40 protein-coding genes and 2 tRNA genes (1 of these 42 cut by a window edge) are annotated in these 47,263 nt (G+C 44.6%); 34 read left to right on the plus strand and 8 right to left on the minus strand.

Going from position 1 to position 47,263, the window contains the following annotated elements:
- Positions 1-704, plus strand: the 3' portion of a protein-coding gene (locus FTW16_RS08160) for a magnesium transporter (RefSeq protein ID WP_146490653.1). 142 nt of this gene lie to the left of the window's left edge; the window shows 704 of its 846 coding nt (coding positions 143-846); the start codon falls outside the window, past its left edge; its stop codon occupies positions 702-704.
- A gap of 104 nt (positions 705-808) precedes the next feature.
- Here the strand turns inward: FTW16_RS08160 and dacB are convergent, their stop codons facing one another.
- Together dacB and FTW16_RS08170 are read right to left on the minus strand one after the other, a co-directional pair.
- Entirely contained in the window at positions 809-2,242 is a 1,434-nt protein-coding gene (gene dacB / locus FTW16_RS08165; protein WP_146490654.1) for a serine-type D-Ala-D-Ala carboxypeptidase, read from the minus strand.
- A gap of 111 nt (positions 2,243-2,353) precedes the next feature.
- On the minus strand, positions 2,354-3,376 hold the full coding sequence (locus tag FTW16_RS08170; RefSeq protein WP_146490655.1) for a porin: 1,023 nt from the start codon (positions 3,374-3,376) through the stop codon (positions 2,354-2,356).
- Positions 3,377-3,891: 515 nt separating this feature from the next.
- Between FTW16_RS08170 and greA the strand changes: the two genes are divergently transcribed.
- Entirely contained in the window at positions 3,892-4,365 is a 474-nt protein-coding gene (gene greA / locus FTW16_RS08175) for a transcription elongation factor GreA (RefSeq protein ID WP_061018733.1), read from the plus strand.
- Positions 4,366-4,491: 126 nt separating this feature from the next.
- On the opposite strand, the gene yhbY is transcribed toward greA, so the two are convergent.
- Positions 4,492-4,788 (minus strand): ribosome assembly RNA-binding protein YhbY, encoded by a 297-nt coding sequence (gene yhbY / locus FTW16_RS08180; protein ID WP_004738252.1) that lies wholly within the window; start codon positions 4,786-4,788, stop codon positions 4,492-4,494.
- A gap of 114 nt (positions 4,789-4,902) precedes the next feature.
- On the opposite strand from yhbY, the gene rlmE reads away from it, so the two are divergent.
- From rlmE to FTW16_RS08270, 17 genes are all read left to right on the plus strand, one after another.
- Positions 4,903-5,532, plus strand: a complete 630-nt coding sequence (gene rlmE / locus FTW16_RS08185; RefSeq protein ID WP_017059396.1) for a 23S rRNA (uridine(2552)-2'-O)-methyltransferase RlmE — start codon at positions 4,903-4,905, stop codon at positions 5,530-5,532.
- Positions 5,533-5,639: 107 nt separating this feature from the next.
- Positions 5,640-7,610 carry an ATP-dependent zinc metalloprotease FtsH gene (gene ftsH / locus FTW16_RS08190; RefSeq protein WP_146490656.1) on the plus strand — a complete coding sequence of 657 codons (1,971 nt, stop codon included), beginning with the start codon at positions 5,640-5,642 and terminating at the stop codon, positions 7,608-7,610.
- 88 nt (positions 7,611-7,698) lie between these two features.
- Complete coding sequence (gene folP, locus FTW16_RS08195; RefSeq protein WP_146490657.1) at positions 7,699-8,529, plus strand: dihydropteroate synthase; 831 nt, start codon at positions 7,699-7,701, stop codon at positions 8,527-8,529.
- A gap of 21 nt (positions 8,530-8,550) precedes the next feature.
- A complete protein-coding gene (glmM, locus tag FTW16_RS08200) occupies positions 8,551-9,891 on the plus strand; it encodes a phosphoglucosamine mutase (RefSeq protein WP_060982626.1) in 1,341 nt (446 codons plus the stop codon).
- Positions 9,892-10,185: 294 nt separating this feature from the next.
- Entirely contained in the window at positions 10,186-10,518 is a 333-nt protein-coding gene (gene secG / locus FTW16_RS08210) for a preprotein translocase subunit SecG (protein WP_017059392.1), read from the plus strand.
- Between the two features lie 16 nt (positions 10,519-10,534).
- A tRNA-Leu gene (locus tag FTW16_RS08215) sits at positions 10,535-10,619 on the plus strand.
- 53 nt (positions 10,620-10,672) lie between these two features.
- Positions 10,673-10,749, plus strand: a tRNA-Met gene (locus FTW16_RS08220).
- Positions 10,750-10,983: 234 nt separating this feature from the next.
- Positions 10,984-11,439, plus strand: coding sequence for a ribosome maturation factor RimP (rimP, locus tag FTW16_RS08225; RefSeq protein ID WP_004738265.1), 456 nt, complete (start codon positions 10,984-10,986; stop codon positions 11,437-11,439).
- Between the two features lie 35 nt (positions 11,440-11,474).
- The gene (nusA, locus tag FTW16_RS08230; protein ID WP_017059230.1) at positions 11,475-12,962 is read left to right on the plus strand and encodes a transcription termination factor NusA; all 1,488 of its coding nucleotides are present in this window, start codon (positions 11,475-11,477) and stop codon (positions 12,960-12,962) included.
- A gap of 22 nt (positions 12,963-12,984) precedes the next feature.
- Positions 12,985-15,675, plus strand: coding sequence for a translation initiation factor IF-2 (gene infB, locus FTW16_RS08235; protein WP_146490658.1), 2,691 nt, complete (start codon positions 12,985-12,987; stop codon positions 15,673-15,675).
- Positions 15,676-15,809: 134 nt separating this feature from the next.
- On the plus strand, positions 15,810-16,223 hold the full coding sequence (gene rbfA, locus FTW16_RS08240) for a 30S ribosome-binding factor RbfA (RefSeq protein ID WP_017065964.1): 414 nt from the start codon (positions 15,810-15,812) through the stop codon (positions 16,221-16,223).
- Positions 16,223-17,176 (plus strand): tRNA pseudouridine(55) synthase TruB, encoded by a 954-nt coding sequence (truB, locus tag FTW16_RS08245; RefSeq protein WP_017059233.1) that lies wholly within the window; start codon positions 16,223-16,225, stop codon positions 17,174-17,176. Before rbfA ends, truB begins: the two co-directional genes overlap by 1 nt.
- Positions 17,177-17,394: 218 nt before the next feature.
- Complete coding sequence (rpsO, locus tag FTW16_RS08250; protein WP_010436144.1) at positions 17,395-17,664, plus strand: 30S ribosomal protein S15; 270 nt, start codon at positions 17,395-17,397, stop codon at positions 17,662-17,664.
- Between the two features lie 378 nt (positions 17,665-18,042).
- Complete coding sequence (gene pnp / locus FTW16_RS08255; protein WP_146490659.1) at positions 18,043-20,163, plus strand: polyribonucleotide nucleotidyltransferase; 2,121 nt, start codon at positions 18,043-18,045, stop codon at positions 20,161-20,163.
- Between the two features lie 124 nt (positions 20,164-20,287).
- Positions 20,288-21,211, plus strand: coding sequence for a lipoprotein NlpI (nlpI, locus tag FTW16_RS08260; protein ID WP_061018730.1), 924 nt, complete (start codon positions 20,288-20,290; stop codon positions 21,209-21,211).
- 158 nt (positions 21,212-21,369) lie between these two features.
- Positions 21,370-21,777 (plus strand): MarR family winged helix-turn-helix transcriptional regulator, encoded by a 408-nt coding sequence (locus FTW16_RS08265; RefSeq protein ID WP_146490660.1) that lies wholly within the window; start codon positions 21,370-21,372, stop codon positions 21,775-21,777.
- An 89-nt stretch (positions 21,778-21,866) separates the two neighbouring features.
- Positions 21,867-23,204 carry an MATE family efflux transporter gene (locus tag FTW16_RS08270; protein WP_146490661.1) on the plus strand — a complete coding sequence of 446 codons (1,338 nt, stop codon included), beginning with the start codon at positions 21,867-21,869 and terminating at the stop codon, positions 23,202-23,204.
- Positions 23,205-23,289: 85 nt separating this feature from the next.
- Here FTW16_RS08270 and FTW16_RS08275 read toward each other — a convergent pair whose 3' ends face one another.
- The 3 genes from FTW16_RS08275 to FTW16_RS08285 form a co-directional block, all read right to left on the minus strand.
- Entirely contained in the window at positions 23,290-24,168 is an 879-nt protein-coding gene (locus tag FTW16_RS08275; protein WP_017059237.1) for a U32 family peptidase, read from the minus strand.
- A gap of 18 nt (positions 24,169-24,186) precedes the next feature.
- Positions 24,187-25,200 carry a peptidase U32 family protein gene (locus FTW16_RS08280; protein WP_017068227.1) on the minus strand — a complete coding sequence of 338 codons (1,014 nt, stop codon included), beginning with the start codon at positions 25,198-25,200 and terminating at the stop codon, positions 24,187-24,189.
- A gap of 177 nt (positions 25,201-25,377) precedes the next feature.
- The gene (locus tag FTW16_RS08285) at positions 25,378-27,417 is read right to left on the minus strand and encodes a bifunctional diguanylate cyclase/phosphodiesterase (RefSeq protein WP_146490662.1); all 2,040 of its coding nucleotides are present in this window, start codon (positions 27,415-27,417) and stop codon (positions 25,378-25,380) included.
- 216 nt (positions 27,418-27,633) lie between these two features.
- Between FTW16_RS08285 and FTW16_RS08290 the strand changes: the two genes are divergently transcribed.
- From FTW16_RS08290 to deoD, 12 genes are all read left to right on the plus strand, one after another.
- A complete protein-coding gene (locus FTW16_RS08290; protein ID WP_146490663.1) occupies positions 27,634-28,203 on the plus strand; it encodes an SCP2 domain-containing protein in 570 nt (189 codons plus the stop codon).
- Positions 28,187-28,690 carry a GNAT family N-acetyltransferase gene (locus tag FTW16_RS08295; RefSeq protein ID WP_146490664.1) on the plus strand — a complete coding sequence of 168 codons (504 nt, stop codon included), beginning with the start codon at positions 28,187-28,189 and terminating at the stop codon, positions 28,688-28,690. Before FTW16_RS08290 ends, FTW16_RS08295 begins: the two co-directional genes overlap by 17 nt.
- Positions 28,691-28,850: 160 nt before the next feature.
- Positions 28,851-29,249, plus strand: coding sequence for a DNA polymerase III subunit psi (locus tag FTW16_RS08300; protein WP_146490665.1), 399 nt, complete (start codon positions 28,851-28,853; stop codon positions 29,247-29,249).
- Positions 29,242-29,697, plus strand: coding sequence for a ribosomal protein S18-alanine N-acetyltransferase (gene rimI, locus FTW16_RS08305; protein ID WP_146490666.1), 456 nt, complete (start codon positions 29,242-29,244; stop codon positions 29,695-29,697). Before FTW16_RS08300 ends, rimI begins: the two co-directional genes overlap by 8 nt.
- Positions 29,698-29,870: 173 nt before the next feature.
- The gene (gene prfC, locus FTW16_RS08310) at positions 29,871-31,451 is read left to right on the plus strand and encodes a peptide chain release factor 3 (protein ID WP_061018717.1); all 1,581 of its coding nucleotides are present in this window, start codon (positions 29,871-29,873) and stop codon (positions 31,449-31,451) included.
- Between the two features lie 105 nt (positions 31,452-31,556).
- Positions 31,557-31,712: a DUF5363 family protein gene (locus tag FTW16_RS24470; RefSeq protein WP_186728039.1), complete on the plus strand. Its 156-nt coding sequence runs from the start codon at positions 31,557-31,559 to the stop codon at positions 31,710-31,712.
- Positions 31,693-32,523: a TatD family hydrolase gene (locus FTW16_RS08315; protein ID WP_146490674.1), complete on the plus strand. Its 831-nt coding sequence runs from the start codon at positions 31,693-31,695 to the stop codon at positions 32,521-32,523. Before FTW16_RS24470 ends, FTW16_RS08315 begins: the two co-directional genes overlap by 20 nt.
- Before the next feature lie 204 nt (positions 32,524-32,727).
- Positions 32,728-33,990 (plus strand): NupC/NupG family nucleoside CNT transporter, encoded by a 1,263-nt coding sequence (locus FTW16_RS08320; RefSeq protein ID WP_060982613.1) that lies wholly within the window; start codon positions 32,728-32,730, stop codon positions 33,988-33,990.
- 521 nt (positions 33,991-34,511) lie between these two features.
- A complete protein-coding gene (gene deoC, locus FTW16_RS08325; protein WP_048605645.1) occupies positions 34,512-35,288 on the plus strand; it encodes a deoxyribose-phosphate aldolase in 777 nt (258 codons plus the stop codon).
- A gap of 254 nt (positions 35,289-35,542) precedes the next feature.
- Entirely contained in the window at positions 35,543-36,871 is a 1,329-nt protein-coding gene (gene deoA, locus FTW16_RS08330) for a thymidine phosphorylase (protein ID WP_050619997.1), read from the plus strand.
- 76 nt (positions 36,872-36,947) lie between these two features.
- On the plus strand, positions 36,948-38,168 hold the full coding sequence (locus FTW16_RS08335; protein ID WP_146490667.1) for a phosphopentomutase: 1,221 nt from the start codon (positions 36,948-36,950) through the stop codon (positions 38,166-38,168).
- A 65-nt stretch (positions 38,169-38,233) separates the two neighbouring features.
- Complete coding sequence (deoD, locus tag FTW16_RS08340) at positions 38,234-38,953, plus strand: purine-nucleoside phosphorylase (RefSeq protein ID WP_017066980.1); 720 nt, start codon at positions 38,234-38,236, stop codon at positions 38,951-38,953.
- A 190-nt stretch (positions 38,954-39,143) separates the two neighbouring features.
- Here deoD and FTW16_RS08345 read toward each other — a convergent pair whose 3' ends face one another.
- On the minus strand, positions 39,144-39,755 hold the full coding sequence (locus FTW16_RS08345) for a YtjB family periplasmic protein (protein WP_081090108.1): 612 nt from the start codon (positions 39,753-39,755) through the stop codon (positions 39,144-39,146).
- A 109-nt stretch (positions 39,756-39,864) separates the two neighbouring features.
- Between FTW16_RS08345 and serB the strand changes: the two genes are divergently transcribed.
- A complete protein-coding gene (serB, locus tag FTW16_RS08350; protein WP_146490668.1) occupies positions 39,865-40,845 on the plus strand; it encodes a phosphoserine phosphatase in 981 nt (326 codons plus the stop codon).
- Positions 40,846-40,958: 113 nt separating this feature from the next.
- On the opposite strand, the gene FTW16_RS08355 is transcribed toward serB, so the two are convergent.
- Positions 40,959-43,304, minus strand: coding sequence for a PilZ domain-containing protein (locus tag FTW16_RS08355; protein ID WP_146490669.1), 2,346 nt, complete (start codon positions 43,302-43,304; stop codon positions 40,959-40,961).
- 161 nt (positions 43,305-43,465) lie between these two features.
- Here FTW16_RS08355 and radA point away from each other — a divergent pair, with 161 nt between their 5' ends.
- Both radA and fusA read left to right on the plus strand, forming a co-directional pair.
- A complete protein-coding gene (radA, locus tag FTW16_RS08360) occupies positions 43,466-44,845 on the plus strand; it encodes a DNA repair protein RadA (protein ID WP_017063288.1) in 1,380 nt (459 codons plus the stop codon).
- 234 nt (positions 44,846-45,079) lie between these two features.
- Positions 45,080-47,167, plus strand: coding sequence for an elongation factor G (gene fusA, locus FTW16_RS08365; protein ID WP_019819832.1), 2,088 nt, complete (start codon positions 45,080-45,082; stop codon positions 47,165-47,167).
- The last annotated feature ends 96 nt before the right edge of the window (positions 47,168-47,263 follow it).

A 47,263-nucleotide genomic window follows, 5' to 3' on the forward strand; every position in this document is an offset into this window, starting at 1 on the left:
TGTTAGTACTGGGGCAATGCTCTCTTAGTACGATTCAGACTTTACTTAGTGAGTTAGAAGAGCAGGGCTTTGAGAAGCGCTCTCGACATCTAGCTCACCAACTAGGGCTGATCTATTCAGAGGTTGAACCTCAGCAGGGCTATCTTTCTACTGGAGTAATGAGCCACGTTAGGCAGCGCATCGGTTGGATTATTGCATTAGCACTGCTAGGTATTGTCTCTGGGCTTATTATTGCTCAGTATGAAGATATCCTTAGCCAACTGGTGCTTCTGGCGATTTATATGCCAGTAATCGCTGCTGCGGGTGGTAACACAGGAACGCAAGCTGCAACTTTGGTGATTAGAGCCTTGGCTACTGGCGAGTTGAAGAAGCGCCAATGGGCCAACGTTCTATGGAAAGAGTTTAGAGTCGCCATCTGCTTAGCACTTGCGATTGCTATGGTGATGATTGGTCGTATTCTGCTATTTAGCGAAAACCAATCGACAGGTGGTTATGATATCAACATGATTGCCCTTGCGATTGCGGTAGCGCTGTTTATTCAAGTGACCATATCTACCGTACTCGGAGGCGGGTTACCGATAGTTGCTAGGCTATTTAAGCTTGATCCTGCGGTGTTAGTGAGTCCAGTACTCGCTTCGATAGTGGATATCTCAGGGATGTGGATCTACTTCACTGTCGTGAACTCATTCCTAGGAATCGCTTAAAAGCTTCTAAAAATAGCTAAAATACATGTTAGAAATGAAAATGGCGCTGAAGATCTTCAGCGCCATTTTTTATCGGGTAATTAACCGTTTACACAAGTTAACCACTATTGATATTCACTTTGTGTTTGACTGAATTCGACCACATCTTTGTAGAAAGCACGTTCAAACTGGGTGATTGGCGCTTCTACTGGCTTGTCTGGATCTTGTTCTTCAGGGAAGTAATCACGCACAAACTGCACAAACAGAGAGTTTGGATTCCCTGTTTTATCTAATCCGTATCCCGCCATGTTGTAACTGCCATATAAAGATCCGCTCTTTGCAACAATGTTGCCTTGGATCGGTGCTTTTCTCATGCTTTGACGGTATTTGAGCGTTCCATCAGTGCCAGATGTAGGCATTGCCTCGATTAAGTTGAGCTGTTGGTCGTTATCCCAGATATAACGTAGAACCTGAGCCATGGTTTGCGAGGTCATGCGATTATTCCTCGATAACCCTGAGCCATCGACTAACTGTGCTTTACTTAGGTCAATGTTGGCCTTAGTCAGTAATATCTGCTTTATCGCTTCGGTGCCGTTATTGAAACTACCAGGCTGGACATAAAACGTTGCACCCAGTGTTTTAGTTAGGTTATCTGCTATTAGATTGTCTGATTTCTTCAACATGGTATCGAGCAGTTCAGGAAGCTTTTCTGAATGGTGGCTCGCGACTAATGTTGTTTTGTCTGCTGTCTCTTTTTTACCAAGGATCACATCGCCTTTAACCTGAATCTTCAGTTCTTTAAGCAGAGAACTCACGACTTGAGAGGTGTAAAGCTCTGGATTTTGAATCGCAAACTTGAGTGGCAGTGGCTTTTTACGCTCAACTAAGCAGCCAGAGAGCTTATAAGCGTTATCTGGTGTCGTTATGAGCTCCAAGTCGCATTGTGTTGCCTTCTGCCCAGAGCGAGTTACCGTGGCTGCAGAGGTTGTCACGTCTATCGGGTAGTGAGCCGGAATATAGACCCGAGTGCTGCCGTTATCTTTTGTATAAATAGAAGCTTGCGCGCAATTGCTGTCCAAAGTCATTGCACTCGAAGGCGCGCTGTAACAAACGCCTAGAATGTCCCAAGGCCAACCAACGGCTCGCTGATAGCCAGTAAAAGCTGAACTATCGAGATACAAGTTACCTTCGATGGTTTTAGATTGCGACTTAGCGTATTGAGCTAAAAGACTTTTTAGGTGTTCTCGTTGTAGTGTTGGATCACCGCTAAATGAGATCACAACATCCTTATTCGAACGGGAAATACTTGTCGTGTAGTGGAAGTCATCTCCTAACTCTAATTTGGCTGCCAAAGCCGTGACCAATTTTAAGGTACTGGCTGGTGGGAAAAAGCTATCACTGTTAGTTTTCATTTCGTTTGAATTACCATTCAGTGATTCCAATATTAAACTTGTGCTACTACCGTCTGGCAATTTATCTAAAGGGGCATATGCGAAAGTGTTAGTCGAGAAAATGCTAATGGAAAAACCACATACAAGTAGGGTGGGTAGAAGGCGCATAGAAGATTTCTTGGATGGTTGATATTTTCAGTATACAGATATAAAAAACGCCCGCTAGGTAGCGGGCGTTTTGATTCTCAATTAACTAATTAATCAATTAGATAATCAGAATTAGAAGTCGTAACGTAGACCTAGAGCTAGCTCGTCTTCAGCTTGTGCTGAAGTTGCGCCGCGGTTTACTAAAGTACCAACTGTACCGTACTTATCACCTTCAGAAATCAGGTTGAAGTTGTATGATACGTAGCCACGGAAGTTTGGCTTGAAGTAGTAAGTAGCGTCGATTGCGATGTTGTCTGCAGACGTGTCACCGTCAGTTTCAGCGTTGTTGTACGTAGTTGTGAATACAGTTTGACCCATAGTGTACGCTGCTGCTAATTCGTAACCAGTGTAATCACCGTTGTCTTTAGCTTTTTCGCCGTCTGTGAATACACCTGCGAAGTACAGGTCAGAGATAGCGTAAGAACCTGAAAGCATGTATTCGTTTTGTTCGTTTTGGTCTGCGTAACCTGCACCTAGTTTAATGCCAGTCTCGCCAATAGCGTAGATACCAGATAGAGAGTAACCATCTTCACCGTTATCAACGTATTTTGTATCGCCATTAGCAGTTTCTGTTGAACGGTCTGCAAAACGGTAGCTAGCTTTTACGCTTAGGTCTTGGAATTGACCCTTGTAAGAAAGCATGTTGTCAGTACGGTCAGCTACTGCGATTTTGTCTGCAGCAGAGTTACCGTGGTAAGCCATGATATCTGTGAAGTCAGTGATAACGCCTAAAGCACCTTCGTTCTTACCGTAAGTTACTTCACCGTATGTACCACCAAGACCAGCATAAGTATAACGGTTATCGATTGTATCGTTACCGCTAACATTGTTACCGTCTTTGTCGTAGTCAGAAGTTGTGAATTCACCTTCGTAGAAACCAACACCGTATAGGCCGTCTTGGATTTCAACTTTACCTAGGAAGTTAAGACGGATACGAGAGTTATCTTGTGCTTTACCATCTTTCATAGATAGGCGAGCTTCAGCGCGACCACCCATATCTAGAGAAGTACCGTCTTGGTTGTATAGTTCTGCCGCATTAGCGCCAGTAGCAAGAGCTGCAGCAGATACAGCAAGCGCGATCATAGTCTTGTTCATGTTATTAATTCCTAATTACTGTCCATAAAGGTATTTATTAAGGATTTGAATCCTTTTAGTGTCTTGCCTGTATTAATCAGGCTTCATAACCATGATTAGGTCAGAACGCTAAAAAATGCCAGTGCAATCCATGAGTTACTTTTTACCCCTAAAGTTCCTTAGCTAGTTAGTAAAATGATATAAATTGAAAAACTGAACACTGTTTTATTATGTTGGTTTATTCTTAACTTGTTGTTTTTGTAGTTGTATTTTAAAAGTGTGATCTACATTTATTTGGTTTGTTTTTGTTTTTTTTAGGTATTCAATTGCTGACTTATTGATGGGAAGGTTATTATTCATTTTTGTGATGTCTGTAATTTAGAGCTAGATAAAGCTTTTATAAGACAAAGTGGAATAAAGGTGATTTAGCCATCAAGTTTGTTTACACTAAGCCAAATTGTTTTGTTTCTATCACCCAATAAGTATGTTGGGTGGATTTATGTTGGCCAAAGAAAGCTTTGGCATAGAGGTAAAAAATGGAAAAGGTTCCAATGACAGTACGTGGCGCTCAGCAGCTACGTGACGAATTAGATCGCCTACTTAAGCTACGTCCTATTATTTCAGCAGCTATTGGTGAAGCACGTGAACTCGGTGATTTGAAAGAGAATGCAGAGTACCACGCCGCTCGTGAAGAGCAGGGTATCTGTGAAGCTCAAATTCGAGATATAGAATATAAGCTATCGCTAGCTCAGATCATCGATGTAACTCAGATGGATAATACGGGTAAGATTATCTTTGGTACGACAGTAACTTTGATCGATGTCGATACGGATGAAGAATTCCGTTACCAGATCGTTTCTGAAGATGAAGCTGACATCAAAACTGGTCGTATTTCTGTGAAATCACCAATTGCACGTGGTCTTATTGGTAAGATGGAAGGCGATGAGGTTATTATCTCTACACCTGGTGGCGATAAAGATTTCGAAATCGACAAAGTAGAATATATCTAATTGAATTTTCTTTGTTTCTGATAAGTAAAAAGGTCGCTTAATGCGACCTTTTTCGTTTCTCACGCTACACTAAAAGATAAGCGCTATGGCTTTCTCTTAGTGGAAGTTAGCTTATATTAAGCTCGCTTATTTACGTGGAATCTCGATTTTACGTGCTTCTGACTGACGGAATAGTACTAGAACTTTACCGATAGTCTGTACTTTTTCAGCTTTAGTTTCACGTACAATTGCATCGATAATCAGTTGCTTAGTCTCACGGTCTTCTGATGCAACTTTAATCTTGATCAGTTCGTGGTGGTCTAGAGCTAATTCGATTTCCGCTAGAACAGCTTCAGTAAGTCCATTTGCGCCCATTAGCACAACAGGTTTTAAACTGTGAGCTAGGCCCTTTAGATGCTGCTTTTGTTTGGTACTTAGGTTCATTACGCGGCCAATTTTCTTTACTATTAGGGTTGAAAAAACCTATTTTAACGCCATCTAAAGCTGAAGACTATAATTTATTCAGCAATTAGTACTTTCCTCCAATTTAGGTATCCAATGAGCAAACAGAAACACTCGGCCAGTTCAGGCCGTTGGTTGAAGGAACACTTCGACGACAAGTACGCAAATGAAGCTAGAAAGAAAGGCTATCGTTCACGTGCTTATTTCAAAATGGAAGAGATTCAAACGAAAGATAAATTGCTGTCTCCTGGGATGACCATTGTGGATTTGGGTGCAGCGCCTGGCGGTTGGTCTCAATATGCTGCTAAGATTGTTGGAGACAACGGACAAATCATTGCGTGTGATTTGTTACCAATGGACCCGATTGCTGGTGTTAGCTTTTTACAAGGCGATTTCCGCGAAGAAGCAGTGCTAGATGCCTTGTTGGAGCGTATACAACCAAACATGGTTGATGTCGTGATGTCAGATATGGCACCTAATATAGCAGGCAACAATTCTGTGGATCAGCCAAGAGCTATGTATTTAGTTGAATTAGCTTTGGATATGTGTCGACAAGTTCTAGCTACCAATGGTAGTTTTGTTGTAAAAGTATTCCAAGGCGAAGGGTTTGACCAATACGTTAAGGACGTCCGCGAGATGTTTAAAACAGTAAAAGTCAGAAAACCCGACTCTTCTCGAGCTCGATCTCGTGAAGTGTTTATCGTAGCCACTGGTTACAAAGGTTAACGATTCTCTTCCAATAGTGAGAGTTAACAACATGGCTACAGGTTACAAACTGTAGTACCCTACCTTTAATTACAATTAGTTATCGAGAGGCTTACACCTTGAGTGACATGGCAAAAAATTTAATTCTGTGGCTTGTTATCGCGGTAGTGTTGATGTCGGTATTCCAGAGCTTTGGCCCTGGAGAAAGTAACGGCAGAGCAGTAGATTACACCACGTTTGTACAGGAAGTTGGCCAAGGCCAGATTCAAGACGCACAGTTCAATAACAGCGAAATCACTTTCACACGTCGTGGTGGTGGTTCTAAGTATGTAACTTACATGCCTGTTTATGATCAAAAGCTACTTGATGACTTAATTAATCAAAACGTAAAAGTTCAGGGTACACCACCTGAAGAACAGAGCCTGCTTGGCACTATCTTCATCTCATGGTTCCCTATGATCTTACTGATTGGTGTGTGGATTTTCTTCATGCGTCAAATGCAAGGCGGCGGCGGCGGTAAAGGCGCGATGTCTTTCGGTAAGAGTAAAGCTCGAATGATGAGCGAAGAACAAATCAAAACGATGTTTGCTGATGTTGCAGGTTGTGACGAAGCAAAAGAAGACGTGAAAGAGCTTGTGGATTACCTTCGTGATCCAAGCCGCTTCCAAAAGCTAGGTGGTAAGATCCCGACAGGTATCCTGTTGGTTGGTCCTCCTGGTACGGGTAAAACATTGCTTGCAAAAGCGATTGCCGGTGAAGCGAAAGTACCGTTCTTTACGATTTCTGGTTCTGACTTCGTTGAAATGTTTGTTGGTGTTGGTGCATCTCGTGTGCGTGACATGTTCGAACAAGCGAAGAAAGCGGCACCTTGTATCATCTTTATCGATGAAATCGATGCTGTAGGTCGTCAACGTGGTGCTGGTGTTGGTGGTGGTCACGATGAACGTGAACAAACACTAAACCAAATGCTGGTTGAGATGGACGGTTTCGAAGGTAATGAAGGAATTATTGTTATCGCTGCGACTAACCGTCCAGACGTACTAGACCCAGCATTACTTCGTCCTGGTCGTTTTGACCGTCAAGTGGTGGTAGGTCTACCTGATGTTCGTGGTCGTGAACAGATTCTTAAAGTGCACATGCGTAAAGTGCCACTATCGGGTGATGTTGAACCATCTCTGATTGCTCGTGGTACTCCAGGCTTCTCTGGTGCAGATCTTGCGAACCTTGTGAACGAGGCGGCGCTATTTGCAGCTCGCGGTAACAAGCGCAATGTCTCTATGGTTGAGTTCGAACTAGCTAAAGATAAAATCATGATGGGTGCAGAGCGCCGTTCAATGGTGATGTCTGAAGAAGTGAAAGAGTCAACGGCTTACCATGAAGCGGGTCACGCAATTGTTGGTCGTCTGGTACCTGAACACGATCCAGTGTACAAGGTGTCAATCATTCCACGTGGGCGTGCACTTGGTGTCACTATGTACCTACCTGAGCAGGACCGCGTAAGCATGTCTCGCCAACATCTAGAATCAATGATCTCTAGTTTGTATGGTGGTCGTCTTGCTGAAGAACTTATCTACGGTAAAGACAAAGTTTCGACTGGTGCGTCTAACGATATCGAACGTGCAACTGATATTGCTCGTAAGATGGTTACGCAGTGGGGCTTCTCTGAAAAACTGGGTCCTCTTCTATATGCTGAAGAAGAAGGCGAAGTTTTCCTTGGTCGTGGCATGAGCCAAGCGAAACATGTTTCTGACGATACTACTAAGCTGATCGATGAAGAAATTCGTATTCTAATCGACCGCAACTATGCTCGTGCGAAGCAAATTCTTGAAGAGAACATGGATATCATGCACTCGATGAAAGATGCGCTAATGAAGTTTGAAACGATTGATGCAGGTCAGATTGATGACTTGATGGAACGTAAAGACGACATTCGTGAGCCAGCTGGTTGGGGGGATCAGGCGAAAGCAGAACCTGCAAAGGAAGAAGCTAAACCTGAAGCGAAATCAGAAGAGCAAACTAAAGCCGAACCAAAAGCTGAAGAGTCGCAAGTTGAAGAAGTTAAGTCTGAATCAGACGATGCTCAAAACAAAGATTCTTAATCGCTAAGCTTTAAATTAAAACCCTGAGTACGCTCAGGGTTTTTCTGTTTATAGCCCAAGATGTTTTTACCTTTAAGACCCGCCTTCAATGATATTAAAAGCACATAATAAAACGCTCGTTTTAGACCGCCCACATGTGATGGGTATCCTCAATGTCACGCCTGACTCTTTCTCTGATGGCGGGAAATTCAATTCATTAGATAATGCTTTACTGCAAGCTGAGCGAATGATTCAAGTTGGTGTTAGCATTATTGACATTGGTGGTGAATCAACTCGTCCGGGAGCACCTGACGTATCTTTAGAAGAGGAGCTCGCTCGCGTTATCCCTGCCATTAAAGCAATTCGCGCCAAGTTTGATGTGTGGATCTCTATTGATACCAGTAAAGCAGAAGTGATGCGCCAAGCCGTTGAAGCGGGGGCTGACTTGATCAATGATGTGCGCGCATTACAAGAGCCCGGAGCTCTAGAAGCAGCCGCCAATGCTAAGGTACCAGTTTGCCTGATGCACATGAAAGGTCAGCCAAGAACCATGCAAGCTAACCCAAATTACGATGATGTTCTAACGGATGTTGAAGCTTTTTTAAAAGAAAGGGTGGAAGCGTGTGAAGCTGTTGGTATATCAAAAGAGCAGCTGATTCTAGATCCTGGTTTTGGTTTTGGTAAAACCATTGAACACAATTACCACCTATTAGCGCACCTAGAAAAATTTCACACGCTTGGGTTGCCAGTCTTAGCGGGGATGTCGAGAAAGTCGATGATCTTTAAGCTATTAGACAAAGCCCCGGCAGATTGCATGGTCGCTAGCGTCACTTGCGCTACTATCGCGGCAATGAAAGGCGCACAAATTATTCGCGTTCACGATGTTGAAGATACATTGGAAGCGATGAAGATAATCGAAGTGATGAATAACAATCACTAATCATAATTAAGGAAAATCACTATGTCTGATAAGAGACGTTATTTCGGCACAGATGGTGTGCGTGGCAAAGTTGGCCAGTACCCTATTACACCTGATTTTGTTCTGAAGCTTGGCTGGGCTGCGGGTCGTGTTCTTGCGAAGCAGGGCACAAAGAAAGTCATCATTGGTAAAGATACTCGTATCTCTGGCTACATGCTGGAGTCTGCGCTAGAAGCAGGTCTTGCTGCTGCTGGTCTGCAGGCTACGTTTACTGGCCCAATGCCAACACCTGCCGTTGCTTACCTAACTCAAACCTTCCGCGCGGAAGCTGGTATCGTTATCTCTGCATCGCACAACCCTTACTACGATAACGGTATCAAATTCTTCTCTTCTGAGGGAACAAAACTACCAGATGATATCGAGTTGGCGATTGAAGCCGAATTGGATAAAGAGATCGAATGTGTTGACTCATTTGAGCTTGGTAAAGCGGTACGTTTAAACGATGCCGCTGGTCGTTATATTGAATTCTGTAAGAGCACATTCCCAAATCAGATGACACTTGCTGGCATGAAGATTGTTGTCGATTGTGCTCATGGTGCGACTTACCATATTGCACCTGCTGTATTTAAAGAGCTAGGTGCTGAAGTTATTGCGATTGGTGTTGAGCCAAACGGTACTAACATCAACCATGAAGTGGGTGCTACCGATGTACGTGCTCTGCAAGCAAAAGTACTTGAAGAAAAAGCGGCCTTAGGCCTTGGCTTTGATGGTGATGGTGACCGTATCATTATGGTTGACGAGCTAGGCAACAAAGTTGATGGTGACCAAATTGCTTACATCATTGCTCGTGATGCCCTGCGCCGTGGTGAGTTGAAAGGTGGCGTTGTTGGTACACTAATGACCAACCTTGGTATGGAAAATGGCCTTAAGCAGTTAGGTATTCCGTTTGTACGTGCGGCTGTTGGTGACCGTTATGTAATGGAACAGCTTCTTGCTAAAGGCTGGAAGATCGGTGCCGAAAACTCGGGTCACGTTATCCTACTAGATAAAGTGACGACGGGTGATGCTATCGTTGCTGCTCTGCAAGTATTGGCTTCAGTTGTTGATAGCGAAATGACTCTGAATGAGCTGTCTCAAGGCATGACGTTGTACCCTCAAGTTCTAGAAAATGTTCGTTTCAGCGGAGACTCAAACCCATTAGAAGCAGAGGCGGTAAAAGCAGCGGTTGTTGAAGTAGAAGCAGAGCTTGGCGAGAAAGGTCGTGTGCTATTACGTAAGTCTGGTACAGAGCCACTACTACGTGTGATGGTTGAAGGCGAAGATGCTGAGCTTGTTCAAGCATCTGCGCTTAAGATTGCAGATGCAGTAAAAGCAAATTGCTAATTTAACCTTTTACTTAACAGGCGCAACGAATAGCGCCTGTGATTAGAAGTGATTGGCTTATATAGCGGTCAAAAGATATAACGGTCAATAGAGACGTAAATGAGTTTTGTGTCGCTTTTGACCTTTTTTTGACCACTCGCTTGGTAAAGGCTTATTTTTTAGCAAATTCTCCTTGTCAGTCAACGTAGCATTCGCTAGTATTGCTCGGCCTTCAGTTAGGAGGTCGCTAGCCTTGTTCTGAAAAATAGTTTTTTGAACGGCGCTGGCTCAACAATTAGGAACATAGGTGGAAAAATGTTTACAGTTCTACTTGTGATTTACCTGTTGGCAGCGCTTGGTGTAATTGGCCTAGTGTTGATTCAACAAGGTAAAGGCGCAGATATGGGAGCCTCTTTCGGTGCTGGCGCTTCAAACACTGTGTTTGGTGCTGGTGGCTCAGGAAATTTCCTTACCCGAATGACTGCAATTTTTGCAACTACATTTTTTATCCTTAGCTTAGTGCTTGGTAATATGTCTACACATAAAACTGAGTCACAATGGATTGACCCGACTCAAGGTCAGGTAATTCAACAAGCTGATGATGCAGTGAGTGAAGTTCCGGCGCAAGGCGACGAAATTCCACAATAATCTGTAAAGATTTGATGCCGAGATGGTGAAATTGGTAGACACGCTAGCATGAGGTGCTAGTGCCTTAGGGTGTGAGGGTTCGAGTCCCTCTCTCGGCACCATGTTTACAAACTTGTAAAACATCTTGTTGGGCGTATAATGCTCACAAGTCGGACGCGGGATGGAGCAGTTTGGTAGCTCGTCGGGCTCATAACCCGAAGGTCGTCGGTTCAAATCCGGCTCCCGCAACCAATTTCAATGCTATTATATAGCTTGTATTGGTAGCAAGTTTGCACAGTGTGAACCTCACTGTGAGTTAAGTGTGATATCGAATGTGATGGCACTTAACATATAAGGGTCCAGCAACAAAAACCCCGGCTTATACGGGGTTTTTTGTTATCTAAGCATTTATAAATGCGTTTAGATAATGTTTGCTTGGAATTTAAATTGGGCTTTGAGCCCTTTTTTTGTTTCTGGAGTGGTTAAATGACTGGTTTAGAAAGACAACTTACTGAAATGCTTGACGCTCCAGTAGCAGCATCAGGTTATGAGTTAGTTGGATTAGAATTTATTCGTGCTGGTGAGCACTCAACGCTACGTATTTACATCGATTCACCAAATGGTATCAATGTAGATGATTGCGCTGAAGTTAGTCACCAAGTAAGTGCCGTAATGGACGTTGAAGATCCAATTTCAGTGGCTTATAACCTTGAAGTGTCTTCACCAGGTTTAGAGAGACCACTGTTCAAAGCAGAGCATTACCAACAATTTATTGGTCACGAGGTAAGCATCGTTTTGAAAATGGCTGTCGGCAACCGTCGTAAATGGAAAGGTGATATCCAATCTATCGAAGGCGAGACAGTGAAAGTATTGGTTGAAGGACAAGAAGAAGAATTCGTCCTGAGCAATATTGCGAAAGCTAACCTGATCCCTAAATTTTAGTTCTCCTAGAGAGAAGAGCTTAAGAGGCTAGATTAATGAACAAAGAAATTTTGGCGGTAGTAGAAGCTGTTTCTAATGAGAAAGCAGTTCCTCGTGAGCGTATTTTTGAAGCGCTTGAAATCGCGCTTGCAACGGCAACAAAAAAGAAAAGCGAACTAGAAATTGAAGTTCGTGTTGAAATCGATCGTAAAACGGGTGATTTCGAAACTTTCCGTCGTTGGGAAGCTGTTGAGGAAGTTGAATTCCCAACAAAAGAAATCTCTATTGAAGCTGCAAAGTACGATGATCCAGAGATCGAACTTGGCGGTTTCATTGAAGATGACATCGAATCAGTAACGTTTGACCGTATTACGACTCAAACGGCTAAGCAAGTAATCGTACAGAAAGTACGTGAAGCTGAACGCGCTCAAATCGTTGAACAGTTCATCGACAACGAAGGCGAGCTAGTAACTGGCGCAGTTAAGAAAGTTAACCGTGACACTATTATTCTTGACCTAGGTAACAACGCTGAAGCGGTAATCCTTCGTGATGACCAACTTCCTCGTGAAAACTTCCGTCCAGGTGACCGTGTTCGTGGTCTTCTTTACGCAGTTAAACCAGAAGCTCGTGGTTTCCAGCTTTTCGTTACTCGTTCGAAGCCAGAAATGCTAGCTGAACTATTCCGTGTTGAAGTGCCTGAGATTGGTGAAGAGCTAATTGAACTTAAAGGTGCTGCACGTGACGCTGGTTCTCGTGCTAAAATCGCAGTGAAAACAAACGACAAACGTATTGACCCAGTTGGTGCGTGTGTTGGTATGCGTGGCGCACGTGTACAAGCTGTTTCTAACGATCTTGGCGGTGAGCGTATTGATATCGTTCTTTGGGACGATAACCCGGCTCAATTCGTAATCAACGCAATGGCTCCTGCTGATGTTGCTTCAATCATCGTTGATGAAGACGCACACTCTATGGATATCGCTGTTGAAGCGGATAACCTAGCACAAGCAATTGGCCGTAGCGGTCAAAACGTACGTCTAGCTTCTCAACTGACTGGTTGGGAACTGAACGTAATGACTGTTGCTGACCTAGAGAAGAAGCACCAAGAAGAAGCAGTAGCTTCTATTGAAAACTTCATGAAGCACCTAGACATTGAAGAAGACTTTGCTCAAATGCTTGTTGAAGAAGGCTTCTCTACACTTGAAGAAGTAGCATATGTTCCTGTAAACGAGCTTCTTGAAGTCGACGGTCTAGACGAAGGTATCGTTGAAGAACTACGTAACCGCGCAAAAGACGCACTGACTACTCTAGCGCTAGCGAAAGAAGAAACTTTCGACGGTGTTGAGCCTGCTGAAGACTTACTTGCACTTGAAGGTCTTGAGCGTGAAATGGCTTACAAGCTAGCAGCAAAAGGCGTTGCGACATTGGAAGACCTAGCTGACCAAGGCGTTGATGAACTAGAAGGCATCGAAGACCTAACTGCAGAGCGTGCAGGCGAGCTAATTATGGCTGCGCGTAACATCTGTTGGTTCGGCGACGAAGAATAATTCAGCAAGGAGAGAAAGCGGTATGACACAATTAACAGTTAAAGCACTGAGTGAAGAGATTGGTACGCCAGTTGACCGCTTAATTGAACAACTTGCTGATGCAGGCATGAAGAAATCAGGGTCGGATCAAGTGACTGATTCAGAGAAGCAAACATTGCTAACGCACCTTAAAAAGGAGCACGGCGATACTTCTGGTGAAACAGAACCGACTCGTTTAACTCTTCAACGCAAGACCCGCAGCACGCTAAGTGTTGCCGCTGGAGGCGGTAAGAGTAAGGATGTTCAAGTAGAGGTACGTAAAAAGCGTACTTACGTGAAGCGCAGCACTATTGAAGATGAAGCGAAACGTGAAGCTGAGGAAGTAGCTAATCGTGAAGCGGAAGAGAAAGCACAACGCGATGCTGAAGAGCAAGCGAAACGTGATGCTGCAGAGAAAGCACAGCGCGAAGCCGAAGAAAAAGTAACACGTGAAGCGGATGCAAAACGTGAAGCTGAAGAGAAGGCTCAACGCGCACAAGCTGAAAAGGCTAAAAAAGACATGAATTCAAAAAATGCAGACGCTAACGCACAAGCGAAAAAAGAAGCGGATGAACTTAAAGCTCGTCAAGAGCAAGAAGCAACTCGTAAAGCAGAAGCTGAAGCAGCTAAGCTTGTTGAAGAAGCTCGTAAGTTAGCAGAAGAGAACCAAGAACGCTGGTCTGAAGAAGAGAAGAAGAAGAAAGAGCAAGAGAAATCTGCGGATTACCATGTGACTACTTCTACTTACGCTCGTGAAGCTGAAGATGCGGCAGATAAGAAAGATGAGAAAGCACCTCGTCGTCGCAAGAAGAAAGCAGCTCCAGCTAACCAACCTACAAATAACCGTGGTGGTCGTAACCAACGTGGTCGTGGCGGTAAAGGTAAGCTTGCTAAACCAACTTCAATGCAGCAAGGCTTCGATAAGTCAGCGACTGTTGCTAAATCTGACGTTGCTATCGGCGAAACTATCGTTGTTTCTGAACTGGCGAGCAAAATGTCAGTTAAAGCAACTGAAGTTATCAAAGTAATGATGAAGATGGGCGCTATGGCGACTATCAACCAAGTGATCGACCAAGAAACAGCACAACTTGTTGCTGAAGAAATGGGTCACAAGGTAATCCTACGTAAAGAAAACGAACTTGAAGAAGCAGTACTAGCTGACCGTGATAGCGATGCTATCGCTGAAGGTCGTGCTCCTGTTGTTACTATCATGGGTCACGTTGACCACGGTAAAACTTCAACTCTTGATTACATTCGTAAAGCACACGTTGCTTCTGGCGAAGCTGGCGGTATCACGCAGCACATTGGTGCTTACCACGTAGATACTGACAACGGCATGATCACTTTCCTTGATACTCCTGGACACGCGGCGTTTACAGCTATGCGTGCTCGTGGTGCTCAAGCGACAGATATCGTTGTACTTGTAGTAGCTGCAGATGATGGCGTAATGCCACAGACAATCGAAGCAATCCAGCACGCGAAAGCGGCAGGCGTTCCTCTGATTGTTGCTGTGAACAAGATCGATAAAGAGGGTGCAAACCCAGACAACGTTAAAAATGAGCTAGCTCAATACGACGTTATCCCTGAAGAGTGGGGCGGTGAGAACATCTTCGTTCATATCTCTGCAAAACAGGGTACAAACATCGATGGTCTTCTAGAAGCAATTCTTCTTCAGTCTGAAGTTCTTGAGCTTACAGCGGTTAAAGAAGGCATGGCGTCTGGTGTTGTTGTTGAATCTCGTCTTGATAAAGGTCGCGGTCCAGTTGCAACAGTACTAGTACAGTCTGGTACTCTAAACAAAGGCGACATCGTTCTTTGTGGTCAAGAGTACGGCCGTGTTCGTGCAATGCGCGATGAGAACGGCAGAGACATCGAAACTGCAGGACCATCTATCCCTGTAGAAATTCTAGGTCTTTCTGGCGTACCGGCATCAGGTGACGAAGCGACTGTTGTACGTGATGAGCGTAAAGCACGTGAAGTTGCGAACTACCGTCAAGGTAAATTCCGTGATGTTAAACTAGCTCGCCAACAAAAAGCGAAACTAGAGAACATGTTCGCGAACATGACGGCTGGCGAAGTTGCTGAGCTTAACGTTGTACTTAAAGCTGACGTTCAAGGTTCTGTAGAAGCGATTGCTGACTCTCTACTGAAACTGTCAACTGACGAAGTTAAAGTGAACATCGTAGGTTCTGGTGTTGGTGGTATTACTGAAACTGATGCAACTCTTGCAGCAGCTTCTAACGCTATCATCCTTGGTTTCAACGTTCGTGCTGACGCAACTGCGCGTAACACGGTTCAGAACGAAAACCTAGATCTACGTTACTACTCAATCATTTACCAATTGATTGACGAAGTTAAACAGGCGATGGGCGGTATGCTTGCTCCTGAATTCCGTCAAGAGATCATTGGTCTTGCACAAGTTCGTGACGTATTTAAGTCGCCTAAACTTGGTGCAATCGCTGGTTGTATCGTTACTGAAGGTACGATTAAGCGTAGCAACCCAATCCGTGTACTTCGTGAAAACGTTGTTATCTACGAAGGTGAACTAGAGTCACTTCGTCGCTTTAAAGATGACGTTCAAGAAGTTAAGAACGGTTACGAGTGTGGTGTCGGCGTTAAGAACTACAACGACGTTCGCGTTGGTGACCAGATCGAAGTATTCGAAATCGTTGAGGTTAAACGTACTCTAGACTAATCAGTCTGTACGACTCGACATATTGACTAAGGTTACTAACATTACTAGTAAAGGTAATAAGTAATCGGTTGTTGAATACACCATGGGGGGCTGGTAATTACCAAGCCCCCCATCTTTCTAAGTGAGAAAAGAAAATGTCAAAAGAATTTAGCCGCACACAACGTGTGTCTCAGCAGCTTCAAAAAGAGCTTGCTCTTATCCTACAACGTGAAGTTCGTGACTCACGTATTGGTATGGTAACTATCTCAGACGTAGAAGTGTCTCGTGACCTTGCATACGCAAAAGTGTTCGTGACTTTTCTATGTGTTGGTGAGCAAACACCTGAATCATGCCTTAAAGCTCTTAAAGAGCATGAAGTGCCAGTTCGTATGGCTCTTGGTAAGCGTATTCGCCACCGCCTAACGCCTGAAGTTCGTTTTACTTATGACAACACACTAGTAGAAGGTATGCGTATGTCTAACCTAGTAAGTGAAGTTCTGAATGACGACAAGCGTAAGCAAGAAGAAGCTGGCCGCACTGACGAAACTCAGTCTAAGGGCGAAGAGTAATGGCTCGCCGTCGTAAAGGTCGCCCTATCAACGGGGTAATTCTATTAGATAAGCCGACTGGCATTTCGTCTAATGATGCACTGCAAAAAGTAAAGCGTATTTACTTTGCAGAGAAGGCAGGGCACACCGGTGCTCTGGATCCTCTTGCGACTGGCATGCTGCCAATTTGTCTTGGTGAAGCAACGAAGTTCTCTCAGTTTCTTTTAGATTCTGATAAGCGCTACGTTGTTATTGCTAAGCTTGGTGAGCGTACCAATACCTCTGACTCTGATGGTGAAGTGGTTGAGACGCGTGATGTTAACGTGACCCAAGAACAGCTTGAGCGTTGCATTGCGAGCTTCAAGGGTGAAACCGATCAGATACCATCAATGTTTTCGGCATTGAAGTATCAAGGTAAGCCTTTGTACGAATACGCACGTGCAGGTATCGAGGTTCCTCGTGAGTCTCGTAAGATTACAGTGTACTCTATTGAACTGCTTCGCTTTGAAGGTGATGAAGTTGAAATGGAAGTGCATTGTTCGAAAGGTACTTACATCCGCACAATTACCGACGATCTTGGTGAAATGCTAGGTTGTGGTGCTCACGTGACCATGCTTCGTCGTACAGGTGTAGCGAAGTACCCATATGAGCGTATGGTGACTTTGGAGCAGTTAAACGAGATCCTAGAGCAAGCACAGGCGCAAGAAATTGCACCGAAAGAGCTGCTTGATCCACTGTTGATGCCAATGGACACTGCCGTTGAAGATTTACCAGAAGTAAACCTGAACGCGGAACTGACTGACCTAGTTCAGCACGGTATGCCAGTTCAAGTTGCTGGTGCGCCAACTGAAGGTACGGTTCGTATGACAAGTGGCGAAGAGAAGCTGTTTGTCGGCGTTGCTCAGATTGCTGAAGATGGCCGAGTTGCACCGAAGCGTTTGGTTGTTTTCAGAGATGAAGAGCCACAAGCGTAGCGCTGAAACCGAATTAGGTATTAGTGTTTAGCCTTGAAAAGCGAGCAAATAAGACAGAAAGCGAACGCCTAATTTAGGTGGTTCGCTTTTTTCGTTTTTAATGGGTTCGATTGTTATTGCACCAACTGACAAACTTCCCTATAATCCTCGGCTCGCGTAGCGGCTGAATCAGAGATTGGCTGCTACAAATATAAACTTACTCTTATCAGGAGAGAATTATGTCTCTGAATGCAGAAACTAAAGCAGCAATCGTTGCAGAATACGCACAATCTGAAGGCGACACAGGTTCACCAGAAGTACAAGTAGCACTACTTACTGCTTCTATCAACCACCTACAAGGTCACTTCAAAGCGCACAAACACGATCACCACAGCCGTCGTGGTCTACTACGTATGGTTTCTAGCCGTCGTAAGCTTCTTGATTACTTGAAAGGCAAAAACCTTGCTCGTTACCAAGACCTAATCAAGCGTCTAGGCCTACGTCGCTAATAGCGATGTCTGCAAAGACAGTTTGAAGAAAAGGAGCATTTATGCTCCTTTTTTTGTGCCTGTAAGAAAATGCTAGGCCGGATGCTCAGAATATCATCTGGCTTTTTCTGATAGGAAATATCTCTCCTAATAAAAATAGTTTATACTACGCCCGCCTATAGCGTTTTCAACGTTTGGCAATCAACCTCTCAAGAGATTACAGTCACAGATGTCGGCCAATAGGTCGCGACTATTCAAAGGCGGATTTGGTCTTAATTCGGCGTATGAACTCATACAAAGAGTCACTATTCTAAGTCCCTTTTCACTAGTCGCGATTGGTAATATCTTGAGTCATTATTCACTTAATCTAAAGTCTGACTTTAGAGCTAAGGATATACAATGTTTGAAAAACCAGTTGTAAAATCGTTCCAGTACGGTAACCACACCGTTACTCTAGAAACGGGCGTAATTGCACGTCAAGCTACTGCTGCTGTAATGGCGACTATGGACGATACATCAGTATTCGTTTCTGTTGTTGCTAAGAAAGAAGCAGTTGCAGGTCAAGACTTCTTCCCTCTAACAGTTAACTACCAAGAGCGTACATACGCTGCGGGTAAAATCCCTGGTGGCTTCTTCAAGCGTGAAGGTCGTCCATCTGAAGGCGAAACACTAACAGCTCGTCTGATTGACCGTCCAATTCGTCCACTTTTCCCAAGTGCGTTTAAAAACGAAGTTCAAGTTATCGCTACGGTTGTTTCTATCAACCCTGACGTAAACCCAGACATGATCACTATGATCGCAACGTCTGCTGCGCTTGCTATCTCTGGTGCTCCATTCAATGGTCCTATCGGTGCTGCACGTGTTGGTCACATCGACGGCGAACTTGTTCTTAACCCATCAAATACTGAGCTTGAAAACTCTAAACTAGACCTAGTTGTGTCTGGTACAGAAGGCGCAGTACTAATGGTTGAATCTGAAGCAGATAACCTATCTGAAGAAGAAATGCTTTCAGCTGTTGTTTACGGTCACGACCAACAACAAGTTGTAATCAAAGCAATCAATGAGTTTGCTGCTGAAGTAGCAACTCCAGCTTGGAACTGGGAAGCGCCAGCAGTTAACACTGAGCTTAAAGCTCAAGTTGCTGAACTTGCTGAAACACGTCTATCTGACGCGTACCAGATCACTGAGAAAATGGCTCGTTACGAGCAAGTTGGCGCAATCAAGAACGACGTTGTTGAAGCTCTAATTGCACAAGACGAAAACCTAGATGAGCGCGAAATCCGCGGCATGCTTGGTTCTCTAGAGAAAAACGTAGTACGTAGCCGCATCATCGCTGGCAACCCACGTATCGACGGTCGTGAAAAAGACATGGTTCGTGCGCTAGACGTACGTACTGGTGTTCTTCCACGTACACACGGTTCTTCTCTATTCACTCGTGGTGAAACTCAAGCACTTGTTACTGCAACGCTTGGTACACAACGTGATGCTCAAATCATCGACAGCCTAATGGGTGAGAAGAAAGACAACTTCCTTCTACACTACAACTTCCCTCCATACTGTGTAGGTGAAACTGGTTTCGTTGGTTCACCTAAGCGTCGTGAAATTGGTCACGGTAAGCTTGCTAAACGTGGTATCCAAGCAGTAATGCCTTCTGTTGAAGAATTCCCATACACAGTTCGTGTTGTATCGGAAATCACTGAATCTAACGGTTCTTCTTCAATGGCTTCTGTATGTGGTACATCTCTAGCGCTTATGGATGCTGGTGTTCCAATCAAAGCTTCTGTTGCGGGTATCGCAATGGGTCTTGTTAAAGAAGGCGACGATTTCGTTGTTCTTTCTGACATCCTTGGCGACGAAGATCACCTAGGTGACATGGACTTTAAAGTAGCAGGTACTAACGCTGGTATCACTGCACTTCAAATGGACATCAAGATCGAAGGTATCACTAAAGAGATCATGCAAATTGCACTTAACCAAGCGCAAGGTGCACGTAAGCACATCCTTTCTGTAATGGATGAAGCTATCTCTGGTGCTCGTGAAGATATCTCTGAATTCGCTCCACGTATCCACACAATGAAAATCAGCTCTGATAAGATCAAAGATGTTATCGGTAAAGGCGGCGCAGTTATCCGTGCTCTTTGTGAAGAAACTGGTACTACAATCGAAATCGAAGATGATGGCACAATCAAGATTGCTGCTACTGAAGGCGCTGCTGCTAAAGAAGCAATCCGTCGTATCGAAGAGATCACAGCTGAAGTTGAAGTTGGCCGCATTTACCAAGGTAAAGTTGCTCGTCTAGCTGACTTCGGTGCATTCGTAACTATTCTTCCAGGTAAAGATGGTCTAGTACACATCTCTCAAATCGCTGACAAGCGCGTTGAGAAAGTGTCTGATTACCTAACTGAAGGTCAAGAAGTACCAGTTAAGGTTCTTGAAATTGACCGTCAAGGCCGTGTACGTCTAAGCATGAAAGAAGCAGTTGAAACGCCAGCTGAAGGCGAAGCACCTGTAGCTGAGTAATTCTCAGTGTGTCGATGGTGATATCGCTTTTTAGTGATTTCTAACCCATCGTCAACAAAGCATGTTATAAAGGGGAGCATATCGCTCCCCTTTTTTATTGCGGTCATAACAGGAGTAATTATTTGTGAAATGGTTTCAAACCGCGAGTATGTGTTTACTGCTTGTACTAACAGGTTGTGCGACAACATCAGATAACACCTCACGTTGGGTTTATCCACCGATGGCTGTGCCACTGCAACCAAGCGTTCAGCAAGAAGTTCAAATTGCACGTCTTAGTCAGCTATTACAGCGCCCAGATTTGAACGATGAAGTTCGAGCTAAGATGCTGTTTGAACGTGGTAATTACTACGACAGTGTTGGCCTGCGTGATCTAGCGCGTCTCGACTTCAACCAATCTCTTTCATTGAACCCTGCTCAACCTGATATCTTCAACCTTTTGGGTGTTTACTTTACGCAGGTAGGGGAGTTTGATGCGGCTTATGAATCTTTTGATTCTACGTTAGAGCTTGATCCTGCAAACTCTTACGCAGAAAGAAACCGCTCTATCGCGCTTTATTACGGCGAGCGTTACGACTTAGCTAACGAAGAAATGATGAAGCACTACGCCGATGATCCTAGCGATCCGTTTCGTGCTCTGTGGTTGTACATCATTCAGCATGAGCTCACGCCAGAGCAAGCTAAGCTTGATTTACAAAAACGTTACGAGAGCCGTGATGAGCAGTGGGGCTGGGTATTAGTCGCGATTATGCTTGATGACATTACTGAAGAGCAGGCTTTCAAGGCGATTTTAACCGGTACTCGTGATAACACTTTACTTGCGCAGCGCCTAACAGAGACATACTTTTACCTTGCTAAGCGTTACCACATGAATGGTGACTACGCGAATGCGATCTCTTTATACAAGTTGTCAGTGTCTTTCAACGTGTATGAATATGTGGAGCACCGCTACTCTTTCTTAGAGCTAAGTCGTATCTTCACTACGCTTAAAGCCGAGCACTTAGCGCAAGTTAAGTTGGCTGAGGCCGAAGAAGAAGCTAACGCTAAGTAAGCTATACATCTTGATTCCGAAAAGCCGCTGCCTGTCAGCGGTTTTTTTTATGCTCTTTTTTTATAAACAGGGGGGGCTCATTTTTGATTGCTTTTTAATTAAACAATACTAAAATAGTTAGCCTTGCTAACTAAATGTTGTTCTTTGATTGGATGAATATGCTGAACCAGAATTTAGAAAAGATTGAGCGCTTCGCCTCTAAGATATGGCGAACTCAGGTAAATGAAGAGCCTATTTGTCAATTGAGCTTCAATGAGTATGACTATTTGAAGGTTATTCAAGCATCTCCTGAGCCGATCCGATTAACTGATCTTGCGATTGAGATGCAAGTCACCAAGCCTTCAGCGACCACTATGGTTCAGAGGCTTGAGAGAAAGGGCCTTGTTGAACGTAAAGCTTCGCTCGAAGATGCGAGATCTAAGCTAGTAGTACTGACCAATAAAGCAGAAGTGGGTTTGGAAGAAGAAAGTAAGATCTATCAGGTTATGGCACAGATACTGGAAAGTCGTTTGTCTGAGCAAGAGTCTCAACAACTAAATCTATTATTAAATAAGGCTTTGAAGTAAATAATTTAGATATTTAGTTAGCTTTGTTAACTAATTTTTCGAGTCATATCTTATTGATATGCGACTCACAAATGAAAGTAGAGTAAAAAATGAGTAACTCAATTAGTCGCCAGTTTTGGCGATACACAATCCCTACCGTGGCAGCCATGTTGGTTAATGGCCTGTATCAAGTGGTGGATGGCATCTTCATTGGCCGCTATGTGGGAGCTGATGGGCTTGCAGGTATCAATGTTGCGTGGCCTGTGATTGGTTCGATTCTCGGTATTGGTATGTTAGTGGGGGTGGGTACAGGTGCGCTGGTCTCTATTCGCCAAGGTGAAAAAGATACTCAAGGCGCTAAGCAGATCTTAGCAACGGGTTTAACCTTGCTGTTAGCGATCACGCCTATTGTTTCGGCATTGCTGTTTTTGTTTGCTGATAACTTCTTGCTTTGGCAGGGTGCTGAAGGGCGAGTGTACGAGCTTGGTCTGCAATACTTACACATTCTGATTGGTGCCGGTGTCTTCACGCTAGGTTCGATCGCGATGCCGTTTTTACTGCGCAATGATGACAGCCCTAATCTCGCCACCATATTGATGATCGTTGGTGCGGTAATTAACATCGTACTCGATTACCTGTTTATCGCCCTCTATGGTTGGGAGTTGATGGGCGCGGCATTAGCAACAGCGATTGCCCAGTTTGTGGTAACGGGTCTTGGCTTGGCTTACTTCTTCTCACGTCGAGCAAACCTACGTTTACGTTGGAATGAGTTGAGACTGAAGCTCGATGTGATTCCACAAATCTTCGCCATTGGTACATCAAGCTTCTTTATGTACGCTTATGGTTCGATGATGGTGGCGCTGCACAATGCCTTGTTCTCCCAATATGGCGATCAGTTGATGATTGGCGCTTACGCGATTTTGGGTTACATCGTGACGGTTTATTATCTCACAGCTGAAGGTATCGCCAACGGTATGCAACCTTTGGTGAGTTACAACCATGGCGCGCGTAACCAAGCGAATATCCGTAAGCTACTTAAGATTGCGATGATGAGTTCGGTATTGATTGGTGTGGCGTTCGTGTTGCTTCTGAACGCGTTCCCACGGGAGTTTGTATCAGTATTTAACTCAGACGAACCTCAGCTAGTTGAGTACACCGTGTTGGGTATTCGACTTCACATGTTTGCACTGGCGCTGGATGGCTTCTTGGTAGTAGCAGGAGCTTACTATCAAGCAGTGAACAAGGGCAGCAAAGCGATGTTTGTGACGATAGGTAATATGCTTATCCAACTACCTTTCTTGTACATTATGCCTAAGTTGTATGGTGTGCCGGGGATCTGGATTGCGTACCCACTGTCTAACATCGCGCTAAGTGTGGTGGTGATGGTAATGCTCTACAAAGACCTAAAGAAGCTCGATGCCTCGCCGATGGAAACAGCGACGGCATAGGTTGTGTTTCTTAAGTCGAATTAGAAAGGTCTAGCGAATGCTAGACCTTTTTTGTATCTGTTGCTGGTTAGTCCAATGCGAAGAACTAAATGTTCTTAACGTCTAAACCTGCAAGCTGATGCCAGTAACCATTACATTGGCGGCTTTCAATCTTCATCGGTTTTTGACCTTGCTCGTTTGCTCTGAAATTATTGATTTCAGAGAAGGTATCGATACCGAGTGGGCTTAAACGAACCACATCAACCAGGTCGTGCATGTTTGGCAAATCATTGACTAGGTTGTAGCAGTAGCCTGATTGTGTCTGGATACCATTAAGGTTGAATACTGATTGGCCTTCTTGGCTTTCTACTTGTAGCCCTGTTGGGTACTTGATACAGCATGTTTCGCAATCGTCTTTAGCTTTGTTTTCTGCGCGAGCTGTAAAGCAGCGAGCCGAGTAAGCAAGCGGTAGATAGCCGTGGCTAAATACTTCTACTTCGAATTTGTTGCGGATGTTCAGCTCTTCGCACTGTGTCATTACGTTGCTTAGCCATTCGCGAGAAAGCTCAACCGGCATACACCAACGCGTCATACCTTGTTTCAAGAACAGGTTCAGTGTGCGTGCGTTATATGTGTTTACTGCAGGGCCGACCACGAAAGGTACTTTGCTTTCGCTAGCTAGTTGAATTGCAGATACATCATTGGCTTCGATCGCAAAGTCACCATTATCGATGTACTTCTTCATGATGTTGACTTCGCTTGGCGCTTCTAGCAATGCCATGGTCGAGAGTACAACTTGCTTACCGGAAGCAGACAGCTCTTTAGCAATGTCCATCCAGTGTTTCGCTTTCATCTCTCGACGCTTTGAACATACAGCTTCACCTAGGTAGATGATGTCAGCAGAGCTTGATTTCGCTTGCTCATAGAAGCTTTCAACGTCTTGTTTTGGCCAAAAATAAAGTAGAGGGCCTAATGCGTATTTCATTGAGTTCTCCATTTGGCTCTATTGCCATTTACGGTGATAAGCGCCAAGCGTGGTTTGTGTACCTTCAGATACATTCGCCAGTGTCGCATTCCAAGCTTGTTCAACTTGGTATTGTTCTGGGTTCGCTAAGTAGCGATCGATAGCAGCGCGCCAAGTACGAGTCACTTGCTCGACATAAGCAGGGCTGCGTTGGCGGCCTTCAATCTTCACTGAGGCAACGTTTGCAGCGAAAAGCTCAGGCAACATGGATAGCGTGTTGAGGCTGGTGGGCTCTTCAAGTGCGTGATAGCGCTTACGTTCACCATCGATCTCGGCTTCAAAGCGGCCTTTACACAGCGTTGGGTAGCCAGCGTTCTCACCTGCTTCATACTTATCGATAAGGATCTCATTCAAGCGAGACTCTAGGCCCGTTTCTGTTTCTTGCCAGCGAACGTATTTCGCAGGAGAACAAGCGCCCACTGTGTTTGGTGATTCGCCCGTCATGTATGAAGAGAGGTAGCATCGGCCTTCTGCCATGATACATAAGCTACCAAAAGCGAATACTTCAAGGTCAACGTCAGAAGTGATGTTACGAGAAAGCTGTTTAACCTGATGAATCGATAACACGCGCGGCAGTACGACACGTTTTACGTTGAAGTTCTTGTGGTAGAAGTCGATCGCAGCGGCATTGGTTGCAGAAGCTTGAACTGATAGGTGCAGTTCTAGATCTGGATATTTGTTTGCAGCGTACTCAAGCACAGCGATGTCTGCGATGATCAGCGCATCAACACCCAGTGCAGCGGCGTTGTCTACGGCATTGGTCCAACGGTCGAAGCCATTTGGGTGAGCAAACGTATTTAGAGCAACATGAATTTTCTTGTTGTGGTCATGTACATACTGCACAGCACGATCGAGCTTTTTACCCGCAAAGTTTAGGCCTGCAAAGTGTCGGGCATTGGTATCGTCTTTGAATCCGATATAGACAGCATCCGCACCGCAATCAATGGCGGTTTTCAAAGCAGGTAAGTTACCCGCTGGGCATAAGAGTTCCATTTGCTCACTACCAGTAGAATTAAGTTGAAGCGGGCATTTTATGAAGAATTGTGAATGACGGAATTGATGTAAGGCAGGTTTAGATGGATAAATCTGCTTTTACTCCGTTTGAGGTACTGACGAGTGACCGTTTTACATGTTGGCTTGGCTTGAACGTGAGATATTTGAATCGGCTTGTTAGTTCTTATGGCGACGATTTTGGGCAAATAGCTCTTCGACATCTTGTTTTGGTTGAGGGCGATAGAAGTGAAAGCCTTGAATTGAACTACAATTGAGGTTAGACAGTAGAGTCGCTTGCTCACTGGTTTCTACACCTTCAGCAACCACGGTTAAATCGAGAGACTTACCAAGGTTGATGATGTTTTCAATTACAGTAATTTGCTTTGGTAGGGTATCGATATCAGAGATGAAAGCACGGTCTATCTTAAGTTCATCAATTGGGAAGCGAGCTAGGTAAGATAGTGATGAGTAACCGGTACCGAAATCATCAATCGATAGAGCGAAGCCGAGCTTTTTAATCGCGTTGAGCATTTGCAGTGTGTGTTCACTGTCACTCATCACCGCGCTTTCCGTTAGCTCAAATGTAATCGCACTTGGGTCAAGCTCTGTCGAACGCAGCAGCTTTTCCATGTAATCAATCAGCTTCGGATTTCCAAACTGTTCAGGAGAAAGGTTGATTGCTACACGACCAGGGAGAATTCCCTGCATCTTCCAGCGCTTAACCGTAGCAAATACTTCACGCATAACCACACGACCAAGTTGTTCGATAAGGCCGGCTCGCTCCGCTACAGGGATGAACGCCGCTGGACTAATATAACCCTCTACAGGATGTTTCCAACGAACTAGAGCTTCAGCGCCGTTGATGGTGAAATCTCGTGCGTTGACCTTAGGTTGATACCAAACCTCAAGTCCATTCTGTTGCAGCGCTTTTTGTAGTTCAATCTCCAGCCACAGTCGCATACGCGCTTCTTTGTTCATCTGTTCGTTGAACTTGATTAGACGATTGCGACCACGATCTTTGGCTTCATACATTGCTGTGTCTGCATTTTGCAGCAAGATACGAGCATCAGTACCGTCTTGAGGAAAGCTCACACTACCAATCGAGCAGGCTAAGCGTTTACTAAAATGGTGAAGATCGAAAGGTTGATTGATCAGGGAAATGATCTTTTCAGCGAGCATTTCAGGTGTTCGCTGATGTTCGGGTTCTGGCAGGATAATACCAAATTCATCACCGCCTAAATGCCCAATTACGGCTTTACGAGGCAGTAAGCGTTTAAGGCGTGAGGCGACCTCTTTAATCACTTTGTCACCGATGTGATGACCAAGTGAATCATTGATATTTTTAAAGTTATCAATGTCTAAGTAAAGCATCACAACCGGCGTATCGTTGTGAATGAATTGCTCAAGACGCTTAGTAAACCCAACTCGGTTGTAGAGCTTGGTCAGTGCATCGATGTAGGCATCTTCACTGTTTGCCGATGTATATTGTTTTGCGGTTTCTTGTGCGTCTTGAATAAGCACCAACTGAGTGTTACTTCCAAGAACGGTGGTAGAGTCGATGTTGAGCTGAACCTTACGTTCAAAGCCGCATCGGGCACCCGTTAAGCAAACCAAACCAGACTCAGAAATAATAGAGCTGAGTTTATTATTGAAGACTGTTTTGGTTTGTTCATCGATAAATAGGCGTCCCAACTCTTCGCCAATTAACTCTATGGTGGAGTTAAAGCCAAGCAAGCGCGCTGCAGCTGGGTTGGATGACAAGATGTAGTCACTTTCAACTAGCAGTAACCCGTCTGGGAGTAGGTGAGATAGTTTGTGAAATTTTGCTTCAGATTCTTCTAAAGAACGGACGAGTACTTGGTTTTCTGATGTGTCGAAGGCATGAAAGACAATGTAGTCAGTTTTGTTGCCATTGGTAAGCGGAGACAGGCTGAAGTGAAGGCTGGTATCGAGATCGGTTTCGTTGAGGGTGACTTCGGCCTCAATCGACTCGCCATTAAATGCACGCTCATAGTAAGGTTTAAGGTGCTGGTAGAATTGCTCGCCCAATGTTTGACGGTCATTCATGCCTACAAGCTCTGTTTGACTCAAACCAGCAATATCGCAGTAACGCTCATTCACCATAAAATAGTTATGTTGAGCATCAAGTACTGCGAAAAAGAACGGACTGTTTGCAGTTAGCTGGGTAAACCAATGTTGTAGTTGCTGGGGAGGCATCAAAGTACTACCAATTCTCCAAGAGCTTGAATATTCACTATCGATAAATATTTATTACTTTTTGTGTAGCTATCGATATTTACCTGTGAGTGCAGCGAACCGCTGTAATTCTCATTACCTGAGTTACTATAACTGTGATTTTCAGGATATTAAAGGTCGAGCATCAAACAGAAGTTAATTTGATACATAACAGTAACTGAGATCTCAACATCATCTATGATGTATTCCATATTATTGACAAAGTTACGGATAAGTCACGTGATAAACAAGATTCGCACTCAACTAGTTCAAAATGCCGCATCAATTTTGCGATCTCCAGTCCAGTTATTGCCTAAAACAGTACAAAAAAGAGCCTTGTTGGAGGCGCTTAAGAATGTCTTTAAGGAAGCTTTAGAGGACGGTGACTTTGAATTTTTAGAAGACAAGTGGCTTAAAGTCTCAATAAAAGATATGGGGTTAAGTTGGTGTATTAGCTACAAAAATGAGCAACTAGTTGTAGCTGATAAAGAGGTGGCTGAAGATGTAAGCTTTAGCGGTAATCTTAACGATCTTGTGTTGATTGCGGGGCGTAAAGAAGACCCAGATACGCTTTTCTTCCAACGTAGACTGTCTATTGAGGGCGATACCGAGTTAGGTTTAGAAGTTAAAAACTTGATGGATAGCGTAGATTTGGACGTATTGCCGAGCCCTATGAAAACTTTGTTAAATCAATTAGCTGATTTTGTGCAGAAGGGAGTACAATCCCCAGATACACAAAGTGAGGTAATGAATGCTTATTCGAACTGAAGCACCGGCAGATATACTTGTCATCGATCGTTTATTGAAATCTGTTTTTGAAACAGATGCAGAAGCTAACTTGGTTATGAATTTGCGTGAGAATAGCCATTTAACGCTATCGCTGGTCGCTTGTTCTGATGAAGGCGAAGTGGTCGGTCACCTGATGTTTAGTCCTATCACTCTTGATGGTGACGATCATAACTGGCAAGGGCTTGCACCTCTCGCCGTGAAGGAAGAGTTCCGCAATCAAGGTATTGCCACATCACTGGTTGAAGATGCGTTTTCTACTTTGGTTGATTTCGGTTATCCAGCCTGCGTTGTGTTGGGTGATCCAGCTTATTACGGTCGCTTTGGTTTCAAAGCTGCAAGTGAATTTGGCCTGAGTTGTACTTGGGATGTGCCAGAAGGCGTCTTTCAAGCGATTGAGTTGGTAGAAGGTGCTCTTACGGGGCGTCCTGGCGAGGTAGCTTACAGCCCAGAGTTCAACGAGTTATAAAGCTATTTCCAACGCAATATGATGCAAACTGATTTGGTCTAAATAAAGGAGCTTGATGCTCCTTTATTTTTTGTTAGTATCAGCCCAACTCTAATGGACTGTTTTAAAGTTTGCTCTGATTAAGCCTCCCACCACCAACCTAAGGTTATAACTGCTAGATATGTCACAAACACACGCACAATACCTGCAAGAGATGGGCATAAGCCAATGGGAGCTTAGTCACCCAGAACGTTTGGCGGGTTATGAATCTAAACTGACTCCGCTAGCGAGTGATTGCAAGTTACTTTTGGTTTCGCCTGAAAAACCTCAGGAAGATCTCGCCGTGATGTTTGAGCGTGTACTCAAGAGTATCAAGCTTGATTTATCTCAGGCACTACACGTTCAGCCTCAACACCTAACTTATATCGAACTCGGTGATGTTGAATGGGTATGGTTTGCTGGGTGTGAGTCTGCCCAAGAGCTGAATGCAAAAACGCTTCAATCTCCATTACTGTCTGACATCAATGGTAATAACCAACATCGCCGCGACTTATGGCAACAAATTTGTGCTTATGACTAATCAATTTTTACCGACTTCACAACAACACCTAGACGCTATTTGGCAGATAGAGCAGACCGCGCATTCTCACCCTTGGTCTGAAACCATGATTCGCGATCTCGATAGTCGAGGTGCTTGTCATCATGTTCTTGAAGTCGATGGGCAAGTAGTCGGATACTTCTTCGCCCAGAACATCGTTGGTGAAGTCACATTGCTTAATATTGCGGTAGACCCAAGCCAGCAAGGCAAAGGCTACGGCAAAGCTTTGGTTGAGCACTTTCTCGATATGTGTGAACAAGCTGACGCTGAGAGTGCTTGGCTGGAAGTTCGCGAAAGTAATGTGAATGCTTTTAATCTTTACGAGAAGGCTGGCTTTAATGAAGTCGATCGCCGCCGTAACTATTACCCAACCAAGCAAGGCAACGAAGATGCGATCATTATGAGCTATCTTTTCATGTCGTTTAGCTAATCATATTATGTCTTTTAGCTAACCCTAAATAGCTAACCACAGAATCAGCGATAAATAGGGTGTAAACTGACCCTTTAGAAAGTGACACGCTTTCTGTATAATCCGCACACAGAATTCAAGGGCAAGTATTATCTACTTGCCCTTTTTACGCTTTAGATCAGCAAAGGGCGACTATGTCTTTCCAACAAGAAGTGAGCAAACGTAGAACGTTTGCAATTATCTCTCACCCGGATGCGGGTAAAACCACGATTACTGAAAAAGTTCTTTTATTCGGAAACGCGATTCAGAAAGCGGGTACCGTAAAAGGCCGTGGCTCTAACCAGCACGCTAAATCTGACTGGATGGAGATGGAAAAAGAACGTGGTATCTCGGTAACTACGTCGGTAATGCAATTCCCATACAATGATTGCCTAGTAAACCTACTAGATACTCCAGGACATGAAGATTTCTCGGAAGATACGTACCGTACACTAACTGCGGTTGACTCTTGTTTGATGGTTATCGATGCTGCGAAAGGTGTCGAGGATCGTACTCGTAAACTAATGGAAGTAACACGTCTACGTGATACGCCAATCGTAACGTTTATGAACAAACTTGACCGTGACGTCCGTGATCCAATGGAAGTGCTTGATGAAGTAGAGAGCGAGCTAGGTATGGCTTGTGCTCCTATCTCATGGCCTATTGGTTGTGGTAAAGAGTTTAAAGGTGTTTACCACATTCACCGTGATGAAACGATCTTGTATGAATCTGGCCACGGCCACGAGATCCAAGAAGTTCGTATCATCAAAGGTCTAGATAACCCAGAGCTAGATGAAGCGGTAGGTGCTGATCTAGCGGAAAGCGTACGTGAAGAGCTAGAGCTTGTTATTGGTGCTTGTCCTGAATTTGATCACGACTTGTTCCTAGCGGGTGAGCTAACGCCGGTGTACTTTGGTACTGCATTAGGTAACTTTGGTGTGGACCATATGCTTGATGGTCTAACTAAATGGGCTCCAGCTCCTCAAACACGCCAAGCGAATGAGCGTGATGTTGAAGCGACTGAAGAGAAGTTCTCGGGTTTCGTATTTAAGATCCAAGCAAATATGGACCCTAAACACCGTGACCGTATCGCATTCATGCGTATCGTTTCGGGTACTTACAACCAAGGTATGAAGATGAATCATGTTCGTACTGGTAAGAGCGTAAGTATCTCTGATGCGGTAACCTTCATGGCGGGTGACCGTGCACGAGCTGAGAAAGCATACGCGGGTGATATTATCGGCCTGCATAACCACGGTACTATTCAGATTGGTGATACCTTTACTCAAGGTGAGAGCCTAAAGTTCGCTGGTATTCCTAACTTCGCACCTGAACTATTCCGTCGTATTCGCCTACGAGATCCACTGAAGCAGAAGCAACTTCTTAAAGGCTTGGTTCAGCTTTCAGAAGAGGGCGCAGTACAAGTATTCCGTCCTATGCAGAATAACGACTTGATCGTTGGTGCGGTTGGTGTACTTCAGTTCGACGTGGTTGTAGCGCGCTTGAAAGCGGAATACAACGTGGAAGCTATCTACGAAGGTGTTAACGTTGCAACAGCTCGTTGGGTTGAGTGTGATGACGCTAAGAAACTGGAAGAGTTCAAACGTAAGAACCAATCTAACCTAGCGTTAGATGGCGGTGACAACCTGTCTTACATCGCACCAACTATGGTTAACTTGAACCTAGCTTCTGAGCGTTTCCCTGAAGTTCAATTCCGAGCGACGCGCGAGCACTAATTTCTCCGAGCTCTATTCGAGTTAAACAAAAACGTCTATTGTTCTGCAGTAGGCGTTTTTTAATACGTGTTATCTGAGGATGGAGACTGAGATTTGAGCATGAGTATGTTGGGTTGGATAAAAGCTTGGGTTAGGAAATACGATAAGTGGTGTGAAGAGCTTGGCTTAACGCCTGAAAATAAGCGTAGCTGTGTACCTTATCGTCGTGACCTGCAAGGCCGGAAAGCAGAGAATGGAAAAGATGACACAGAAAATAAGTGACTTTCCGCTGTTTGATACTCATTGCCATGCGGATTTTGAGGCGTTTGAGCAAAATATTGTAATTGATCAGGGAACTACACTTGATCAAAGTATTGATCGCTACCTTAAAGAAGCGAAACAAGCGCAAGTTGAGAAGCTACTCATCCCTTCTATAGGTCAAAATAACTGGCATAAGCTTGAGAAAATTGCGCAATCCTACCCCAACGTTTATTACGCGCTAGGCTTTCATCCTTACTTTTTAGAGCAAGCGGATGACGGGCAGTTTGCTGTTCTGCGCCAATTACTCTCTTCAAAAAACAGCCAATGTGTAGCAATTGGGGAGTGTGGGCTCGACTTTTCTGTCGATGTTGAACGAGAGAAACAAGAGCGCTTTTTCATCCAACAAATGGAGCTAGCGAAGGCGTTTGAGCTGCCTTTGATTGTCCATGAAAGGAAGTCTTACAACCGACTTATCGAGCTAATAAAGCAGCACAAGTTCACCTTAGGAGGTGTGATTCACGGTTTTTCAGGGAGTGAACAGCAGGCTTTAGCGTGGATCAAGCTCGGTTTCTATATTGGTGTCGGTGGGACGATAACTTACCCAAGAGCACAAAAAACACGCACAACCATCGCGAAATTGCCGCTTGAATACTTGGTATTGGAAACGGATGCTCCTGACATGCCCATGTATGGAAACCAAGGAAATGTTAATCATTCCAAACATTTAGTTACGATCTTAAATGAACTTTTTTTGCTTAGAAAAGAGCCGAAGCAATCGATTGCAGCGCAAGTTTGGCAAAGTAGCCATCGTGCATTCGGTATATGTGAATAAAATCGAAGGTTTTTGTTTATCGTTTGCGTAAATTGCATCGGGCTTGTGATTTGGCTCACATTTGCGTGTGAATGGTACATGAATCTTGTACGAAAGTGTGAGGACGGCATTACTTTATTAGTGGTCGCATGAGTATAATTGCCTCCGCTTTATAGCCCCATTTTGTAACACGCCAATAAATAACTAATAAGGAAGTCATAAACTATGAGCCTGTTTATGAGCCTAGTCGGAATGGTTGCACTGATCGCAATCGCAGTACTACTATCTGACAACCGCAAAGCTATTAATCTAAGAACAGTGGGTGGCGCTTTCGCTATCCAATTCGCACTTGGTGCATTCGTACTTTACATCCCTTGGGGTCGTGATCTACTTGCAGGTTTCTCTGCTGGTGTAGCAAACGTGATCGACTACGGTAAAGACGGTACTGGTTTCCTATTCGGCAGCCTAGTTAACTTCTCAGTTGACGGTATCGGTTTCATCTTTGCTTTCCAAGTACTACCAACTCTGATTTTCTTCTCTGCACTTATCTCTGTACTTTACTACATTGGTGTAATGCAAATTGTAATCAAAGTTCTTGGTGGTGGTCTTCAGAAAGCTCTAGGTACTTCTCGCGCCGAGTCTATGTCTGCAGCAGCAAACATTTTCGTTGGTCAAACAGAAGCGCCTCTAGTTGTTCGTCCTTTTGTTCCTAAAATGACTAACTCTGAACTATTCGCAGTAATGTGTGGTGGTTTGGCTTCTGTAGCTGGTGGTGTACTAGCAGGTTACGCATCTATGGGTGTACCTCTAGAGTACCTAGTTGCAGCGTCATTCATGGCAGCACCTGGTGGTCTACTATTCGCTAAAATCATCAAGCCTGAAACAGATACGCCAGACGACAACATCGCTGACGAAATGGACGGTGGCGATGACAAACCAGCTAACGTTATCGACGCAGCAGCAGGTGGCGCATCAGTTGGTCTACAACTAGCTCTTAACGTTGGTGCAATGCTACTAGCATTCATCGGTCTAATTGCTCTAATCAACGGTATCCTAGGTGGCATCGGTGGTTGGTTCGGTATGGAAAACCTAACTCTAGAACTTCTTCTAGGTTGGATCTTCGCACCGCTAGCATTCATCATTGGTGTTCCATGGGAAGAAGCAACTATCGCTGGTTCTTTCATTGGTCAGAAGACAGTTGTTAACGAATTCGTTGCATACCTAAACTTCGTACCATACGTTGGTGAAAATGCTCAAGTTGTTGCAGCAACTGGTCAAGTGATGTCTGAGAAGACTCAAGCTATCATCGCATTCGCACTATGTGGTTTCGCAAACCTTTCTTCAATTGCGATTCTTCTAGGTGGTCTAGGTGGTATTGCGCCAGCTCGTCGTCACGACATCGCTCGTATGGGTGTTAAAGCGGTTATTGCTGGTACTCTATCTAACTTGATGGCAGCAACAATTGCTGGCTTCTTCCTATCTTTCTAATCAAGTAGATTTAGATATATAGACGCCATAATAATATCGCCCCGTAGCAAGAAATTGCTGCGGGGCTTTTTTGTTTTTAGGCCTAGTGATTTTTAGTATGAGCATGAGCTGATGCTGGGATTCAATGATGGGTCTAGAATGTTTTTTTGAGATACAAACCGTTTGCGTTCTAAGGAGCACTACAATTTATTGATGGATACCTATAATGTATAAGCTAAAGGGATAGGATGTCTCTGTTGGCAAGAAAGTAACCTCGAAATCAACTCGAACGTTATTCTTCTGGGATTAAGCCAAGATTAGCGATACGCTATAGATGTTAGACACAACATGACTGATTTGTTGTGCCATAGACCAAACAGGTACTGTGCGGTGACAAGGATTGCAATTGGTAGCGAAAGTTATCAAGTCTTCAGGGAACCAAGTCCGTTCATTTGTGACTACTGAGCATGACTAAAATATCCATCTATACTGGATGGGTGGCGAAGTAGTTAACTATTTGAATATATTGATCGGAGATAGAAATGAGCGATTTAAAAGCAGCAGCTCTACGTGCACTTAAACTTATGGACCTAACTACGCTAAATGACGACGATACTACTGAAAAAGTAGTGGCGCTTTGTCATGATGCGAAGACTGCAGTTGGCAACACTGCTGCAATCTGTATTTACCCTCGCTTTATCCCAGCCGCTAAGAAAGCGTTGCGTGAGCAAGGTACTCCAGAAGTACGCATTGCGACTGTAACTAACTTCCCTCATGGTAATGACGACATCGAAATTGCTGTTGCTGAAACGAAAGCAGCGGTAGCGTACGGCGCAGACGAAGTTGACGTAGTATTCCCATACCGTGCTCTTATTGCTGGCAACGAAGAAGTTGGTTTTGAGCTAGTTAAACAGTGTAAAGCAGCTTGTGGTGACATCACGCTTAAAGTGATCATCGAAACTGGTGAACTTAAAGAAGAAGCACTGATCAAGAAAGCTTCTCAAATTTGTATCGAAGCAGGTGCAGACTTCATCAAAACTTCAACAGGTAAAGTGCCAGTAAACGCGACTCCTGAGTTCGCACGCATGATGCTAGAAGTTATTCGTGACATGGGCGTTGCTAAAACAGTTGGTTTCAAACCAGCTGGTGGTGTGCGTACTGCTGAAGATGCAGCACTATACCTAGCAATGGCTGATGAGCTACTAGGCGCTGAGTGGGCAGACAACATGCACTACCGTTTTGGTGCTTCAAGCCTACTAACTAACCTTCTTAATACATTAGAAGTGACAGACCAAACTGCTGATCCAGCAGCATACTAATTTACTCGTCATATTTGACGCCGCAGCGTTGTTGACTGCGTAAGTTCACCGGTTCGCCGGCCGTCCTAATCACATAGAGCCTCTATGCTCATAGGAATGAACTTCGATTTTCTTTCAAAAGAATAGTCGCCTAGCTGCAGCGCCCAATATTTAGAGTATTGATAATAACAAGTCTGTTTGATGGAGTGGCGTCAAGCCACTCCACATAACCTCTTTCCCTACAAACCATACTCACTAGAGTTTGGGAGGCACTAATGTATCTACCTCAAGAAATTATTCGCAGAAAACGTGATGGCGAAGTCCTAACAGCTGAAGAAATCAACTTCTTCATTCAAGGTGTCGCTAAGAACACGGTTTCTGAAGGCCAAATTGCAGCATTCGCAATGGCTATCTTCTTTAACGAAATGACCATGCCAGAACGTATCGCACTAACGTGTGCAATGCGTGATTCAGGCATGGTGATTGACTGGAGCCACATGAACTTTGATGGCCCAATCGTTGATAAACACTCTACTGGTGGTGTTGGTGACGTAACTTCCCTGATGCTTGGCCCTATGGTGGCAGCATGTGGTGGTTTCGTTCCAATGATCTCTGGTCGTGGTTTAGGCCATACTGGCGGCACGCTAGACAAGCTAGAATCTATCCCAGGTTACAACATTACACCAACTAACGAAGTGTTCGGTGAAGTAACTAAAGATGCTGGCGTAGCGATCATCGGTCAAACAGGCGATCTAGCCCCTGCTGACAAGCGTGTTTACGCGACTCGTGATATCACAGCAACAGTCGATAACATCTCGCTAATCACGGCTTCAATCCTATCTAAGAAACTGGCAGCTGGTCTTGATTCTCTAGTGATGGATGTAAAAGTAGGTTCAGGCGCATTCATGCCAACTTACGAAGCGTCAGAAGAGCTAGCGAAATCTATCGTTGCAGTAGCAAACGGTGCGGGTACTAAAACAACGGCAATCCTAACGGACATGAACCAAGTATTGGCTTCTTCAGCGGGTAACGCAGTGGAAGTTCGTGAAGCGGTTCAGTTCCTAACGGGTGAATATCGTAACCCACGCTTGTTAGAGATCACTCTAGCATCGTGTGCTGAAATGTTGGTGCTGGGTAACCTAGCTAAAGATTCAGATGAAGCGCGTGAAAAACTGATGGCAGTGCTGGATAACGGTAAAGCAGCAGAGTGTTTCGGTAAAATGGTAGCGGGCCTTGGTGGTCCAGCAGATTTCGTAACGAACTACGATAACTACCTAGAAAAAGCAGACATTATTAAACCAGTGTACGCGCTAGAAAGCGGTGTGGTATCAGCAATGGATACTCGTGCAATTGGTATGGCTGTGGTTGGTATGGGCGGCGGTCGTCGCGTAGCAACTGACAGCATTGATTACGCAGTCGGTTTTGATCACTTCATTCGCTTAGGTGAAGTAGCAAGTGAAGATAAGCCATTAGCAATGATTCATGCTCGCAACGAACAACAGTGGCAAGAAGCTGCAACAGCATTACAAAATGCAATCACTGTGGGCGGAGAATATACAGCAACGCCAGACGTTTACCGTCAGATTCGTTCTGAAGACGTGTAAATAACAGATATCGGTATGCCTAGCGTATACCGATAAACAGAGTTCTGGTGTAAAGAGCAATAAGTTGGTGAAGAAAATGAAAAGAGCATTTATTTTAGTTTTAGATTCATTCGGTATCGGTGAAACAGCGGATGCGGACAAATTTGGTGATGTAGGTTCTGACACTATGGGCCACATCGCAGATCATTGTGACCAAGGTCTTGCAGACAATGCAGATCGTAAAGGTTCACTGACGCTGCCAAACCTGTCTAAGCTAGGTCTAGCGATGGCTCACAAAGAGTCTACAGGTCGTTTTGCTCCTGGTATGGATGTAGACGCTGAGATCATTGGCGCTTACGGTCACGCTGCTGAGTTGTCTTCTGGTAAAGACACGCCATCAGGTCACTGGGAAATCGCAGGTGTTCCTGTACTGTTTGACTGGGGCTATTTCACTGACAAAGAGAACAGCTTTCCAAAAGAACTGACTGACCGCATCCTTGAGCGTGCAGGCCTGTCTGGTTTCTTAGGTAACTGCCACTCATCTGGCACGGAAATCCTAGATAACCTAGGTGAAGAGCACATGAAGACTGGCTTGCCTATCTTCTACACTTCTGCAGACTCTGTTTTCCAGATTGCTTGTCATGAAGAGACATTCGGCCTACAAAACCTATTAGACCTTTGTCAGATTGCTCGTGAAGAGCTCGAAGACTACAACATTGGTCGTGTTATCGCTCGTCCGTTCATTGGCCCAGGTAAAGGTCAATTTGAGCGCACTGGTAACCGTCGTGACCTTTCTGTTGAGCCACCTGCAGCCACCATTCTTCAGAAGTTGGTTGATGAGAAGGGCGGTAACGTTCACTCAATTGGTAAGATCTCTGATATCTACGCGGGTTGTGGTATCACTCAGAAAACCAAAGCAACAGGTATCCCTGCGTTATTTGAAGCAACCAAAGAAGCGATCAATGAAGCGGGCGACAACACTATCGTGTTCACTAACTTCGTTGATTTCGACTCAGCTTACGGCCACCGCCGTGATGTTGCGGGTTACGCAGCGGCACTTGAGTACTTCGATGGTCGTATCAATGAAATCATCGAGATGATGAAAGAAGACGATGTACTTATCTTAACGGCTGACCACGGCTGTGATCCGACATGGCCAGGTACTGACCATACTCGTGAACACATCCCTGTGATTGTTTACGGTCAAAAGGTTCCAGCCGGTTCTTTAGGCCGTCGTGATACTTTCGCTGATATCGGTCAAAGCTTAGCGTCATACTTTGGCACATCGCCAATGGGACACGGTACAAGCTTTCTATAATAGTTAACGAAGAGAGAGGGAAACCTCTCTCTTCTTTTTTTGTTTTGAGATTAAGGATATTTTCAATGGCTACTCCACATATTAATGCTGAAATGGGTGATTTCGCTGACGTAGTTTTAATGCCAGGCGACCCGCTACGTGCTAAATACATCGCTGAAACCTTCCTAGAAGAAGTGGTTCAAGTGTGCGACGTTCGCAACATGTTTGGTTACACCGGTACTTACAAAGGTCGTAAGGTTTCCGTAATGGGACATGGTATGGGTATCCCATCTTGTTCTATTTACGCGACTGAGCTGATCAAAGACTTTGGTGTGAAGAAGATCATTCGTGTCGGTAGTTGTGGTGCAGTGAGCGAAGATATCAAAGTGCGTGATGTGGTGATCGGCATGGGCGCATGTACTGACTCTAAAGTGAACCGTATTCGCTTTAAAGGTCATGACTTTGCAGCTATTGCGGATTACAAGATGGTGCGCGCGGCAGAAGATGCAGCCAAAGCTCGCGGTGTTGGCGTAAAAGTCGGTAACCTGTTCTCGGCTGAGTTGTTCTACACGCCAGATCCAGAGATGTTCGAAGTAATGGACAAATACGGCATTGTTGGCGTAGAGATGGAAGCTGCAGGCATCTATGGTGTATGTGCTGAATATGGCGCCAAAGCTCTAACGATTTGTACTGTTTCTGATCACATCAAGACCGGTGAGCAAACCACATCAGATGAACGTCAAACGACTTTCAACGACATGATGGTTATCGCATTAGACTCAGTGTTGCTTGGTGACCAAGAATAATATTTATTTGTCTTAGCTTGGTAAGTTAACAGATAACAAAAAGCCCCGTTGCTGCCTGAGCTTCGGGGCTTTTTATTGTATTTAGCACTAACGTCATTGGCTGTTGTTAACTCAACCGAGAACTCCGTCGAATTTCTCACATTGCTAGCAGCTTGCTATACGGAGTCCTTTTTCTGCTGAATCGAGATGTCTATGAGCTAGCATTTTTGAGCAGCAAATTCTCACCAGTTTTAGTCTTCCTTCTACGAATGAGCATGACAAACAGCACACCACTTACAAAACCCATCAGCACCATACCGATCATGTAGCGATCACTTTTGCGATAATGGTGATCAGAAATTGCAGTCATCTTACCCGTTTCGAAGGTCACTCGAATAAAGCCGATGATCGTCTTCTCTGGTGAATAAATAGGTTCAACTAATTGTTGTCTACCGATACTTGCTGTTGAAAGTGGCGTATCTAAGCCAAGAACCTCGCGTACGGAGAGAGCTTTTTCGCTCGAAGCCAGTCGAATACCCTCTGCATCATAGATGGTGGTATCAAACACCAGTCGGTCTTGAGATAGCTGATTAGTAAGATCAAGCAATCGCTCTTGGTCTTGTTGCGTGATCATCTTGCTGGCTGAAAGTGATGCCTGAGAGATAAGCAGCTTGGTAAGAGTTTCCAACTGTTTCGCTTGGATCTTCTCGTTACCTTTACTGATCACGACCGTATTTTTAATCGTTACAACGAACATGGTAGCCAGCAAAATGAGGGCTAGCATTCGTAAAGCGTTACGTATTGAGAACAATGATTCATTCATGTTTCACGAAGCCTGAAATAAACAAATGTTATGATTAAGACATATTGAGACTTGCGTTTTCAAATTGCAATAGGTTAACGTTTAGCATAGTTAATTAGGAATCATACACATGGACGCTCAGAAATATCTGCCGATAAAAAGGCATACCACATTATTAACTCGACTCCCTGAGACTCGTTTCGCTTCTCAACTCGCTAAATCCAAAGCCAATTGGATTGTGTTCGGTGAGTATCTATCTCCACAATCATTCGATGACATCGACTTCTTCACTAGCACTTACAACACCATCCTCGATACGTGGAAGGTAGGGCATTATGAAGTGGCTCTGATGTCAGGCAATCTAACACCAGCACACGAAGAAATCCTCCAAGCGTTAAAGCTTGATTATGCTTGCCTTAGCGAGGTCCCAGACTTATCTAAGCCAGGTTTGATCGTAATGGATATGGATTCTACAGCGATTCAAATTGAATGCATCGATGAGATTGCCAAGCTGGCTGGAGTGGGAGAGTTAGTCTCTGAAATCACAGAACGAGCAATGCAAGGCGAGCTCGATTTTGAACAGAGCCTACGCCAACGAGTAGGAGCACTCAAAGGTGCGGATGAGTCGATATTAGAGCAAGTGCGTCAGTCATTGCCATTCATGCCAGATTTGGTCGGGCTGGTGAATACTTTGAATAAGCTTGGCTGGAAAACAGCGATTGCATCAGGCGGTTTTACTTACTTCTCTGATTACCTGAAAGATATCCTTGATCTTGACCATGCTCAGTCAAACACGCTTGAGATTGTCAATGGTAAGTTGACGGGTGAAGTCTTAGGAGATGTTGTTTCGGCGCAGACCAAAGCGGATATCTTGGTAGAGTTAGCTGAAGAATACGAATTGGAACTGCACAATACCGTTGCCGTTGGTGATGGTGCTAATGACTTGGTTATGATGGGTTCTGCAGGTTTAGGTATTGCCTATCACGCGAAACCGAAAGTAGAGCAACAAGCTCAAACCGCTGTGCGTTATGCAGGTTTAGGCGGGGTACTGTGCATCTTGTCGGGTGTATTGGCTAAGCAGCAGAAGATCAGTTGGCAAGCGAAACCTTAGGGGGCCTATCTAAGTGCTATTGGCTATGTATCTTATTGGCAATAGTGACTCAGAAAAAAAGCAGGTGATGAGCCTGCTTTTTCTATTTTCAAACCCAGTAAATTGATGCTGACCTAACGAGTCAGCTCCAATCGAATTAACACTTCATCAGTAATATCTTCTATCTCGCCATAACCGATAAATGCAGTAACTTCATTCTCTAGCTTCTTAGCTTGATGCATGCTGATGCGTGAAAGCTCTTCTAAATCCGACTGGAATAAACTCGTCAACGGATTAAAGATAGGTGCAGTCGTGACTCGTAATACATACACGTCACCTAAATGCTGCGCTTTCTTAATGAATAAGATGCGTTCCTTTGCTGAGGCGAAGTCTTTGACCAACTTGGTGTGTACCGATTGGATCTTGTCGCCAAACTTTACCGCGGCAATGTATACGTCATGGTGTTTCGGCTCTGCACCTTCAATTCTTTTCAGTGGCTCAGCTAACAGTGAATTAGAGTGCCCTTTGAAAATCGGCTCGAGTGAGAACTTTTGATTATGGCCAAGCTTAGCAAGTAACGTTAGATGCTTATTTAATGGAAAATTCACACCAATGATCTTACAGCGCAGCGTTGAACCTGGTTTATCAATGAATATTGGGTTGCTGACCATCTTGCTTAACAAAATGTTGTGCAGAGATTCGAGCAGCGAATGTGTTGGCAGTATCTCTTGCTTCTTAATCAGCTTGCTTTGATTCTGATCGATAAGTCCATTAAGGAAAGCGATGGTACGCATCGTCTTGGCGTTCTCGGCAATAACCAGTTGCACGTTGCGGCCATTCGGGCTCACTCGAATCACCTGGTAAGGCACGGTGCTCAGTGGCAGGTTCTTGTCATAAAGCTGCAGTTCATTAAAGTTCACCAATACAGGATCATTAATCTTGAGGACCATTGGGTGTTCAAGGTTAATGCTCAGTCCACGCTTAGAGATATCTAAGGTGTGTCCGTTCGCCGCTGCGCCATCTTGTGATGTAAGCTGCAGCGGTGACTTAAATTGGTATCTCGGCTCTTTACGACGGGTCTGAGAGTCAAAGTAGATGCTTTGAATATTGCCGACGACAGTACGTGGGTGACGGAAGCGGTTTAATTCACTGCTTGGAATACGTGGCTTTTCACTCAGAAGATAGTCAGCTGCACTTTCGTGATCGCCGATCTCTTGCAAGATTCCGCAATGCGTCAGTTGAGCTGAGCTTTGGGCCAGCGTATCCGAGTGCCTAGCTAATGCTTGTCGCTCGGTGTCTGAAAGTTCGAAAACCGAGAACTTGAACGCTTTCCAACTTTTACGTTTACCACCGATGTGCCAGAACAGTTGTCTTTGTTCACGAGAGGCTTCAGGTAGCATCATTGAATAGAATAAGGTCTTGTTTTGGTGTTCATGGGTAAAAGAGTAGATAACGTTACTGGTTCCCTTCACTCCTGGCTTAGCCAGCAGGTTCATACGTTGCTCGTTGAACAGGGTGCCTAGCGCTTGTTGATTTCGCTCGTCGTGCCAGTATTGCCATAACGGATGGTTGTTATCTGTCAGTAGGGCAAGCTTTAATTCACTGCCGCTGAAGAACAGCGGAAGGTTACAAGTATGCTTTAGATAGGTGTGTTCGATTCCTCGCGTACGAGTTCGAATGATCCTATCTTGGTTCTCATGGCTGGTTTTTTTACTGGTGCTATTTAAAGACTCATCGAGTAAGCGAGCCACAACATTGTTGTCGCTTACCTTGATGGTTCTTAGAAATTTGACCGCGTTGTTCTCATAGGATTCGTCGATACCCAAAACACGAAATTCAACCGCTTGGTTAACATCATTTTCTTGGGACTTTTCGATAAGCTCTGTGAACTTAACGCTGATGATCTCGCCGAGGTTATATCTAAAGGTGCTCGGCACCTTGAACTTTGCACCTGACGGAGAGATATCAACCGTTACACCATGTAGGCTTTGCCCTTTCGATGTGGTGATCTCAACCTGCGAGCTAATCTTGAGTCTGTTCTCTTGGCGCTTTAAGTCGTAACCTAGGTTAATCGCTTCCGCTTCATACGGACTGTTGGCGCTAGTAATGTCGTGGTTACCTTGAGAAGATGTTTTAACTACGCTCATTGGCTGAGTTCGCGGAGTCATTACTAACTCCCATGCGCCTTCTGTGTAACCTTTAAACTTTTTAGTGCCACGTTGATACGCGTTTAAGGCGATATCATCGAGCCAGTGCTTACGGCCGTCTAACGTGAACTGACGACATTCATTATCAATGCGCCCACGTAAATCAATGCTCTTTGTACACGGAGCCATGATACGATTCAGTTCCATTTTAACCAGCAGTTTTAGAGACGGAGATTCGCCTTCTGTCATTTGAGAAAGAAGGAATTCGAAATCTTCGGCGTGGTAGGCCGGGATAAGACGCTCTGCTACAGATAGAATTTCAGATTGCTGCATACTTTTCTTGTTAGAATGGACGGTGCATTTATGTTATCGACTAGTTTAAATCGATCTTTAAGTATAAGTGGTATGACTGCAACGTTTATTTTCACCCGTACGGTCAAATAAGTCACAAATTGACAACATCATTGTGTAACTGAGTAAATTATTGAGGTTTTATGGCTAAGGCAAAGCGAGCTTATGTGTGTAATGACTGTGGTGCTGACTTTCCACGCTGGCAGGGGCAGTGCAACGCATGTGGTGCTTGGAACACGATTACAGAAGTTAGGTTAGCCGCTTCACCTCAGGTAGCGCGTAATGAACGATTGAGTGGTTATGCTGGTGGTGCAACCGAGTCATCAGTTCAAACGTTGTCGGAAATCGACTTACAAGAAGTGCCACGCTTTAGCAGTGGCTTCAAAGAACTCGACCGCGTACTCGGTGGCGGTGTTGTACCAGGCGCTGCAATCCTGATTGGTGGTAACCCAGGGGCTGGTAAATCAACCTTGTTGTTGCAAACCATGTGTCAGCTTTCTTCTCAATTGCCGACACTCTATGTCACAGGTGAAGAATCGTTGCAGCAGGTTGCGATGCGCGCTTCTCGACTTGGATTGCCAAAGGAGCACTTAAAAATGCTCTCTGAAACCAACGTTGATAAAATCTGTCAGGTTGCGGAAAAAGAACAGCCAAAGATCATGGTTATCGATTCAATCCAAGTTATGCATGTCGCGGATGTTCAATCTTCACCGGGCAGTGTCGCTCAGGTTCGTGAATCGGCAACTGCACTAACGCGCTACGCAAAACAAAATAATGTTGCTGTGTTCTTAGTGGGACACGTAACTAAAGACGGCACCTTAGCCGGGCCAAAAGTGCTTGAGCACATAATTGACTGCTCAGTTCTATTGGATGGCGGAACCGATAGCCGCTTTAGAACATTGCGCAGCCACAAAAACCGTTTTGGTGCGGTCAATGAACTCGGTGTGTTTGCTATGACAGGCCAAGGACTAAAAGAAGTCAGCAACCCATCAGCGATTTTCTTGTCTCGTGGTGAAGAAGAAACCTCGGGCAGTTCGGTTATGGTTGTGTGGGAAGGTACTCGTCCACTGCTTGTTGAAATCCAAGCACTTGTGGACTATTCCCAGCTGGCTAACCCGCGTCGTGTCGCTGTCGGCCTAGAACAAAACAGGCTTTCGTTGTTATTAGCGGTGCTGCATAAACACGGCGGCTTACAAATGGCTGATCAAGATGTGTTTGTGAATGTCGTCGGTGGTGTTAAAGTAACCGAAACCAGTGCTGATCTTGCGTTGGTGATGGCTCTACTTTCAAGTTTCAGAGACCGTGCATTACCAAAAGATGTAGTGGTTTTTGGCGAAGTGGGCCTAGCGGGTGAGATTCGACCGGTACCGAGTGGGCAAGAGCGCCTTAATGAGGCATTTAAACACGGCTTTAAGAAAGCGATCGTACCGGCAGCAAACATGCCTAAAGGAGGCATTCCTGGAATGCAGATCCACGGTGTGAAAAAATTATCGGAAGCAATTAATGCTTTTGATGAGTTGTAATTGAGCTCACTTCAGCTACTCTATACAGCAGAAATTCAGTCTAACTTGAGCGCTATGTACGCTTTAGGTTAGCACTAAACTTAACAGTCACTTAGATTGTTTCTATAGATTGCCTTTTTCTATATGTTAGAAAAAGGCAAAGTTTTTTAGTCCCAAATGCATGCAAAGCTATCAGTCTTCACAGATTGTGATATACTCTGCGCGCATTTTATATCCTATTAACAGAGTAAGACAATGGCAGATTTATCGAAATACAGAAACATTGGTATTTTCGCGCACGTTGATGCGGGTAAAACAACTACCACTGAGCGTATCCTTAAGCTAACTGGTCAAATCCACAAGACTGGTGAAGTACATGATGGCGAATCAACGACTGACTTCATGGAACAGGAAGCTGAGCGCGGTATTACTATCCAATCAGCAGCTGTAAGCTGTTTTTGGAACGATCACCGTCTAAACGTTATCGATACTCCTGGACACGTTGACTTCACAGTTGAAGTATACCGTTCTCTTAAAGTTCTTGATGGCGGTATCGGTGTATTCTGTGGTTCTGGTGGTGTTGAACCTCAATCAGAAACCAACTGGCGCTACGCTAACGAATCAGAAGTATCTCGTCTGATCTTCGTTAACAAACTAGACCGTATGGGTGCAGATTTCTACAACGTTGTTGACCAAGTTAAAAACGTTCTAGGTGCTACTCCTCTAGTTATGGTTCTACCAATTGGTCGTGAAGACGAATTCGTTGGTGTTGTAGACCTACTAAGCCGTAAAGCATACGTTTGGGATGACACTGGTCTTCCTGAAAACTACGAAATCACAGATGTTCCTGCGGACATGGTTGATGACGTTGAGCAATACCGTGAAGAGCTAATCGAAACTGCTGTAGAGCAAGACGATGACCTAATGGAAGCTTACATGGAAGGTGAAGAGCCTTCTATCGAAGACATCAAGCGTTGTATCCGTAAAGGTACTCGTGATATCGCATTCTTCCCTACGTTCTGTGGTTCTGCGTTCAAGAACAAAGGTATGCAACTTATCCTTGATGCTGTAGTAGATTACCTACCAGCACCAACTGAAGTTGATCCTCAACCTCTAATGGATGAGAACGGCGAAGAAACTGGCGAACACGCTATCGTTTCTACAGATGAAACTTTCAAAGCGCTTGCATTCAAAATCATGGATGACCGCTTCGGTGCTCTAACTTTCGTTCGTATTTACTCTGGTAAACTGAACAAAGGTGACACGATTCTTAACTCATTCACTGGCAAGACAGAACGTGTTGGCCGTATGGTTGAGATGCAAGCTGATGACCGTAACGAACTAACTAGCGCACAAGCTGGTGACATCATTGCGATCGTTGGTATGAAGAACGTGCAAACTGGTCACACTCTATGTGATCCTAAGCACCAAGTAACGCTTGAGCCAATGGTATTCCCAACTCCAGTAATCTCAATCGCTGTATCTCCAAAAGATAAAGGCGGTTCTGAGAAAATGGGTATCGCGATCGGTAAAATGGTTGCAGAAGATCCATCTTTCCAAGTTGAGACTGACGAAGAGACTGGCGAAACTATCCTGAAAGGTATGGGTGAGCTTCACCTAGACATCAAGGTAGATATCCTTAAGCGTACATACGGCGTTGACCTAACTGTAGGTGCTCCTCAAGTTGCTTACCGTGAAACTATCACTCAAGCAATTGAAGATAGCTACACGCACAAGAAGCAATCTGGTGGTTCTGGTCAATTCGGTAAGATCGATTACCGTATCAAACCAGGCGAAGCAGGTTCTGGCTTCAAGTTCAACTCTGTAGTTGTGGGCGGTAACGTTCCTAAAGAATTCTGGCCTGCAGTTGAGAAAGGCTTCGCATCTATGATGGAAAACGGCGTACTAGCTGGCTTCCCAACTCTAGACGTTGAAGTTGAACTGTTCGATGGTGGCTTCCACGCAGTCGATTCATCTGCTATCGCATTTGAAATCGCAGCGAAAGGTGCATTCCGTCAATCTATGCCTAAAGCTGGCGCGCAACTTCTTGAGCCTATCATGAACGTTGACGTGTTCACTCCAGACGATCACGTTGGTGATGTTATCGGTGACCTTAACCGTCGTCGTGGCATGATCAAAGATCAACAAGCTGGCGTTACTGGTGTTCGTATTAAAGCTGACGTACCTCTTTCTGAGATGTTCGGCTACATCGGTCACCTACGTACTATCACTTCTGGTCGTGGCCAATTCTCTATGGAATTCGCACAATACGCACCATGTCCAACTAACGTTGCTGACGAAGTGATTGCAAAAGTTAAAGCAGAAAAAGAAGCTGGTAAGTAATTAGCCTTTTTCTCAATTAGCTAAAAAAGCCCCGCAAGTGAAAGCTTGCGGGGCTTTTTATTGCTTGTAATATACTGCGTGAGATGCGTGAGATGC

Origin of the sequence: Vibrio sp. T20, from assembly GCF_007858795.1 — a bacterium.
Classification (GTDB): domain Bacteria; phylum Pseudomonadota; class Gammaproteobacteria; order Enterobacterales; family Vibrionaceae; genus Vibrio; species Vibrio satsumensis.

Coding starts and splice junctions, on each gene's coding strand:
- dacB (WP_146490654.1), bottom strand. CDS start 2,242: ATGCGCCTTCTACCCACCCTACTTGTATGTGGTTTTTCCATTAGCATT.
- FTW16_RS08170 (WP_146490655.1), bottom strand. CDS start 3,376: ATGAACAAGACTATGATCGCGCTTGCTGTATCTGCTGCAGCTCTTGCT.
- greA (WP_061018733.1), top strand. CDS start 3,892: ATGGAAAAGGTTCCAATGACAGTACGTGGCGCTCAGCAGCTACGTGAC.
- yhbY (WP_004738252.1), bottom strand. CDS start 4,788: ATGAACCTAAGTACCAAACAAAAGCAGCATCTAAAGGGCCTAGCTCAC.
- rlmE (WP_017059396.1), top strand. CDS start 4,903: ATGAGCAAACAGAAACACTCGGCCAGTTCAGGCCGTTGGTTGAAGGAA.
- ftsH (WP_146490656.1), top strand. CDS start 5,640: ATGGCAAAAAATTTAATTCTGTGGCTTGTTATCGCGGTAGTGTTGATG.
- folP (WP_146490657.1), top strand. CDS start 7,699: ATGATATTAAAAGCACATAATAAAACGCTCGTTTTAGACCGCCCACAT.
- glmM (WP_060982626.1), top strand. CDS start 8,551: ATGTCTGATAAGAGACGTTATTTCGGCACAGATGGTGTGCGTGGCAAA.
- secG (WP_017059392.1), top strand. CDS start 10,186: ATGTTTACAGTTCTACTTGTGATTTACCTGTTGGCAGCGCTTGGTGTA.
- rimP (WP_004738265.1), top strand. CDS start 10,984: ATGACTGGTTTAGAAAGACAACTTACTGAAATGCTTGACGCTCCAGTA.
- nusA (WP_017059230.1), top strand. CDS start 11,475: ATGAACAAAGAAATTTTGGCGGTAGTAGAAGCTGTTTCTAATGAGAAA.
- infB (WP_146490658.1), top strand. CDS start 12,985: ATGACACAATTAACAGTTAAAGCACTGAGTGAAGAGATTGGTACGCCA.
- rbfA (WP_017065964.1), top strand. CDS start 15,810: ATGTCAAAAGAATTTAGCCGCACACAACGTGTGTCTCAGCAGCTTCAA.
- truB (WP_017059233.1), top strand. CDS start 16,223: ATGGCTCGCCGTCGTAAAGGTCGCCCTATCAACGGGGTAATTCTATTA.
- rpsO (WP_010436144.1), top strand. CDS start 17,395: ATGTCTCTGAATGCAGAAACTAAAGCAGCAATCGTTGCAGAATACGCA.
- pnp (WP_146490659.1), top strand. CDS start 18,043: ATGTTTGAAAAACCAGTTGTAAAATCGTTCCAGTACGGTAACCACACC.
- FTW16_RS08265 (WP_146490660.1), top strand. CDS start 21,370: ATGCTGAACCAGAATTTAGAAAAGATTGAGCGCTTCGCCTCTAAGATA.
- FTW16_RS08270 (WP_146490661.1), top strand. CDS start 21,867: ATGAGTAACTCAATTAGTCGCCAGTTTTGGCGATACACAATCCCTACC.
- FTW16_RS08275 (WP_017059237.1), bottom strand. CDS start 24,168: ATGAAATACGCATTAGGCCCTCTACTTTATTTTTGGCCAAAACAAGAC.
- FTW16_RS08280 (WP_017068227.1), bottom strand. CDS start 25,200: ATGGAACTCTTATGCCCAGCGGGTAACTTACCTGCTTTGAAAACCGCC.
- FTW16_RS08285 (WP_146490662.1), bottom strand. CDS start 27,417: ATGCCTCCCCAGCAACTACAACATTGGTTTACCCAGCTAACTGCAAAC.
- FTW16_RS08290 (WP_146490663.1), top strand. CDS start 27,634: ATGATGTATTCCATATTATTGACAAAGTTACGGATAAGTCACGTGATA.
- FTW16_RS08295 (WP_146490664.1), top strand. CDS start 28,187: ATGCTTATTCGAACTGAAGCACCGGCAGATATACTTGTCATCGATCGT.
- FTW16_RS08300 (WP_146490665.1), top strand. CDS start 28,851: ATGTCACAAACACACGCACAATACCTGCAAGAGATGGGCATAAGCCAA.
- rimI (WP_146490666.1), top strand. CDS start 29,242: ATGACTAATCAATTTTTACCGACTTCACAACAACACCTAGACGCTATT.
- prfC (WP_061018717.1), top strand. CDS start 29,871: ATGTCTTTCCAACAAGAAGTGAGCAAACGTAGAACGTTTGCAATTATC.
- FTW16_RS24470 (WP_186728039.1), top strand. CDS start 31,557: ATGTTGGGTTGGATAAAAGCTTGGGTTAGGAAATACGATAAGTGGTGT.
- FTW16_RS08315 (WP_146490674.1), top strand. CDS start 31,693: ATGACACAGAAAATAAGTGACTTTCCGCTGTTTGATACTCATTGCCAT.
- FTW16_RS08320 (WP_060982613.1), top strand. CDS start 32,728: ATGAGCCTGTTTATGAGCCTAGTCGGAATGGTTGCACTGATCGCAATC.
- deoC (WP_048605645.1), top strand. CDS start 34,512: ATGAGCGATTTAAAAGCAGCAGCTCTACGTGCACTTAAACTTATGGAC.
- deoA (WP_050619997.1), top strand. CDS start 35,543: ATGTATCTACCTCAAGAAATTATTCGCAGAAAACGTGATGGCGAAGTC.
- FTW16_RS08335 (WP_146490667.1), top strand. CDS start 36,948: ATGAAAAGAGCATTTATTTTAGTTTTAGATTCATTCGGTATCGGTGAA.
- deoD (WP_017066980.1), top strand. CDS start 38,234: ATGGCTACTCCACATATTAATGCTGAAATGGGTGATTTCGCTGACGTA.
- FTW16_RS08345 (WP_081090108.1), bottom strand. CDS start 39,755: ATGAATGAATCATTGTTCTCAATACGTAACGCTTTACGAATGCTAGCC.
- serB (WP_146490668.1), top strand. CDS start 39,865: ATGGACGCTCAGAAATATCTGCCGATAAAAAGGCATACCACATTATTA.
- FTW16_RS08355 (WP_146490669.1), bottom strand. CDS start 43,304: ATGCAGCAATCTGAAATTCTATCTGTAGCAGAGCGTCTTATCCCGGCC.
- radA (WP_017063288.1), top strand. CDS start 43,466: ATGGCTAAGGCAAAGCGAGCTTATGTGTGTAATGACTGTGGTGCTGAC.
- fusA (WP_019819832.1), top strand. CDS start 45,080: ATGGCAGATTTATCGAAATACAGAAACATTGGTATTTTCGCGCACGTT.